Below are 53,650 nucleotides of genomic sequence, written 5' to 3'. Positions count from 1 at the left end.
GGTTTGGTTTGGTTTGGTTTGGTTTGGTTTGGTTTGGTTTGGTTTGGTTTGGTTTGGTTTGGTTTGGTTTGGTTTGGCACAGCAGAATCTACCATGACCATACTCCCTACCGCGTTACATGCTTAAATGTATAAAAGGCGCGAACGTTGCCCATTAGTCACACCTTATTTAAGTTGCTGAAACTACACACCCCAATGATGAAAACACTGTGCTAAAGAACCTTACGATGCTAAGAAAGGCCAAACACACCATGTTAAATATTCATTTCAAAAAGTTTGAAATACTGTTATTTATATCCGCTCAACAATATTATTAACAACAATTCAAACGCCTAAAGCAGCCTAGCGTTTATGAAATATAGGGAGCATATATGAACAATTTTTTTTCGGTAGCAGGAAAAGTCGCAGTGGTTACCGGTGGATCAAGCGGAATAGGCGCAATGATTGCGCGTGGTTTTGTCGAAAATGGTGTTAAAACTTATATCACGGCTCGTAAACTTGAGCAGCTTGAGCAAACTGCTGCTGAACTATCCAATATAGGCGAATGCATAGCCATTCAATCAGATTTATCAACGATGGCCGGAGTTGACGCGTTTGCGGATGAAATGCTCAAAAGAGAAACCAAAATCGACATCCTGATTAATAATGCAGGTGCGGCCTGGGGTGCGCCTGTTGAGGATTTTCCTGAAGCAGGTTGGGATAAGGTAATGGACTTAAATGTGAAGTCTATTTTCTTTTTAAGCAAACGCTTATTGCCGGCATTGCGCCTAGCTGGCGACAAAGATGAGCCGTCACGGATCGTCAATATTGCGTCTGTAAATGGACTTACCCATCCGCATATGAACAATTATTCCTATTCGGCCAGTAAGGCTGCTGTGATTCAATTGACTCGACATATGGCGGCCGATCTTCGTCCAAGCAATGTTAATATTAATGGTATTGCGCCTGGATTTTTCCCTAGCAATATGACGAAACACGTTCTACCACATGAACAAGAAATTGTGAAAAACCTACCCGCTCGAAAAATTGGCGAGCTGGCTGATATTGCCGGCACTGCGATTTACCTTTGCTCCCGTGCGAGCAACTATGTATGTGGGCACACGGTTGTTTTAGATGGTGGACAAGTAGCGAATGCAGGTTGAACTTAGCGAAAGCGTTAAGCTTCGCGTTGTATCAATGTAACGGCAACAAAATATCAACTTTTATTTTAACGTGATTATTTCGAAATCCATACCGTCTTGATCAATAAGTTCCCGCCCTACAATAAGTTGAGGGTTTTAAGCCAGCGTTTATCGCTGGCTTTTTCGTATAGGCACTTTGCTAAAGAAATTTATATCAAAATTAACGTGGGCATTACCCTAAGGTGAATATGGCTAACACAAAGTACGGGACCGTAAAATAATCCCGCTGGATGTTGGCTTGATTGGTGTGATTGGTGTGATTGGTCTGTTAGGTCTGTTAGGTCTGTTAGGTCTGATAGGTCTGATAGGTCTGATAGGTCTGATTATTTAGATGATAAACGGTTTGCAAACACGGTAATCAATGACTAACCCACTTAAAGCGGTTTACGGAAGTCGTATTAATGTTAAGACCAGCAAGGCCAAATATGCTTAAGCCGATAAGGTGAAAGCAATAAAACCGTTATAATTTAATAGCTTATAACAATTAATTGCCTGCAACTTAACGTTGGCGAACGTTTATAGCCATAAATAATAGCTATTCATCATTTTTTACAATGACTATTCTACTTCCGAAAAAAACTAAATATGTTCAACTAATGGTTAATCAATTATCACAGTAAGTAGGATTTCGGTATGTCTAAATATATAAATCGTGCAGTCGTGTTAGCTAAAAGGCCAAATGGCGAGCCACAAAATGAAGACTTTAGAATTGAAGAGCAACCCCTGTCAGAACTAGCTGAAGGTGAAATACTCGTCCGTACTCTGTGGTTATCTTTGGACCCTTACATGCGCCCACGTATGAATGATATGAAGTCATATGCAGCGCCTACACCTATCGGTGGCACCATGACGGGCGAAGTCGTGGGTGAGGTAATGGAGTCCCGTTCTGACAATTATGCTGTGGGCGATCGTATTACTGCTTATGGTGGTTGGCAGGAGTATTTTATTAAACCTGATGACGCACCGATGATGTATAAAATTCAGTCAGCTGGTATTCCTTTACAAGCTTACCTTGGCGCAGCAGGCATGACAGGGCGCACAGCTTATTTCGGATTAAACGAAATCGGTAAACCTCAAAAAGGTGACACACTGGTGGTCTCAGCGGCCTCAGGTGCAGTTGGCGGAATAGTTGGTCAACTGGGAAAAATGCATGGCTGTAGAGTCATTGGAATTGCAGGTGGCAGTGATAAATGTAAGTTCGTTGTTGAAGAGCTAGGCTTTGACGCCTGCGTGGATTACAAAGCTGGAAACCTCGAAAATGACTTACAACAAGCCTGTCCTGATGGTGTAGATATATATTTCGAAAATGTGGGTGGTGCGGTAACACGTGCGGTTGCAAAGTTAATGAATCCTGGCGCTAGAGTACCAATATGTGGTTACGTTTCTAATTATAATGATACGGATCTAAGTAAGGTGCAAACACCTCAGGACATACTCGCTAAGTCGCCTAATCCACCAGCAGCTCGTTTTTTCGTGCAAACTGAATGGCAAGATCAACACCAACAAACTACCCAGAAATTGGCCCAATGGGTTAAGGAAGGAAAACTGGTATACCGTGAATCGATTGCTGAGGGCATTGAACAAGCAATACCTGCTTTTCAAGGTATGCTTACCGGCAAAAACTTCGGTAAACAGCTGGTGCGTATTTCACCTGAATAATCACAGGTTTTTGTGTCGATAGTTGCATAATGCCAGCTATCGGCAATTGACTAATAAGCGTTTTAACGAACTCCTTTTTAGCGTAAGAATATCACGTTCTTTAGATCCCCCTCAGCCCAGTAAAATTTGACAACATAATCTCACATCTCCAACGTAATAGAATTTGATAGCTCACTGTCTTGTTTCTTTACTCTTCATACTCTTATGTCTAGCTGGCATTTATAACCTTGTATTATTAAAGGGCATTATTTTTAGCGTGTGATATGCGCTGACGTTGATTATTGCAATCGCATGGCAATTCAGCATATATTTTTAAAGGACTATAAATGAAGATGTTTATTCACCTACATAGACCCGTATTAGTTAGTATTTTCTTGCTGCTTATCAGCGCCCCTGCCAAGGCGCTCTCATTTACTGGAATGCGTTCAATGTTGAAGGCGAATCAAGTCTCACTGCTGACATTGTTACCTACGCTTCGTTAAATGACATGTTGACCGATACCAACCGGACCGGCGTGAGCAGCATTGACGGTTTTGGCAGCAACCTAGTGGGCAGCGGGGCGTTTATCTCAATTGAAACGTCTTTTATACCGGTACCAGAGCCCTCGGTATTATTGTTTTATGTTTTGGGTTTAGTTGGATTCGGCTTTAGGAAATGGAAGGAAGTGGAATAGCCACTAGGGAGTTTATACAACGCCACTCTTGTTTGCCCTTGTTTGCCCTTGTTTGCCCTTGTTTGCCCTTGTATGCCCATGTTCATATGGAAGGTTTTAAGCAAATTTCTCTATCATCGAATATAATCGTGATTGTTCCACTGGTTTAGCCAAATATTCGTTCATACCGCTGGCAAAACACTTTTCACGTTCTTCAGTCATAGCATTAGCCGTTAAGGCAATAATAGGAATTGAAGCAACGGATGTAGATAGTTGGCGAATATGTTGAGTTGTTTGATAGCCATCCATATTTGGCATCTGGCAATCCATCAAAATTAACGAAAATAATCGAGATTGATTGCTACCTTGACCGAGTATCGCTAGCGCTTCTACCCCATCATTCACTATAATATAAGGAATATTCCGCTGTTTTAGCATTTCACCGATAACCACTTGGTTAATTTCATTGTCTTCAACAACCAATATTCTGAGATGACTTAAATCTGTATTTATTAATTTGCCAGGAGTCGAGGCGATAGTTCGCAGCTCATGTTCCACAATACTCAACTCGATATTAGCTTTGAATGTACTACCTTTGTTCGGGACACTTTGAACACTTATGTCGCCTCCCATCAGTTGGCAAATCTTGCGGGTAATGGATAGACCCAATCCAGTACCACCGAATTTTCGTGTCGTGGACACATCCGCTTGGCTAAAAGGTAAAAATAAAAGCGCTTGTTGCTCATCAGTAATCCCCACACCGGTATCTTGAACCGTTATGGTTAAAGTGGCTTGGTGATTAATATTTAACGCCAATTTGGTAGCAATGTTAACCTGCCCATGACGGGTGAATTTAATCGCGTTCGACAACAAGTTCGAACAAATCTGCCGTAGGCGCGTTGGATCAGTCATAACGATAAAATTTTGAGTTGAATCAAATTGTTTTATAATACTTATCGATTTCTCTTTCGCCCGCGGATTGAAAATATCAACACAGTTATTGAGGACCTGATTAAGATCAACCTGCACTTTTTCAAGGGTTAAGTTACCTGAGTCAATTTTAGTGAAGTCTAAGATATCACTGATGATGCCAAGCAAAGAAGTCGCGCTGTCTTTGGCCAAACCTAAAAAACGCTGTTGGTCGGCATCAAGTGATGAAGCTTCTAAGATTTGCAGCATACCTAATACACCATTTATCGGTGTCCGAATTTCATGGCTCATATTGGCTAAAAATAAGCTGCGGGCTTCAAGCGCCAAAGACAATTCTTTGTGTCTATTCTCCAATTGAGCCCGATAATAGACTTGCTCGGTAATATCTTGAAATGCTCCGACCAACCTGACACATTTTCCTTTATCTAGCTCTGCTTTTCCTTTGACTGCAGCCCATTTTGCTTTACCTTTTTGAGTAACGATTTCAAACTCACCAGAAAAATGGCCACCTTGTTCAATGACTTTTTTCACGCATGCAGTAATGCGTTGTTTATTTTCACCTTCTTTATAAAATTGTAAACCCGATACTAAATCAGGTTCAAAATCGTCGTCTACTTCATGGATTTTTTTAGTCACTTCTGACCAAAAAAGTTTTCCTTCAATTAAATCAAACTCCCACGCACCTACACCTGCTACCTGCCCCATTTGTTCTAATATATCTTGTTGGCGAGCCATCATTTTTTGTTGTGCTTGCAGCAGGGTTAATTTCTCATGCCGCGCGATTTCGTTACCAACCCAATGTGAAAGTATTTCAACAAAATCGTGCTCCTCTTTACTAAATGGTTGAGCACGGGCAGCACTTGCTGAAAAATTGATTGTGCCAAACCGTTTACCTTCGACCAGAAGAGGGGCCCCGATGTAACTTTCTAATCCGAAATTTAGGTAGCATGGATGTTGAGCAATATGACTATTGCCTGCATGGTAAAACGACAGTGCCTGATTAGTGGCTAAGGTATGCACACAGTACGTATTGTCTAACGTGAATATAGTACCGGAAACAAGCGAGTTATCGGGGGAGATGGCATGGCGGACGGTGTAGTCTTCATTTTCTATTTCACTAATAATGCCCAATTCAAGCTGGAAATAATCTACACCTAATTGCAGCAGTGCGGCCATTTTCTGAGTATACGATAGATTACTATCTGAGGTTATTTGATACAATGGCTTTAAATTTTGCACTGCAATCTCTGTCCTTTTTTAACTAAGCTCGTATTTAGCGTAAACTACATTACACGTTTAGTGGAGACATAGATTAATTATATCTTGTAAGTCACTCCCAACAAAACATTGCATAATATAAGCGTTGACAATATAAGCGTTAACAAACGTTTTTCGGCATAGTTAGTCTGTTATAACGTTGTTTGTGGCTGTTGTATTGTCGATAAATTGCTGAAATGCAAGACACATCACGTTTACGCTAGTCTAATAACGTCAATCATTACGCAACATAATTAGTTTATTTAAATCGTCAAACATACTTATCGCGGCATTTTGAGAAATACTTTAAGGTTTTTTTCAAGATTTGAGTATGCATCTTAGTCAGACTCAACCTTAATACGACGTTAGTGCTTAAAGCAGTCGTTATAAATACATTTGCAGTGCCCTAGTGGCCGTGCGTTTATAGAGTCATTGCGGTAGCACTTTAGTGGTTATATTGTCAGCAATATTAAAGACATTCTTCGTTGTATGGCCAAGCAGAATAGTAAAACGCATTTGCCATACTTTAAACCATCGTAATCTTGGTCACGAAAATGAATACATCTATTGGTTGCCTACAAGTAATTGATAAATAGCAGCTTGTTTGCACAAGCTGATATTTTCTTAAAGGATCCGAATGCTTCTATACGATTACAGGTAATAAATTTTCGCATTTCACCTGCCACTGGTTTAAAGGCTTGTTAGTGCACACGATCATAGCCCCGCAGGCAACGCTAACTTAGTTACGGCCACGCAGTAAATCCAACCGGGCTTGAAGCCATGTTCTTGCACTGTCTAATGGATGACGATCTTCGAACAGGTCTCTGACAGATTGCAACTGTTGCTCAAACAAGCTGGATTTATGCAGGTCCTCCGGCGTTTCGTCTGGACCAAGTGGCAAAATATGTTCGAAATACGTGCCACTCAGTATACGACGCAATACCCCCTCACCTAAGAACGCTTTATCACTATTTAAGGTACGGGTAGCCCTCAATAATCGGCGAATATCGTATTGGCCAGGATAGATATCTGGCACTTGTTTTTTAATGCCTAATAAACTGTAAACCCCTATTCGCGCAGTTCTAACAGAGCTTTCAAGGGTAAAAACCACATCATTATGTGTTTCAACAAATTGGCCCATGCACGCAATGTTCGTACAACCCTTTGGCACAACTCCAGGTCGGTCTCCTTTGGCGCGAGGCATAAACTGACTGGTAATATACGGCATTAACGCGATACGGACTTTAGTGGCGGCTATGACTTCATCAACGTGTTCGATTAACCCTAAGTGATAGCAAACTTCTGCAAGAATTTCTTTGCCAGTACAATGCGGCATAGGCTTTTTAATATAATTACCATCTTTGTCCATAATCAGTCCGTAAACCCAAATTACCACTACATCTTTGGGCTGATCACGAAAATGAGGTTGACGGTTTACAGTGAAACTCATTAACCAATTAGAATCGGTAAATGTGATGATCCCGCCGGTGACTGTCTTCCCCGAAGTCGGCTCATTCACTGAGAGAGTTTTCAGCTTGTCTATTAACGGCGAAGGCTTACACGTTAAGGTGGCAGACTGCCATGTGGATGCATTCACATCACCACAGAATTTTTCTGGGCGACCAAATACAGCAGATTTTTTAGCTAAATTTTTCCATAATTGCCAACCCGACCCTGTATTTGGATCTTCGCCTTGTAACTTAAGTTCGGCCACTGTGTCATCGTTGCCATAGGCCGTATCTTCAACAATGGAACCGGTGGTAACAAACACAAGATCGCGTTCATTAACTTTAATTGTATCAGCACCCTTAATACCAATGGTTTTGATACCGTTCGTCGTCATTATGTCGCCTGTGGACTCAATATCGAGATCTGTCACCATAGTGTTGCACGTTATCTTCACACCCTGCTCTACCAGCCACGTTTTCAGAGGAAGAACAAAACTTTCGTATTGGTTATATTTAGGAAAAACCAAAGCGGTCATGTCATTTAGACCATCCATAAGATGTAAAAAACGATGCATATACAGTTTCATTTCAAGGACCGAATGCCAATTTTGAAAAGCAAACATGGTGCGCCAAAACGTATAAAAATTGGAATTCAAAAAACCTTCACTAAACCACTTCTGCACCGTAATATCATCTAAGTCTTCTTTTCGGGCCAATAGTAGCTTAACCAATTCTATCTGTTGCAACTTGGTCAAACCCATAATTGAAGAATCTTTTAGCTGCCCCTGCTTTTCTAATAAACGTGCTTTAGACCAGTTTTTATCCACATCATTAACAATTCGATACTCGTCCAGTACGGTAAACGGCGCGGGTAATTCCAACGCCGGGATCTCAGAAAACACATCCCAAAAATTCTGATAGGCCATTTCCATTTCTCGACCGCCTCGAACTAGGTAGCCTTCTTCAGCATTACCCGCACCATCAAGCGCACCTCCTTCAATATTGTCGGCCTCTAGAAAGGTGATATTCTGTGGGGGCATATGCCCATCACGAATAAGAAAAAATGCGGCAGATAACCCGGCGATCCCTGTACCTACGATATAAGCATGTCGTTGCTCAATTCCCGGTGTAGGCAGTGGTCTATGGTTGGTATAACTACCATGTAAATCAGCAGGAGGAAGGGTCGAATCAATCCCATTGTGCAAATGATATGTTGACGCATCTGGAGACACATTAAATGATTGCTTATTCATAGCATCGATATGAACTTTTAGTTGTGTTAGGTCAATTTCAGAATTTTGTGACAAGGGATGACTCCTTACTGATATGGAAACGATTAAATAAGCCTAGTGCTAATCACAGTAAAAACGTGACTGAAATTTTTACAACTAGTGCCTCATAAACATGTTGGCAGTCTACATACATAGCAAGCTATCCACAGATCAAATCGTGTTTTTCATTGACCTATATCAAGCATCAAATAAGAAGTTTACAAGCCTCAACTAGCAAAGGTGATGAGCTTATCTGCAGCACTATAAGTGGGGCTAGGATGAAGGGGCTAGGATGAAGAGTTTAGAATTATGGGTTTAAAATGATATTAAAGGCGGTATTAAATTTATAACTCAGCTCCGTGTTATTTTTTTGACGTCTCCAATATATGAACAACCTATTGTGTCTCAAATAATACAACGAAATTGACAAAAAATAACGGGTAACGAAAGGTGCATGACTTATGGCAACATCTTCGATCTATAGCGCATTATTTATTCCCCCCGTACAATCCTCTCTACATCGGCTTTCGCTATGGGTTTAGTGCGATATTGCTTCACACTTTGATAGGCAAGAGATTGCTGTCTATCGCTTTCTTCATCTGAAGAAGACAGCATAATAACGGCCGAGTCATGTTGGGGAAGCGATTCATATACTTTTAAAAATTCATGACCGTTCATACGCGGCATATTGATATCCAAAAAAATCAGTTCAGGTGGACTAGCCAAACTTTCTAAAATATCAAGTGCCTCTCGCCCATCATAAGCTTGTAAAATGGTAATATCAGCATCGTACTTTTCTATCATGAATTTCAATATAAATTGGTCTATGTCACTGTCATCTACAATTAAAATCGAACCTACTGTCATCACAATTACTCGCAGTTAATGTATTGATCGAGTTATAAGGCAGACGATGCTTTATTGAGGTAAAACCACAATAAACCTTGTTTCGCCTTCTATCTCTTTAAAGTGAAGTTGTCCGTGTAGCTTATCTACACTTTTTTTCATCAAATATAATCCAAGGCCTGAGCCAAATGATGTTTTTGGATGAAAGCGTTTAAACATCTTAAACAGGTTCTGATGCTGATCTTTAGGGATACCCAGCCCATTATCACTTACTTCAAGAACAAGATTTGTCTTGTTACGGTAAGTCGAAACTCTAATAAATGAATTATTTTTTGTTAAATCCTGATATTTAATCGCATTAGTCAGCAAGTTTTCAATAATTAACGCAAAAGTATTCTTAGGCAAAGAGATATCACCATGAAAACGCAGATCATACGTGATGTCCAATCTTGCAAAATTAGGCATATGTTTTATCTTATCAATTGTATCGTCTAAAAATAGCTGAACATTAATACACTGACTATCTTCTTCTACGTGTTGCACTTTTGTGATGGTCAGAATATCTTTAACAAGGTCTTCTAGCTTTCCTAAAGAAGCTTGAATTAATCCTATACTGGCTAACGCCCCGTCTATTTCTCCTTGCTGAATATAGTGCGTAACAATATCCAGTAAACCAATCGACGAAATCAAAGGCGAACGAAGATCATGTGATGTGCGATAAGCAAACTCTTCTAGTTCTGAATTAGCTTGCTTGATATCAGCCTCAGATTTTTTGCGAACAGAGATGTCACGCACTATCCCACTATACAGTTTACGTCCTTGAACGTTCACTTCACTTACCGATAGGTCTAAGGGAAAGGTGTTGCCGTCTTTTCTTAACCCAACGACTTCACGGCCACTGCCTATTATTTTTTTCGCGCCCGTATTATGGTAATTTTTTAGATATCCATCATGTTCACTATGATACGGCTCAGGCATTAATATTTTTACGTTCTGGCCCACGGCTTCACTTGCTTGGTAACCAAAAATTGCTTCACATGCTTTATTGTAGTGCTCGATACGCCCGTTCTCATCGATAGTGATTAAACCATCAACCGTATTATCAAGAACCGCAGCAAGACGCTGCTGTGCCTCTTGTAGCTCAGTGATGTCTCTTATAATACCGCTGTATATTTTTCTGCCTTTTATATCGACTTCACTGATAGAGAGATCCATAGGAAAAATGGTACCGTCTTTCTTTCTACCTTCAACCTGACGCCCGTTGCCAATGATCTTCTTTGTACCGGAAGCATGGTAATTTTTTACGTAGCCATCGTGTTCGCCATGATACGACTCGGGCATAAGCATTTTCACATTATGGCCGATAACGTCTGCCGCTCTATAGCCAAATAGTACTTCACACGCTTTATTAAATGTTTCAACGCGGCCTACTTCATCAATCGTAATCAAACCATCAACTGTGTTATCGACAATCGCCTGAAGTGTTGCTTGATTATCTTCTAATGCCTGTTTGGCACTTTTCTGTTCAGATATATCGCGAATAGTACCGACAAACATCGTTGTCCCAGAAATATTCATTTCATTGACATTTAGTTCCATAAAAAAAACATTACCATTTTTACGTTTAGCCTGAACCTCACGGCCCACCCCAATCACCTTTTTATTCCCGGTAGATAAATAATGATGAAGATAGCCATCATGTTCGCTGTGATAGGGTTCTGGCATTAGAATTTTTACGTTTTCGCCTATGACTTCTTCAGCACGATAACCGAATATATGTTCAGCAGAGCGATTAAAGCTCTCAATAATGCCATATTGGTTCATTGTGATAATGGCATCGGTCACCGTATTCAAAACAGCTGCTAATTTAGCCGCATTATCTTGTAAATTATCTTTTAGGGCGTTGGTATCTATATTTTCAGAAGGCATAAATATGCGTGTGAACCTTTAATGAGCTAGTCAGGTAAGCATAGACACATCTACAAATTAGAAGACATATACTATGGGGTAATTTTTTTAATATCAGCTGTACTTTGTAAGGTGGCAAGCTAATTTTGACTGTTAACTTACTTATCGTGGTAATGAAGTGACAAAATCTAATATACGTTAGTATGCGCAGGATCGAAAAACGGGGCCGTATTCGATACTGAGCCCCGTTTTGACGAACTGATAAATATGCTAACCGATTATAAAAATTGCGCTTTATCGACCAGTTTAAGCCAAATTGGATTTGAAAATGCTTTGTGTGCTTTTGTATCTTCTACCACTAAACTTACCCAGCCTGATTTTCGCGGCACATTAAATACAACGGATGCGGTGTCGCCTATTAGGGTTTGCTCACTAATAACCCCCTCTTTACCGATTAACTTCACGGATTTAAGTCCATTGACCGAGAGAAGCTTAAAGTTAACGGATTTTACCTGATGTTCAGCGAGCTTTATTGTGTCGCCAAACATAACATTTTGCGGGTAAATCACTGGACCAAAAGAGACATACGAGCGGCCATTTTTCATCGCCTGAGTAAACGCTTTAGCGTCTGGTTTACTCGCGGTATAGACAAACATTCGGTTTAAACCGCTTGTTTCATTCCACACATCATGAGTATCGGTACCTGCTGTGTAATAGTAAGGTAACCCTTCAGACCAGAACTGACGTGCTTTTTCGATAGCCTTCTGGTAATCCACTACGGCATTGATCTCAATCAAATCAATGGAGGGATCAAAACCACCTGGTACCGTTTTTTTCTCTAAACTACTCAGATAACCGTAAGGGATATAAGGGTGATTAGAAGCGACAGCAGTTGCCCCCATGCGCCGAGCATCTTTTATAATGCTATGTATATCGTCTACGCCAGGGTCAACAGATAATTGCGCGCCAATATCAATCGGGAATGCATTAAAGTGCCCCCACGACGGAGATATTTCTATCGAAGGAATAAACGGCACGTCACGCTTATCCGATAGCATCTTAATCTCAGCATGATTTGCTGTTGAATCATGGTCACTGACAAAGGTCACGTTCAGGCCCGCAGCCAATTGCGACCGTACCAAATACTCGGCCGATGTTGAACCTTCCATAACATCGGCATGATGATGCAAATCACCTGCATACCAGCCATGTTGTGTGGGGTATGTACTAACAGGAATTTCGCTGGCCAAGTGCGTTATTTTATTAGGTGTAACATGGGCGTTAATCAACACAGGCTTAGCGATAAAGCCACCTCCTGCTGATATGCTAAGTTGATAATCACCAGGGGCCAATGTGAAATTAGCCCGCCCAACGTCATTTAGTTCGGTAAAAAATGTTTTAGCGCCAAAAAATTCAATCAGTGGCTTACTGCCCTTTTCGATTTGAATTTTAGCGTCTAATGCTGACGTAGTCTGCGTATCTGTTACTTGAATATTAACTTCCCCCGGGGCTAAAAGATCATCGAACGGAAGCATTTGCGACACATTTTGTTTGATACTGACATCATGAATTCTGCTGTTGGCAAAACCTTCACCTGTGGCATACACTTGATAATCCCCCACGGGCAAATCAATACTGTACTGGCCATTTTTACCCAATACCCAAATGTATGGCTCGCTATCTTTCAGCACCACGACTGCCGGTTCAACAAGGGACTTACCTTCTTGGGTTTTAACACTACCCGTTAATGTTCCGGCCTTTTGGTTTTTGCGTTCAATCTCTGCCCGCACAACGGGTGAGAGGTCGCCGCTAGGAAGCACTTGATAGTCGCCTTCAAATGATATTGATCCCGATTTATCTAGACTATGCTTGGCGTATAAATCGCGAGACTGATTTTGCAGCTCAGTCATATAAGGTGCGTGTAGGGCAATCGCCCAATCAGTGTCGTAGCCAATAAATCGGTCTGATTTAGGATTGTTGACAGCCTTCTCGGGGTAAGTCGAATAGCCGGGTACAGCAAACTTATAACCGCCGTCCGGCCATAACGTGTAACCAGATAGCATATTTGTTAATGCTTCGCCTTCATTGGTCATGGTGGTTTTAACATGAATTTGGTCAGAACCTGATTCAAGGCTGTATACCGTGGTGATAACGACCTTCGCAAAGTCACGCGTGATCTTAACGATCGCTTCATCTTGAGTGTCTTTAAGAATATCAACTTTTTGATAGGTATTAGGCCAGCTAGACCAGTTATTGGGAATGAAATCAGCAAAGGCGACACGGTCACGACTTAATGTCCCGTCCTGGGTCACGTTGGCAATATCAACAATACAGCCACGAGCAACCCCCCAAGGAGGAGCTGAGCCTATCGCTAAAGAAAATGCCAACTTATCGTTTCTGATGGTTAGGTCTTTATCAGATGTTGCGTTACCGGCGGGAATAATGGTCTTACCCTGGATAATAGAGACAGCAGCATGTGTGTGTGCTGCCCCAACCAAACTAGTAACCAATATAAAGGCACTGGTCATTAGGGTGTTATGAAACGGTTTTATCATGAAGATTACCTGATGATGAATGATGAATGGAATGTCTAATTAGAGTATGAGCGAAGAAAGGGTAAACGCTGCCTGTGATCTAAGCAATCAGTAGCATACTGTATTAGGGGTGTAATCGTGACATTTGAATACCTTTATTCAATATCACAATCATAATTAGCTTGGTAAATAGCTTATTATTGCTTATTTAAAAGTGTCATTAAATCATCAAGTAACAGCGGTTTTGAGAGGTAAAAACCTTGCACATAATCGCATGATATTGTTCTAAGGTAGTCAAGCTGCTCTTGTGTCTCTACCCCTTCACCAATGGTAACTAATTTATATGATTTAGCGATGGAGACAATCGCGTTCACCATCGTCGTTTTTGAAGGGTCGTTAGGATCAATATCCGCCACGAACGCGCGATCGATTTTTAAACAATCTACTGGATAGTTAATCAGTTGATTAAACGCTGTATATCCGGTGCCAAAGTCGTCTAGCGCTAAGCTCACACCGATTTTTTTTAACTCGTTTAGTATTCGAAAACTCGTGTCATCTGCTTCTATTAAGCACGTTTCGGTAATTTCCAATTCAATTAAGCTAGGGGGTATAAAATACTTTTCAATTAATTTTTCTAATTGCTTTGGAAAACTGTCATTGGTTAATTCAATAGCCGATATATTGATACAACATATTGGCGGCGTACGGTTAACGGCTAAGAAATGCTTATTAATATTGTCAAAGGTGGTTTCAATGACCCATAAATCGATTTGTTCAATAATGCCAAAATCTTCCGCGATAGGAATAAATATATCGGGTGTAATCCCCTTCATTGCCGTTGACTCACATCGAATAAGTACTTCAAGTCGGGTCGGTTTTAGGTCGGAACAGGTAAAAATAGGCATAAATCGAAGCGTGAATTCATTTTCCAGCAGTGCATTTTTTAAATTTTCGGCAATCGTTTTTTTGAAATAAATGGCGGATGCAAGACTGTCATCAAATAGTTTGAACTGACCCTTTCCTTGCTGTTTAGCACAAAACATCGCTGAGTCGGCCCGAGACATCAATTCTTGAAAGGTTATTTTTTCGCCGTTCGAATACGCCAAACCTAAACTGATACCCACTTTAACTTCACAACCACTTACTGCTAAAGGGTCAACTAATACGTCTATAATTCGGCGACTAAATTCAACGGCTTTGTGGTTATCACAATCCGTAATCATAAGCACAAATTCGTCACCGGCTAATCTTGCAAATGAAGATTGCGTGTTTAAGTGCATTTCACTTAACAGTCCAATCACTTTCTGGCAAATAGCAGCGAGTAATTCATCTCCCACTACGTGCCCGTAGGTATCGTTTATTTTTTTGAAATCATCCACGTCAAAATAAAATAAACTCATTGAATGATGAGCAACCGTGCTTTTAAATTCTTTATTTACTTTTGAGATCATTCCTCGTCTATTGAGCAACCCCGTAAGTTGATCTGTAGTCGATATCTTTTTAAGACTATTCTTTTGGCGGATAGTCAGTAAAACAATCATCACAAAGAGTAGGAATAAAATCAGCATAAGTAGGTCAGGTTCAGAAATAATTTCACCGGACATCTTAATACTGTGTAAGGTCAGTAAGTAATCACCTGGTACTTTAGCATCATCAATAACAAGTTCTATTAATACAATATTTGATAAATCAACATGGGATTGCTCATAGCCAATATTTCGTTCTTTTTTCCACCACTGGGCCACAAAAAGGGCTTTTGTAGGCACCTCTAATGTTGTGACTTGATCACGGAGTTTAAACTCGATCGTGTTAAATTTATCACTTACGGCAACATCTTCCCTTGAATATGCAGGATTATTATTTCTGAAATAAAGTTTAATATTTGTCTGTTCTATTGGACTTTTAATACTGGCCACAATTTCGAAAGACTGATAATCAGAAAGATCTATCCCTTGCTTTATGTTTTCGTTATGACTGTACTTTAGTTTCAAGTTACAAAGAGAAAAAGTGCTGGTGACAGAAAAAGTACAAGCCACGGTGATTAAATGATTATTCAGTTCAAGCGTACTGTGCATGCCACCTTCATCATGATTTTCGATATCAACGAGTGTATTTGAGGATAACAAATCTAGTGAAACATCCATTAAACCAATACGATGGCTTATTAATGCCAATATTGAACAGGTTATAAATGCAAGTATGGCTCGGGATCTAAAGTCGCGAAAAGCGCTTGTAATCATATTGTATCATTCAGTCGATTATCTAATATTCAGTGGAAACGTATAAATGTATCGGCAAACAATCACTAATTTTGAGTAGCAACCGTATTTTCAAGTTTAATAGTACCGACACATTAGCAAGGTGAAATTTGTTTTTATATCGCATTAAGTTTTAATTATTAATCTTATGCAGTTTTTTTCAGCCTTTGGAAAGAATAAACGCAGTTTGTGATCTAAGCAATGAGCAACTCGTGTCATTTAGTACGCAATAATAAAGCAAAATAGGTTATTCAAATATCTTGTAATGCAGCTAAATTAAAAAGCAAACGCCTCTACTCATTGAAATCGACATATGAGATTAACGCTAACCTAGATTACCGAATTCAAGATAATCCTTTCAATTACCTGCACCAAGCTGTTATTGAGTATATTTTGATTAGCATTTTACGCTTAATATATTCCTTATAAATTTTTTATTATTCGCCCCGTCGTCAACAAACTCACTGGAGTAAATACTTTTTACTTAGCAAATATTGCCGCTTAGGTAAGTCAATCTCTTTTATCACGAGAGAAAAAACCGGCAGATAGTTCGATAATATTTTCGGTTATAAAAACATCACATCAAATGCAAATGATAACCAATGTCATTTACATTAAGTTTAGCGTGTGGAATAATCTTGTAACTAAAACCCAATTATTTACAAGGCTTCGCCCACCATCATGATCAAGCAAAGATTTAGGTATTTCACATTACTGACCGTTTTTTCCAATATGACACTTGCTCAAACAAGCGATAAAAACGAAGCAAAAGACATTGAAAAAATCGAAGTTACGGGCTCGTATATTGATGGTTATGGCGCTCACTCGGCGAGTGGTGCCTCTCGATTAGATTTAGATATATTTGATATCCCCCAATCTGTGTCAGTGATCACCAGCGCGCAAATGCAAGACTTTCAGTTAAACGATATCAATGATGCACTCGACAGCGCCACAGGCGTAAATGTGCAACGTATCGAAACAGACCGCACTTACTACACGGCTCGTGGGTTTGACATTACTAACTTTCAGATAGATGGCATTGGGCTGCCATTAACCAGCGGAAACAACCATGCAGACGAAGACACCGCTATTTATGAGCGCGTTGAAATAATACGCGGGGCAAATGGTTTAATGACTGGCGTAGGTAATCCATCGGCCACTATTAACTTTATCCGTAAACGACCAACCCTTGAGACGCAAGCGAAGGTCAACGCGACTATAGGTTCGTGGAATAATCGGCGTATTGATGCTGATGTATCTACGCCCATTACTGACAACGTGGCCGCACGAGTTGTTGCAGTAAAACAGCAACAAGATTCTTACCTTGACCGCTACGAGCAAGACAAAACCTTAATTTATGCTTTTGTGGAGGCCAACCTGTCCGACAACACTAAACTATCGTTGAGTCACAGTTACCTCGATAACAAAGCAAAAGGCAACAACTGGGGGGCCCTGCCCTTATTTTATACAGACGGCAGTGCGACGGATTATGATACCTCTACCAACACGTCTGCGGATTGGTCAAACTGGACGGTTATTAAAAACAACACGGTAGTAGAGCTAAGTCATTACTTTAATGACAATTGGTCGCTACGCAGTACTTATTCCCATAAAAGCACAGATGAAGATACCGAGCTTTTTTATGTGTTTGGTACCCCTGATAAAGAAACTGAGTTGGGTCTAACGGGTTATGGTAGTGAGTATGATTTAGACGACGAACATAACTTATTTGACATGTATGTAAGTGGCGATTTCAGCCTATTTAACCGGGATCACCAAGTAGTATTTGGGCTTAATTACGCCAAAATGAGTTATACCGACACCTCGTTGTATGACTACACCACAGGCAATGGATTTCCCGCTATCAGCAATTTAAACACGTGGGATGGCAATACCCCTAAACCTACATTCGCGGATGCATTAACGGGTAGTGATGTGCAAACAAAGCAAAAAGCAGCCTACTTTACCGGACGTTTTAATGTTGCTGATGGCTTGCATATTATCGCGGGCGGTCGCTTCAATGAATGGCACGCACAAGGGACGTCATACGGCGTGTTGCAAGATGTTAATAATGACGAATTTATCCCCTACCTAGGGGCTGTGTATGAATTTATGCCTAACACGGTCGCTTACGCTAGTTATACCGAAACCTTTGTATCACAAACCGAAGTCGACATTAATGACAACATTCTCGCTCCCATAACCGGTGAAAGCCGTGAAATTGGCGTTAAACGTCAATGGCTAAATGATTCACTTATCACCTCTTTTGCCTACTTCGATATTGAGCAAGTCAATGTGGCTATTGTTGATCCCGCAACCGCTGACTTTCCCATTGCAGAACAACGCTATATTGGCGCAGATGGTATTAGCAGCAACGGGTTTGAGCTTGATATTGCGGGTCAACTCACAGAGGGCTTGCAGGTCAGTGTCGGCTATACCGACTTTGAGATTGAAGGCGATAAAACGGTTAAAGCGTATACACCGAGTCAATTATTAAAACTTGGCGCGACCTATCAGTTTCAACAGTGGGAGCAATTCAGTGTGGGCATTAATATGCGCTGGCAGAACAAAACATCACGCAACCAAGGTGTTGTCGGAGAAGGATTCACCAACGCCGGAGATACCATTACCACCACACAAGATGCTTATAGCGTGGTGGATCTAATGGCGCGATACCAGTTAAATGACGCGCTCACCTTAACGGTGAATATCAACAATGCCACAGACGAAAAATACATCAATAGTCTTTACTGGGCGCAAGGTTTTTATGGCGCGCCAGTTAATTACAATGCCACTTTGAGCTGGAAGTTATAAACAATTAAATCAATATCTAATAGCCACGTTACAGTCCAGAACGAGCACTTTATTTACTAAAAAAACAGGCTTAATTGAAAACGATATGGCAAATAATACCTATCGTTTTTAGTTAGATTAACGATCGAATTATATGCGAAAAACACGTCATAAATGACACGTTTATGGGGCGTTCGTGGCGCTCGCTCTCATGCTGTTTATTTCCTTAACCGGCAGTATTCTGGTTTTTAAGTCAGATATCGATAAGCGGTTAAAGCCAGAAACGTTACAGGTCAACGTAGTAAAAACGGCAAAGCGATTACCCTTGGACACACTGGTAGACTCATTAAAAATGCTCACTTGAGTTGCGGTATCATTATATCGACAGCTAAATAAGTGAATACTTTCACCAGTAAAAGATCCGCAACAACCGCACCCGCGTCGTTCTTATTGGTAGTGTCAGAAAATTATAATTTATCTATTTTGCAAGTTTATTGAGCAAGCTAGTCTGGCCTATTCTCGGATTAAGCCCCTTATTTTTCGAATTCACTTTTAGCCATGGATGCTTTAATAGCCGTAACGTAACAACGCAATCGAATAGGTTCAGCGGCAAACAAGCAATTAGTGTTTCAATTTAAATAGCTACTTTTTAGAAATGAAGCTTATGCGGCGCTAAAAATCCCAGTAGCCGACGAATTGACGCCCTTTGGGCGAGAAAGTACAGAATATGATCACCAGTCTGATTGACATGACATTTCCAACACATTTCCGTTATAATCCGCTCAATTTGGCGTTCGTTGCCACACACTACTTTACTTTGAGCATTTGATGACTGTTGAAACCTTTAATCCCAAGCAAACCACGACCCTAGAAACCCCGGTTAAGATCCTTGAAGCCGACAAGCCAGCTACCTTATCAACCGGTTCACGGATCGGTTTTGTTAGCCTGGGCTGCCCTAAAAACTTAGTGGATTCTGAACGTATTCTGACTCAACTGCGCACCGAAGGGTATGACGTGGTTAACACCTATAATGACTCAGACTTAGTCATAGTGAATACCTGTGGCTTTATCGATACGGCTGTACAAGAGTCACTGGACACCATAGGCGAAGCCTTGGCTGAAAACGGTAAAGTGATTGTCACTGGTTGTTTAGGTATTAAAGAGGACGAAATTCGTGAAGTACACCCCAATGTACTTGCTATAACAGGGCCTCACGCTTATGAAGAAGTGGTGAATCAAGTGCATCAGCACCTGCCCCAACCTAGCCATAACCCTTATTTGAACTTGGTACCGGATATAGGCGTTAAGCTTACACCTCGTCATTACGCCTATCTAAAAATATCTGAAGGTTGTAATCATCGTTGCACCTTCTGCATTATTCCATCAATGCGTGGTGATTTGGTCAGCCGTCCTATCGGTGAAATATTAGATGAAGCTCAGCGTCTAAAAAATGCGGGGGTTAAAGAGTTATTAGTGATCTCACAAGACACCAGTGCCTATGGCGTCGATGTGAAAAACAAAATGGGTTTCTGGAATGGCATGCCTGTTAAAACCGGTATGACAGAGTTATGCGAAAAACTCGGCGAAATGGGTATGTGGGTGCGCTTGCACTATGTTTATCCGTATCCATCGGTCGACAAAATCATGCCGCTGATGGCGTCAGGCAAAGTATTACCTTATTTAGACATTCCATTTCAACATGCCAGTCCGCGCATCCTTAAGTTGATGAAACGCCCGGCTGCTGCCGAACGCACAATGGAGCGTATCAAAAAGTGGCGTGAGCTATGCCCTGAATTGGTTATTCGCTCGACCTTTATTGTTGGTTTTCCAGGCGAAACCGAAGAAGACTTTCAAATGTTGCTCGACTTCTTAGATGAAGCGCAACTTGACCGCGTGGGTTGCTTTAAATATTCTGACGTAGAAGGCGCTAAAGCCAACGAATTGCCAGACCCACTAAGCGAAGAAATAAAGCAGGAACGTTTTGAACGTTTTATGCAAAAACAACAACAGATCAGCACCGCTAAACTACAGCGTAGAATAGGACAAACTATTCAAGTATTGATAGACGAAGTCGACGAAGAAGGCGCTATTGGTCGTAGTTTTGCTGACGCCCCTGAAATCGACGGGTTAGTCTATTTAAATGGCGACGTTACGCTCAAACCTGGCGATCTAATTACTGCCACCGTGGAACATGCTGACGAGTACGATTTATGGGCTTCACGCTCGGCAAACAGCGATGTTACTGTTTAATAGTGGAATCGTCGATTTCTGATTTGGCTCAGGTTATTCAAATCGTCGTTGCACCGGTCTTTATGTTGACCGGTATTGCGGGCTTTTTAAATGTTATGTCTGGGCGTTTAGGCCGTATAGTTGATAGAGCGAGGATTATTGAAAGGCGTGTAGCCATTCTTAAGAGTCCAGAAAAATTAAAAATCTCACAAATTGAATTAAAATATTTGTGGCGCCGTATAAAAATTATCAATCGCTCAATCGGCATGTGTACTGCTTCGGCGCTGTTTGTGTGTGCGGTGGTATGCAGTTTATTTATCGGCGAATTTTTAGTCGTTGATTTGACCAAAACAATCGTTATCTTATTCGTTATTGCCTTATTGTTACTGATCAGCGCATTGATTTCATTTTTAAAAGAAGTGCAGCTTGCCACTCGTACCTTACAAATGGGTAAAGAGTTTGATGACGAATAGCACCACGATATTGGTTAATTCACGTTACAGCAGCGTAGAGGAATTATGGCAGCACAGTTAAATCAAGCAGTGTGTATTGTCACAGGTGGCAGCCTTGGTATTGGCTGGGCGATTTGTCAGCTTTTTGCTGAGAAAGGTTATCGCGTCGTAAACTTAGATATACAAGCACCTGAGGCTGATATTAATGTTCAGCACAGCAATATCGAATGGTTTTACTGTGACGTGGCGCAGGTTACGCAAGTACATAGCGCCATTGCTAGCGTGCTCGTTAAATACCCCAAAGTGGATTGCTTAATATCCAATGCAGGGGTGCATCTATCTGCTAATATCGAACAAACTAGCGAAGAAGAGTTAGACCGAATGTTCGCTATTAACGTTAAAGGTGCATACGCCGCCATTCAAGCTGTATTACCTAATATGGTGAGCCATCAAGCAGGATCAGTCATTTTAATGGCCTCTGACCAGGCCCTTATTGCCAAGCATAATTCCTTTGCTTACAACCTAACAAAGTCGGCATTAGCGTCGATGGCTAAAACGACAGCTCTTGATTACGCCAAGCACAATATTCGCGCAAATGCCGTCTGCCCCGGCACAATCGAAACCCCCCTATATCATAATGCTATCGACAAATATCTTGCTCAATCCGGTCGCGACGCCACCGAAGTTCATGCAGAAGAAGCCGCATTGCAGCCTTTAGGACGATTAGGTCAGCCTGATGAAGTTGCGCAGTTGTGTTACTTTTTAGCGAGTGAAAACGCGCAGTTTATTACCGGTAGTTTGCAAGTGATTGATGGTGGCTATACCGCTCAATAAACACAAGGTAGCGCCTGACCATGGATATTATCGATCCCCATCTGCACTTATTCAGTCTTGAGCAAGGCCAATACGATTGGCTTAAGCCAACCAACCCACCGTATTGGTCAGACAAAAACAAAATTAACCGTAACTTTAGTCAGCAAGATCTTAGTCTTGCGCCTGAACAAACGCTTGTCGGTTTTGTACACATCGAAGCGGGGTTTGATAACGCACACCCGTGGCGCGAATTAGATTGGCTTGAGCAAGATTGCTCCCTACCCTTTAAAAGTGTGGCGGGCGGCGATTTAACCCGTGAGGACTTCCCTAGCCTACTGTCTAAGCTGCAGACTCGTTCATCCCTGATTGGTTTTCGGCACATCTTAGATGAGGAGGCAAATACACTGCTAAGTAGCGCTGTTTTTCAACAAAACCTGAGCCTACTTGCCCAGCACAGACTTAGCTTTGACGCGCAATTTTCACTCCAAGATGAATGTGCAACCCAAGCGTTGTGCAACATATTAGATACCCTGCCTCAGTTGCGCGTGATCATCAACCACGGTGGCTGGCCACCTGCAGCAAAAAAAAATAAAGCATGGCAACAATGGTATAGGCAACTTAGTAAGCTAGCCCAGTACCCGAATGTGGCAATAAAACTATCAGGTTGGGAGATGCCAAATCGTACCTACACCCCCGATGATTTGTTGCTCTGCTTGACAGCTTGCCTACAAACAATGGGCGATAAACGCGTTATGTTAGCCAGTAATTTTCCACTGACCCTCTTTCGTTGTTCCTATGCTGAGCTGTGGCAAACCTATGCGCAAAAACTAGGGTTAAGTGAATCGCTTAAGACCTTATTGTTTTGCGATAACAGTCTATTTTGGTACCGTTTTAAAGATTAGATAGCGGGCTCTGATGGAATTTTATTTATTCGCGATACATGTCAATTGTACTGGCCGTAGCAAAGCGTTTAGACTAACCACTAATATTTTAAAGAAGTGAGTTGATTTCAGTGAAAACACATCTGAAGAACGTGTATAGATGGCCCTTAATACTGCTCGCCATTGGCTTATTCGGCTGTGCCAGCAATGAACCTAAACCCATCGAAACCACCGACCATTTCACCAGTCAGCTTGGTCCGTCCGGCGTGACACAGTTCGCATTCGGTTTATCTTGGTTTAATTTGCCCGACGAAGATTCAGACAACATACGCGGCAGACGAGAAGGTAGACGAGATGGCGGACGCGACAGTGGAATAGATAGACAGGGTTCACGCCCAATTGGCTCAAATTTCAACCCTCAGCCAGATAACGAAACAAAACTCGCATTGGAAGACAAAGCGGTGCGTAATCTTAAAAACACCCTAGAAAAACGCGATTTATGCCCCATTGGTTATACCATTGATGACATTATTTGGGAGTCAAGGCGCATCCGGTTAATGGGCGCATGCAAATCCAAGTTATCTCAAAAGTAAATTTATCAGGTCTGTACTAATCGGCCATTTGAATAAATAAGGATTATACAATAATGCAAAGTATTAAAACCCGTGCGGCGGTTGCTTGGGCAGCTGGCGAACCCTTGACGATTGAAGAAGTTGATTTAATGCCGCCACAAAAAGGCGAAGTACTGGTTAAAATTATCGCGACTGGCGTATGTCATACCGATGCCTATACCCTATCTGGCGATGACCCTGAAGGCATATTCCCTGCTATTTTAGGCCACGAAGGTGCGGGTATTGTTGAAGCCATAGGCGAAGGCGTTACCTCGGTTGAAGTTGGCGATCACGTTATCCCCTTATATACGCCTGAATGCGGTAAGTGTAAATATTGCTTGTCTGGCAAAACTAACTTATGCCAAGCCATTCGCGCGACTCAAGGCAAAGGTTTAATGCCTGATGGCACCACGCGTTTTTCTAAAAATGGCAAGCCTATTTATCATTATATGGGTACATCGACCTTCGCGGAACATACCGTAGTCGCTGAAATCGCTCTGGCAAAAATCCCTAAGGAAGCCCCGTTAGAAAAAGTGTGTTTACTAGGCTGTGGCGTCACGACAGGTATGGGTGCTGTCACCAATACTGCTAAAGTTAAAGAAGGCGATACAGTTGCAGTGTTTGGCCTAGGCGGTATAGGGCTATCCGTATTAATTGGCGCAAAAATGGCTAAAGCAAGCCGTATCATTGCGATTGATGTGAACGAAGATAAATTTAAAATTGCCAAACAACTAGGCGCCACTGACGTGGTAAATCCTAAAGATTACGACAAATCCATTCAAGAAGTAATAGTCGAGATGACAGACGGTGGCGTAGATTATTCATTTGAATGTATTGGAAACGTTAATGTCATGCGCTCAGCATTAGAGTGTTGCCACAAAGGCTGGGGCGAATCAGTCATCATCGGTGTGGCCGGTGCAGGACAAGAAATATCCACTCGACCATTTCAGTTAGTGACTGGGCGCGTATGGCGCGGCTCAGCATTTGGCGGTGTAAAAGGCCGTAGTCAGCTACCCGACTATGTTCAACGCTACATGGATGGCGAATTCGAGTTAGACACATTTATCACCCACACCATGCCACTTGAAGATATCAACACTGCATTTGATTTAATGCACGAAGGTAAGTCTATTCGTTCTGTGGTGCACTATTAATGAATGCAGCGGCAACCCTTATTGAAATAGCAGCTAACCGTTGTTTTGGCGGTTGGCAAAAACGCTTTAGTCATCAATCGAGTACATTAAACTGTGAAATGACCTTTAGCGTGTATTTGCCTCCAGCTGCTGAGCAAGGAAATACCCTACCCGTGGTGTATTGGCTAAGTGGCCTAACCTGCACTGATGAAAATTTCGTGACCAAAGCGGGGGCACAACGTATTGCCAGTGAACTGGGCATTATGCTCGTTATGCCTGACACCAGCCCGCGAGGCGAAGGTGTACCCGATGCTGATGACCAGGCTTATGACTTAGGTTTAGGTGCAGGGTTTTATATTAATGCCACGCAAGCGCCTTGGGCCACGCACTACCGGATGTACGATTATATTGTTGATGAACTGCCCAGTATTATTCAGCAACGCTTTAAGGTACAAGATAAAGCAGCAATTGCAGGGCATTCAATGGGCGGCCATGGCGCATTAATGATTGCTTTATCAAATGTGAAGCGGTTTACCTCAGTGTCAGCCTTTTCGCCTATCGTAAATCCAGTTAATTGCCCTTGGGGACAAAAAGCCTTTAGTCATTATTTAGGCAATGATAAAAGCGACTGGCAACAATACGATAGCTGCGAGTTAATGCGTCAACAAGGTCATTTCTTACAGATCCCTATGTTAATCGACCAAGGGTTAGCGGATGATTTTTATGAAACACAAAAATTGGCTAAACCACTTGAAGATGTTGCACTAGAGATGAACTACCCGGCTGATTTTCGCTACCATGAAGGGTACGATCACAGTTACTTTTTTATCAGTAGCTTCATTGAAGACCATTTGCGTTTTCATGCCAAACACTTGGCAGAATAAGCCAACTAAATCACTCAATATAACGTAAACAAAAATAGTACAAACAAAAAAATGCCAAGTGGCTTAGGCCACTTGGCATTTTTATCTTTAACGAATTAACGTTAAGTCAGTGCTAGGTACACTTATTATTTCGCTACATAAGCATGAGCTGGCGCACTGAAAATAGCATTCAATAACATCACATTCAAACCATCAAGATAAGCCCGTGTGGTGGGCTCTTGTGTAAAAGCGATAACCATTCCATTGCCACTTGGTTGGTGAATTAAAAATGGTTTATATGCCAACTGTTTTTTGTTTTCTTGCCATAAATAGCCACTTGCCAATACGTCTTTTTCGCCCTTGAACCAAGCTAAGTTTTTGCCTGAAGCCAAACGAATCGGCGTGAAAATATCATCACCGTAGACCAAACCGACAACGTCTGACGGGACGCCAGCAGTTAGCCAGTGTTCTTGATCAACTTCTACATTGGCCAATATTCCTGCAACAAAATCAGGACTCTCTGTTAGGTTTTCGCTGTCTTTAACCAAGTCAGCGTGTTTGCTATAGGCTTTGCCCTTAACTGTCGATGCGTCAGTTTCTGATTCTTTGTCATTACTGTCATCGGTAATAGCCAATTCGCGTTTTACATCCAGTAAACCTATATCTGCATCCGCTGCAAAACGTGTTGCACTGCCAAGAGTGATAAGAACACCGCCCGATTCAACCCATTGCATTATATTATCGGCTCCCGCTTTACCTAAGCCAGTTTGATATTGTCCAGCAGGTAAAATAAGCACTTGGTAATGACGCAAATCAGCGTTAGCCAACGTCGCAGTGCGAATAGCGTTAACCGGATAACCGAATTGTTGCTCAATAACAAACCGGGTACTGCCAGCACTTAACGATGACGTGGGTTCATCCCACGCCATGGCAATTTTGGGAGCGCTCATCTGGTGAGTATCATTGCTACCAAAACTAGGACCATCAGTTACCCAACTAGTATTAACACCGTCGACCAACGCACCACTTGAACTGGCTAAATGTTGTACCTTTGTCGCAATATCATCGTCATTGGTTGCCACTTCTATAATTAAGCTACCAGCGGGATAACGTTTTTGATCATCTAAAGTAAATGCACGGTCGGCAGTTTTAATCACTACACCTTGGCGCAACGCCGCAGTCAAAAACCGCCCTGCGGCCATATCACCCCAAGGTACAATATAAGCAACTGACGCATTAGGGTTGGTCACATTACCCTCTAGGGTATCGCTTATTGTCACCAACCGATGATCCCCTGAGACGCCTTTGCCACACGTTTCTACATCAAGGTTATACATAAGAGGTAACGACCAACCTGTAACATCATAAATTTGGTCTCCAAGTTTACGGTCACGGCGACGCTCTTGCTCTTTGATAAATGCTTTACTCATGTCGACTTGCTTAGTGAATGTGGTTTTTACAAAACGACCACGAGGTTGTGCAGTGTCGATGTAATAACTGCCAGACGCATAGGTTTCGCCACACAGTTTCACTTTATCAGTGGTTTGGTAGACGTTAACCCCGTGCTCGGTCATCAATTTAGCGAGTTTGAAGTTACCAGCACGGTCTCGTTTATTAGGCAAAATAAACACACGCTCTTTTTTGTCTGATTTACCCGCATCAATGGCGTCTACTTGATATTGGTAATAATCCTTCAGTAGTTTAGTACGATTATTAGCGACGGTTTCAGCCGTCGACATTGACGCGACGAAATGACGCAATACCGTATCTTCATAACGTAAATTTTTGCCATCTAAACCTCGGAATATCTCACCCCGTGACGAGGCAACTTCATAAGTTGAAGCTGCTGCTCCATAAAAAGTTGGCCAGCTATCACCGTAACCTGGGTAGAATGCATCAAATATATCGCGGGTAAAATAGTCAAAACCATTCGCATCAAAATGCTTAGCATTATTACGCCCAACTAAATTGATATTTTCTATTTGTGCTTGTGTCATGTGCGGATTCACTGGCTGGGCTGACGGAGCAAAGTAATAACTTTCATCCCCGCCCATTTCGTGTAAATCAATAACAACCAAAGGGCGATAGTGATTCATGCTGGCAATGCGACCTTTGGTTTCAGGCTGGGTAATCGCTAACCAATCGCGATTCATATCAAACAAATAATGGTTAGCCCTGCCCCGTGGCCAAGGTTCATTGTGCTCGGCGCTTAATCGGTCACCGCTGTGCTCCATACCCACAGAAGAGTAGTAGTTCGCAATAAAACGACTGCGGCCATCTGGATTTTGTAGAGGATCAATAAACACAATGCTGTTTTGTAGCACGTTTTTGACCGTTGCATCATCTTTGCCAGCCAGTAAATGATAGGCCGTCATCATCGCTGCATCCGTACTGCTTATTTCATTACCATGCACACTATATTCTAACCACACCGAAGCAGGTAAATCGTTTATTAGATTTTTAGCTTCGCTTTTATGGGTGATTCTAGGATCTGATAAGGCCTGCATACCGTCGGAGAATTCTGCCAAGTTAGCGATATTTTGCTCATTGCCAATAGCTGCAAAAATGAGCTTTCTTCCTTCCCATGTTTCACCATATTCAAATATTTTAATGTGCTTAGGCGCAGCTTTTTGCAATGACTCAAAAAACCGCAACATGTCACCATGAGACGTAATACGCTCTCCCACGCTATAACCCAACACAGCGTGCATATCAGGAATAGTGTCGTCGTACTGTACGCTAGGCCAATTAGCGGGCGCAGTACCTGTCTGGTTATCTGTTGCAAAAGATGAAGCGCCACAGCATGTCAGCGCGCTGAATAACAGTGGTTTAATAAGGTGTTTTAGATTCATTTTGTTCCCTGCGTTGATGTGTACTTCTATCAGTCATTGGTTCGACTTTTATTATTCAGGGATATCATACCCAATGTCATCGGCGAACCTAAGGAAATAGCGGATAAAATCATAACTAAATAGCGACCCACTTATTCAGTTCATTGATTTTTTGATTTACCCGGTCTTCAACTCCTAATTTCATCTCGGTTACCCGTGCTTTATCGCAAATATATAAAAAACAGCAACAAACATCATATGTTTAACTTGTTAAAATGTTTGTTTCTGCTAAATTACACGGTATTAACAACTGACCTCTATTTGCAACATGTCGCATATAGAGTGACTTCACAAGGACACCATGATGATTTTAGCTAGCCACTACCGTTTATTACCGTTGAGTATTGCGATTTCAGCAGCACTGTTAAGTCCAACGGGTTTTGCTCAAGAAGAAGACCAAACTGAAGTAATTCAGGTGCGCGGGATCAGAAGCAGTCTGAGCGAAGCGATGGATCTAAAGAAAACAGCCCCCTCAATTCAAGACAGCATAGTGGCTGAGGACATTGGTAAGTTCCCAGACCAAAACGTAGCTGAGTCCTTGCAACGTATTACAGGTGTAATGATTTCTCGAAATAACGGTGAAGGGGCTAAAATATCTGTACGTGGCATGGGTCCACAATTTAACGCGGTAAAAGTCAATAACCGTACTATTGCAACCACAGACCGTGGCCGCGAATTCGACTTTCAGTCATTACCATCTGAATTGATCTCCGGCGCGGATGTAATTAAAGCCTCTCGCGCGAATATTGCAGAAGGCAGTTTGGGTGCCTATGTCAACGTATCTACTGCACGCCCTCTTAACAGCACAGGGTTTCACGCTGCAACATCAGCCAATATAAGCTACAACGATTTAGCAGAAGATTACGGCAATAAGATTTCTGCAATCATTAGCAATACCTTTGCTGATGACGAATTTGGCATTTTATTTGGTTTTTCTCGCCAAAAAAGCACGAACAGAATTGATGCAGCAGGCACCACACACTGGGGATCATTTCAGGCTGATAACGACACGTGGATCACTGGCCCAACTGTTGACGTGAATGGTCAGGAAGTTACCGAAGGAACCATTTGGTATCCTGGACGTGGCACATTTACGTTAGATACCGAAGAGCGTGAACGTACCAGTGCAAACGTAACATTTCAATGGCAACCGAATGATGACACGATCCATACATTTGATGTGTTATACACAGACCTTAGTCGCCAAGCCGGTAGCAATGGTATTCAAGTCCCACTGCAAGGTTCGGGTTGGAGCGATGTAGTGGTCTCTGAAAACTATACTCTGCTTGAAGGGGTGAGAAATCAAAAACCCATTGATGTGTTGATGCAAGAACGCGGTCAAGATTCAGACACCTTAGCCCTTGGCTTAAACAGCCAGTTTTATCGCGGTAGCTGGAAGTTTGCGACAGATTTCGCTTATTCAAAATCAACGTCAACGCCTAAAGCGAATACGCTAGTCGCTCATGCAATTAACCCTAATTACGATGATTCATTAGGAATATATGATCCTAACTATATCGACGGGCAAATAAAAGGGCTCACCGCCCAAGACTACTTAAATATTGATAACTATGGCGACATTATGTCTATCGATACCTCAGTAGAATATGATAACCCAGCTGCCATTCGCACCCATTGGAATGATATTCAACACAAGGAATTGGAAGATGAAATATTCGAAGCCAAGTTTGATGCAAGCTATACGCTAGACTCTGGGATGCTAACGTCAATTGATATGGGTGTTGCTTACTCAGATCGCGAAAAGTCGCAGTCAGTATTCAAAATCAATCACGGCTGTTACAACACCGATCTTTGGGTACAACCTGAAATCAACACCCCTGACGAGCAATATCTGTTTGATAATACCTTTTTGCCTTACAACACCTGTGGGCAACACATAGATTTGGACGACGGTTTATTCCAAGTAAATAACGAAAACTTTTTAGCCGATGAAAGTGGTAATTTCCCACGTAACTTTGTTTTATTAAAAGATTTTGATGCTTATAAACAAGCTATCGCTGATATTCGTCAAGAACCAAACTGGACCCAAGAATATCTGCAGCCTGCTGAATCAGTGTCTAACACCGAAGAAACAATGGCGCTTTATACTCAGCTTAATTTAGAAGCCGATTTTGACGATATCAGCGTCACCGGTAATGTGGGACTGCGCTATGTAAAAACCAAAACCTCATCCACTGGTCATCGTAAGTTCCGTGAATCTATTCTCGATGTTTACGAACAAAATGAAGGGGTTATTGTAGAAATTGACTATACCGAGCCCGAAGCCTTAACTGCTAACAAAGACTATTCCCACGTATTACCTAGCGCCAACGTGAGTGTTGACTTTGCCAATGGCTTCTTTATAAAAGGCGCTGCTGCAAAAGTGATCACTCGCCCAGCACTTGAAGATACCGGCGTTAACAGCACCTATCCTCTTAGAATTCGTGCAGATCAATACAACACTAAAAGTGGCAACCCCTATTTAAATCCGTATGAAGCCACGCAGTACGATTTATCATTAGAGTATTATGAAGATAACGGTAATGCCTACTCAGCCGGTTTATTTTACAAAGACATTGGCACCTTTATTTCACAAAAAACCATACAAAAAGACACCGGTTACGTGGCGGTGAACCAAAATTGGGGCAGCTTTTATGAATATTCAGAAGAACAAGCCAATCGCAGCGGCGGTAAAGTCAGTGGTATAGAAATAGCCGCACTGCATTACTTCGATTACTTGCCAAGTTGGTTAAGTGGTTTCGGTATTCAAGCCAACTACACCTTCACAGACAGCAAAGATAGCGAAGCTGCTAATGATGAAATAGCGCGCGAGAACGTGCTATCCGCAGGAAGTGGTTTAGAGGGTTTCTCAAAGAATGCTTACAACATCATTGGTTTTTACGATAAAGACGGCTTTCAAGCGCGTTTAGCCTATAACTGGCGTGACAGTTACTTGAAGTACCGTTCAGGCCCAGTCATCGGTAGCAATGGGTTGCCACAACACGTACAAGACTATGGTCAGTTCGATTTCAGTACCTCTTATGACATCAATGAAACCTTCACTGTCAGTGCTGAAGCCATCAACCTGACTAACGAAAAGATCGTGGAATATGCTGATGTGCGTGAACGCGTCACACTCGTTCAATACTCTGGACGTCGCTTTCAAATTGGTGTGAAAGCGAAGTTTTAAACCTTTGTGCCCGATAAGCCCCTACGTCCACTCAACTTAGGGGCTTGTCATTATCACTAATCTTATTGTGTTAGAGATGGGAAATAGGTTCAGCTATTGAGCCTTTTTTGGCCCATTATTGGGCTAATAAATCGCAGAACGCCAACGTTACGCCATTGGTCCAACCGAACCCCTGCTGCACTGCATATTCTCCACCGTCAGCTAGACTATCAGGCATTTGCACGTTGTATTTCTCCATAATATTACCGCTTGAGGTAAAATGTTCGCCCACTGTTTTTAGCCATCGCTGCATAATATCGTTGCCGTCTTGTACATAACCATAATTACGTAAACCTACAACAGCAAACCATTGTAAAGGTGCCCATCCATTTGGCGAGTCCCATTGCTGACCACTCGTATTGAGTGTAGTTACTAAGCCGCCATCTTTTAGAAATTCTCCGATAAGGGCGTCCTTCACACACTGCGCTTGTTTTTCACTGGCAATATTAACAAACAGCGGTAAGCATGCGGCCAAAGAACGCACATTAAGACGCTGCTGCTGTTCAAACTGATAATCAAAATAAAAACCTTGTTCAGACGACCAACAATAATGATCTATGGCTTTTTTACGCCTCGCGGCCAATGCTTCAAAATCTGCCCCTTGTGCATATTGACCCATCATATTGTGATACTTACCTAAGGTCGCTTCTAAGCGATACAATAAGCAATTCAAATCCACAGGTATAATGCTAGTCGTTTGAATAGATGCGAGCGTCCTTTCATTTGCGAACCAGCGAGAACTGAAATCCCAGCCGGACTCACACGCTGCGCGAATATGACGATAAAAGTCTGCCCGTTCGGACATGGCAAATTCAGACGCTAATTCGACATCTTCTAAATAGGATTCGCTGCGCGGCGTCGATAAATTATCCCAATAACGGTTTAATACTGCACCACAGGGCATTTTTACTGTGCGATAACACGCATCGCCTGAACCGTTGAGTTTGTCTTGCCCATGCATCCAGAACCGATATTCTTGCTCCATACCCGCCAGGCTTCGTTGCATAAAATCACGGTCAATGGAGTCGTTTTTTTGCATACACAACTCAACCATCATTGCCAAAACCGGAGGCTGAGAGCGGGAATAATAGTAGCTTCGATTACCGTTCGGTATACAGCCTAGCGTTTCTTGTAAGTCGATAAAATTCAAAACCATAGATTCAATTAAGCTAGTGTGTTGTGACAGTTTTAATCCCAAAGCAGTAAAATAACTGTCCCAGTAATATATCTCGCGAAAACGACCTCCAGGAATAATATAAGGATGGCGTAACGCCATCAATGTACTGTTGCTTTGCTCGCTATCCGGCGCTCGCGTTAATTTAGGCCACAGACTTTGAATATACTCAATCAGTGAGGCAGGACAATCGCTGTCATTTAAAACGATTTCCTCTGGTAAGGTAAAATGTTGGCTAACGAATTCACTAAGACTGAAATCGTCTACCAGTTTGTCTTTTTCGTATAACGCAACTAGCGCTAACCAACTGCTATTGGGCGTCGCATCACATAAGGTTTTACTGTCATTAAATAACCCAGCGAGTTGAATTCGTTTAAATAACCCTGAGTCAAAAAAGGCGAGACTTTCGTGATCAAATGAATTTGCTTGGCGCATTCAATTAGGCTCCTTGTAGGCAGTTTTTATTCGGTTCCGTCGATATTTTTTTAAACAAATACAGACTGATAATGATCATAACTATGGGAATAAGTGACATGTAAAAAGCATGTTGTCCGCCAAATTTCTCAAAAATAGTACCGGTCAAAATTGAACCTAACGTACCACCCAACGCTGAAAATATCACGATAAGGCCAGTCATTTTGGCATGCTGATGATTAGGCAAAGCACTGAGCATGACCGAGTTAATAAGCGGATAAATAGGTGCCATAAATAAACCAATAGCAGGCAATAAATACGCTGCAAGCGGGGCACTAAATAGGCCATTCACTACTCCATCAGGGAGGTTTTCAGTCATAGGTAAGGTCAAAACAATGGTTAAAAACATCATCACTAAACAGCTATTTACAAATACGTACCAAGGCACGAATCTTAAAATGACGCCCGCTAACAAACGGCCAACTGCGATCATGGCGGCAAAGATACTGGTGATTTGAATACTGATATTTACGGGCAAACCTAACACCTCTCGGTTAAAAGTCGGTAACCAAGACCCTATACCTTGCTCCACTAATACGTATAGAAAAATCGATATAACAAAAATCAGTACCAAAGGCTGGTAAGTCAGCTTCAGCATATCGGTAAATTCGCTCATTGCCCCCGCTTCGTTTGGCATAAAAGGCTCGCGCTCTATAGGTGCAAAGTAGACAAACACAGCCGCTATTGCGATTAATCCACCCAATAAATAATATACATTGAGCCATTCAAGAGAGGCAGGACTGTCTGGGTTAATAAAGCTGCTAAATACCCAGTAGCCAGACAACACGCCAATCATAAAGATCCCCTCTACGGTGTTCATCAGTGATGAATGACTTTTAGTATCAACACTTAGCTGACCGATAAGTGAGTAGACTGATATTTTGACTAAGGCAAAGGCGGTACCTATGGTGGCGAAAAGGATTTTGATAAAGAAGAATTCAGCAAACAGGGGGGTTAAAAGACACACCACAGCAACCATCACAAGCCCGATACATAAGGCCACTTGATAACCAATTCGGGGAATAAACGACGCGACGAAAAAAGACACAAAGGCAATAGACAAATCCTTGAAGCCTTCTAACGTGCTCGCATCGCTCTTTGAGACATCAAAACTGGTGAGCGATTGCAATATCACCGTACCCACACTATTGAGCAAAACGGCAAAAACAAAATAACACAGTGAGATAGCAACAATGGTGAGCATTCGATTCATAGTTTAGGTCTACGCTAGTGTGATTAGGGCAAAGTGTAAAACGTAAGTTAAAAAAATGCAAACGTTTGCAATTTCATTTATGAAAAATTTGGGACGACGATTTATACGTTATGTTTGCTTGATTGTCGCGTCACAAGTTCTATATCAACGACAGATGAGCCGACTTTTTGGCCGTTAAGTTGCGCAATCAGCTTATCAACCATGATCTGGGAGGCTCTTAAAGTATTTTGTTTAATAGTTGTTAACGACGGGTATGACAACTCTGCCATCAATATGTCGTCAAAGCCAACCACGGCCACGTCATTTGGTATACCGATATAACGCTCTTTCAATGCACGAATGGCGCCTAATGCAACCATATCACTACATGCCACAATACCATCAAAAAAGAGCCCTCTACTTAGGATCAGCTCACCTATTTTTTCGTATGCGGCACGACTCGTAATATCGATAGCGACCGTAAATGTAGGGTCAAACGCCCGTGCATTTTTTGCTAATGCGTCTTGATAACCAAGATAGCGCCCGGTCATTTCCATATGTTCAGGGTCGCCTAAAAATAAGATATTTTTGCAGCCACCGTGCAATAAATGCTCGGTGGCAAGCTCGCCGCCTAAGCGGTTATTACTGCCAACTGTTGGATAGCTTGAATCACGCAGCGGGTCGCCCCACACAACCATGGGCACCCCTGTAGCAGCCACTTCTTGCACTTTCTCGTCGCTTTTTCCCTGCCCTACGACTATCAAGCCGTCAGCCCGCTGACTATTAATGAAATAGTTAGCCCAATTGTCTGTGGCCATAAATGAATTAGACAACAACAAATCATAGCCTTTGCTGTTTAATGCTTGATTCAAGTCAGCGACAATTTTTAACAAGAACGGATCACTGATGCTCTGCTCAGTGTGATCAATTAGATTAAGAATAACCGCCACAACGTTGGTCTTTTGTGTGCGTAAACGACTCGCCGCAGTGTTAATACTGAAGTTATGCTGCTCAGCTAATGCTTGAATACGCACGCGAGTTTCTTTCTTTATAATCGGATTATCACTTAGCGCTCGGGATACGGTAGATGTGGACACCCCCGCCAATTCGGCTAAGTCATTCAAGTTTAATTTTTTATTATTTTTCAATCAATTACCTAAACTAAATTATGCGCTATATAGGTTAACATGCCCTAAGGTAAGCACAAAAATACGCATTATCAACAATGTCTGTTATCCCTAGTGTAATCGTTTTTTTATAAGACTACACCTTATCGCTCGACCATAAAAAAACAAATTCCCAGTTAAATCAATTAACTCCGCACACAAATGCAAAGGATTGCAAAATACCAATTGCAATCGTTTGCATTTTTACATATCGTTTACAACACACTAGAAAACGGATGGTTATATACATGAATTTAACAACACACAAACAGCACTCTCTTGCCATTGGCGTTGCACTAGCACTAGTGCTACCAAACACCGCGTTGGCACAACAAGAAGCCGAGCAACAAAAACCAGATGAGAATAATTTTATAGAACAAATCGTTGTGACAGGTAGTGCCAGCGGTACGGCTGTACGTAAAGTCGAAGCCAGTTATGCCACAACCCTTATTAGCGCCGCAGACATTAAAAAACTTGCCCCTAAGAGCACAGCGGATTTATTTAAAGCCATACCTGGCGTATGGGCTGAAAGCTCTGGTGGTGTAGCGGGTGCTAATGTATTTGTACGTGGTTTTCCGGGTGGCGGCGACGCGCCATTTTTAACCTTGCAAGTCCAAGGCGTGCCGATTTTCCCGCCTTCTACATTGTCGTTTTTAGAGAATTCATCTTTGTTTCGTATTGACGAAACTATTGAAATTGTTGATGCCTTACGTGGTGGTCCTGCTTCTGTTGTGTCCAGCGGACAACCCGGGTTAACCACTAACTTCTTACTTAAAGAAGGGTCTGATGAAACCGAAGGCTCAATCAAATATTCAACCTCAGATTACGACTTACAGCGGATAGATGCGGTGGTGTCAGGCAAACTAGCGGAAGATCTGTATTTTATGTTTGGTGGCTATGTACAGCAAAGTCCGGGCATTCGTGATGCTGGTTTCAACTCTGAAAAAGGTAATCAGTTCACCCTAAACATCACAAAAGTATTAGACAATGGTAAAATTAACTTCTTCACCCGTAGCACCGATGATCACGGCGCATGGTACTTGCCTACCCCTTTGATTGAAGGAGTTGACAATAATTACACTCAATTAGGCACCTTAAATCGCCAAGCGACCATCCAATACGGTCCTGATGGCACATCTGAATCAGTTGATTTTGGTGAAGGTCGCGGCTGGAAAGGCACGGTTACTGGCGGTAGCGTCAACTTAGAATTTGGCGAAGGTTGGACATTCGTTGACCGCTTCGCTCACCTTTCAGGTGATGCAGATACTTTGGGGTTAGTGCCAAATGGTGATCCAGCGTTATTATCAAGCGTGGCAGACAACGGCGTGTCCGCAACCGGCGCCGTCACAGGTGATATATATGACGGCGACACTCTCGTTCAGCAAGTTGGTCGTTGGGTTGTGCGCAAAGACATAGAGTCATTCACCAATGATGTAGCGATCACCAAACAAACAGAAAAATTTAAGGCATCTTTAGGATTATATGTAGCGAATTTTTCATCCGATGATTGGTGGAGCATAGGTAATCAGTCATATCATGTTATTCGCCCGGGCGGAGAAAACCTAACAGGTATCGCATGTAATGATAGCCAAGATAGCTGCGACTGGAACTACGACATAAATGCTACTGGCGATGGCACGACTAAAGCCATTTACGCGGCGTTCGAATATAAGTTAAGCGATACAATTACCGCAGACGTAGGGGTGCGCGATGAAAACCACACCATCGACTATACGGTAGATGAAGGTTTAGACGGCGTTATCACCAAAGCCGTGCAATATGACGAATCTGATGTGGCGTTTACCGCTGGGGTAAACTGGCAGATACAGCGTGAACAAGGAATATTTTTACGCTACAGCGAAGGGAGTAAAATGCCCTACTTCGATGATTTACGTGAAAGCTTCGATAGTTTCTCTGCTGGTGACGATTTGATCATCGACGTAACGCAATTAGAATTGGGTTACAAATTAGCCCAATCTAATTACACCCTATACGCCACGGGTTTTTATAACGAAGTGGAAGGTGATCGTTTTCAAACCGTTCCAGGTGCACCGGTACAAACCCTGACCAACGAAGCATTCGGTGTTGAAATAGACGCGAATTACTTTGCTGACAACGGCTTTTCTCTTTCGCTGAATTCGACTATTCAAGAAACTGAAATTACTGCAAGCCCCACCAATAAAGGTAATGAAGCTCAACGTCAGCCAGGTTGGCAAGTACGCTTAACACCCAGCTACGATTTTGAATTTAAAGACTTCTTTGCCACCCTATACGGCACCGTTTCTATGGTAGATGACCGATATGCCAACAATGAAAACACCGTCGTATTAGATGGATACGAAAAATTCGACATCGGATTAATATTACAAGGTGACTCAGGGTTAACGTTCGAGTTGGCGGTGCAAAACATCACCGACGAAGACGCATTAACCGAAGGCGACCCACGAAGCCCAAATGCACCCAATGGCCGTTATATTCTACCGAGAACCGCCACTTTTAGCGTCAGCTATGTATTTTAAAACAGGTTAAGTGAATTAAAAAAGCGCGTTGTGCCCAGAGCATTACGCGCTTTTTTTTCCTTTATGTTACCGCTTAAATAATATTGTGGGCTGCAATGACTAGCTGTACATCGCTATCATTGATAGCCCAGTTACAAAGAGCAGCACGAATGATAGGCTCCCCTTGCCATGCGCCTGGTGTCAATAAAATCTAATCAGTCAGCGAGTTGCCTTGCCTGACGCATGTTTGCCTTTATATTGCCAGTCACGCCCTTTTTACCGTAAGCCAATAACGTGCCCAAACGGGAGATACGCGAAAACGCGAGGGAATTATAAACGCCCAAAGACATATACCACAGGGTGTTTTCTGGACTGGCCAAATACGGTGTATTCGCTTCACAACACTGGGCTAATTAAGTATAGGAAAACCGCGTAACATATCTGCACTAATTCTGCACACTTGATAACTAAGCAGCATAAAAAATTACGTTATAATCCTCCTATCAGCAAACTGAACCAATAACCGAACTTATGTTTACATTAGCGCAGACGTGGGTTCGCTAATTCGTCTCTTTGAGGCCAAACCAACTCGTGTTATCACAAGGTAATGTATGACAAGCCGTCAATTATTAAACGCTATGAATATCCCGTTCACACGCTCAGGCAAAAACGTATTTACTAGAGCAGGTAAAATGGTATTCGTCGCACTGAGCGCCCCCTTATGGTTATCCGCCTGTGGCGGTGAAAGCACCAGTACCGAAGCACCCTATTCAGCAAAGATCACCAATGCGTCGCAAGTGGATATAAACTTATTTAGCTTAAACGCCTTGGCTAAACAACCAGAAATTGTTGACTGTACCTTAGAAAATGGCGATGACGCCCAGTGTGCAAAACTGGTAGTAAAGTATCTACCTGATGATATGGATATAGGGCCATTTTGTCCTAAAACGTTAGATGATAAAGGCGGCATATGGGATTGGGATGGCACTAAGGCAGGTCTATACCGGCTAGATAAAGCCTTTTTCACCATGTTAAATAATCAAGGCTATACCTTTTATGACGAAGACGGCACCGTGCATACAGTGGATAACGCAACGTCAAAACCCACAGTCGATCATGCCTGCATTCAGGTATCAGAAGATCAAGACGTTATAATCACCCTGCTTATCCCCACCACCCCAGTTATGGCGCAAAAAACCACACGTTTAGGCGTAGTATCAAAAGTGGGCATTGCGCTGGCTGGTGTGCCAATATTTTCTGATGCCCCCAGTGTAAAGCAAACAGGTCACTTACCAGCCCTTGATACCTGTGCTGGTCACGTCGACCCAGGCGGCTGGTATCACTATCACGGCACTTCAAGTGATATCGATACCGTGTATGCCCATGCACACGTTGACGCCAACTGTACTAACCTAGCCCAAGACCCTGCAGCGCTGTTTGGCTATGCGTTTGACGGCGTGCCCATTTACGGCAGCATTGATGCAAATAACGTGATTCCTACCGATATAGATGAATGTAACGGCCACACTGGAGTCATCGGTGATAGTGATATCAGTGCTTATCACTATCATTCAAGCAATGAGTTTCCTAACTTGCCCAAATGCCTCAAAGGTGTGGTAGCAAAGAATAACTTTTCGACCACTGCGCAAGCAGGTGTGGGTGCTCATCCACCAGCGGGGACCAAAATCACGCGTAACGAACCACCAGGAGGCGGCAGTCAACGCCCAGGTAATATGGCTCCTCCGGGGTTTGAACAAGCCGCAGAAAAACTTGGGGTTTCACAACAGAAATTGATGCAAGCGATGCGTGATGCTGGCGGCCCAGAAGCAGATTTGACGATTGTTGCCGATGCGTTAAACGTTAGCGAAGCTGCATTAAAATCCGCCCTACCAGATCGCCAAAGGAGTTGGTAGCAAAGCGTTGATGATGTTTAAGTGCTTAGGCCTAAGCTAACAGCCACTCACGCGTTACTGTCACAAGAGCAGCAAAAGTAGTAAGTACAGTGATAGCTGCGATAGAAAAGCGCTGCTATCACTGCACTCGCTAGGGTAATATCGTGCAATTTGGCGGTATCAAACCCTGTGGTTACGTAACCATCAAAATCTGAACCTAAGCCGATCTACGCAACCCCAATCAAAATAGCGACATAGCTTGTTGCTCTAATGAACGGCTTGGGTGGTCGGTCAAAAAACACACGGCCCCAGTAACCAAGCCCAACAACACTGACGTTTTCCGCAATTTTTAAAAATTGTGCATCGGTTAAATTTATTACGCCCAGACACGTTCTCTGCACACCAGTATGAGACACCGCTAACGGTTTACTTAACATTGACAACACGTCATTGATGGCACTTGGCGAAAGATGGCCTAAATCAATCACGATACCATGCTGCACCATACGTTTAAAAACCTGACGACCCAATAGCGTTAAACCATCTTTGTTTAATCCATGCGCACAGCCTGCCACTTCATTATCAAAGAAATGCGTTAACCCCATCATTCGGTTACCTGCTTTAAATAAATCATCGAGGTTCGCTAAATCTCCCTCAATGCCGTGTAACCCTTCAACAGCCAGTAAGCCAAGTACGCACTGGCCAACGTTGCAGGATCATCAGCAGTGTAGCCATGATCATGTCGCTCAAGTAATTAGCGGTTCCAAAGCAGACTGACTTCATGCATAACAACGATGGTAAGAGTTTGGTGAAACGCAGCGTTTTCGGCTGATACCTTAGGCAAATTCACAGCTACCACCGCATTATTTTTATTATCATTATACTTAGGGCCAACGACAAACACGATAGCCAGCCCAAGCACAGCGATACATAACAGCGTCAAAAGGCTCGTTTTGAAGAGTTTACCCAATCTCATAAATGGCCCACATTCCCTGTTTCAGTGACGCTACGTTGTTGAATAAAATAAATTTTTAATCAAGGTTAAATTACTTGCCCTGTTCAAATTTTCCGAGATTCAGCAATATGTTTTCCCTTAACGATCTAGAAAAAAGGAAAGAATATTGCATTTAAATTCGATTAAACGTTAATATTAAACTATTGAAGTTTATTCACATTTGGACGTGAATCATGATGTCTCAGTCTCAAGTAACCCATGTATGCCTGTTCGATGAACATGCAATTTCCACGCTTAGCCCCATTGTTGACCCATCAATACCCAGTCAGAAAGTGGTCATTGCTGCTTGTGATGAGTATCAGTCACAATGTGAACAGATAATTAAACTCGCAAAAAGTCGTGGTGCGCAAGCTCAATATTGGTCGCTTCCACATACATCAAACACCCTTGAGCTGAAAAAGTCGTTTAAGCTATTGTTCGAACATGCATCAGCAGAATCAAATACCGTTTGGTTTAATGCCAGTAATGGCGCACGCTTCTATGTTCTTGTTGCGGTAGATGTGGCCAAAAGCCTTAATATACCAATTTACGTTGTTGAGCCAAAAAGTGATTGTTTACACTGGATCCACCCAGACAACCAAAACCCCGTCCCTATACAAGACAAGTTAAAACTTCACGAATATTTTGCTTTACATAATGCTCGTTTGACTCGGCAGCAAAACAAGCAAGGTATTTCCCTCAATAAAAGACAACTTGGCGCCCAATGGGCGGCACAATGTAAAAGCCTGAGTCACTCATTAGCCAGTTTAAATTACTTAGCTTTCACAGCTAATAGTGAAAGTCTAACAAGCGACCCTTTACCTAAAAAACTACTCAAAGACCTTAATCTAAGTAATATGTTAGCTGATTTATCAGACAACAATATGCTCACTGTGACACCCGATAACCGGTTGAGTTTTACCGACGCCAGCACAAAATTCTTCTGCAGTGGTGGATGGTTAGAAGAGTACGTATACGGTTTACTGGTAGGTCTACGAAAAGAAATCCCAACCATACAAAACGATGCTCACAGCGCAGAAATAGAACGAATGGTGAATGGCGAAATCGTCAAAAATGAACTCGACGTAGTCGCTCTGGTTAACAACAAACTCCATATAATTGAATGTAAAACCAACCGCACAAAAAACGGTTCAGATACTAATACCTTATACAAGCTTGACTCCCTAAGTGAGGTTTTAGGGGGTATAGAAGGGCGCGCGGCATTGGTTACATTCGATAAAATAACACCTGCAGCAAGTGCTCGCGCAATAGAATTAAACATCAGTGTTTTCGGCCCGAATCAATTAGGTAATTTACGCGATCATTTAGCAACTTGGTTAAAGGCCAGTGGGTAACCCTGCACGATGTTTTTGCTCGAGTGCCTTAATAATCTGAGACAAGCGTCATTTCGATTTAGATTATATTTATCAAGTAAACACCTTCACTAATATGCAGATGCGAACAAATTGAATTTATTGAATAAATACTTTAATTTTTCGTCTTATAAAAATAAGAATATAAGCCTCATCAAGGACGACGATGCAATTAACCGTTTACCACACTTTTTTTAAAACACAATCGCGTCACATTAACTTAGTTGTCAGCAAAACCTGCCATCAACGCCCTTTGAACATTCAATTATTGCATCTGTTTTGGCGAAACTCGCCTGGATATCTCTTGCCCTCAAAAATGGCAATAATATGTGCCTTCGTTCATTTGTCGAGTCTTGCTCGCATAATATACTCTGGAAAATCTAACTCATGACACTTAACGTATTGGACCGTGAGCAAATCACACTTTACTGCCCTCAAAACGACTTAGAAGCAGTGAGCATTATTGCGATTGCCGAAAGGTTAAGCATTGATGTAATAAAAGGCCCGAATAAATGGGGTGTGACACTGGATGACGCTATCGACAAACTAATGAACGCTTCACTCAAGGCCAATCTTATTGTAATCGAAATGCCAGGTGCGCAAGCCACCAATACGCTGCAAGAACGTGGTATAAACGTTATTCATATCGATCATCATATTTACAGTAAGCATGGAGATTTAAGTCATATTCAAAGCTCTATTGAACAGTTTGCTTCTTTAATTGGCTATACACTTTCTTATGACGAACAACTAATTGCCATTAACGATCGTGATTTTATACCTGGCTTAGCAGCTCACGGATGCTCTTACCAAAAGATGCTGGAAATTCGCGAACTGGAAGCCCATGTAAGAGGAGTTGAAACAGAACGTAAAGACGCAATTCAGTGGTTAAATGCACAACCCCTTCGCACTGAGCACTTTTCATTTTTCGAAGTCCCAGAGCGTTTCGTTCAAGTTTTTGCCGAGGTCGCACAACTCCCCAGTGAAAATGACTACCTTTTAAGCCAAAGTACAAATACCTCCTTAATATTACCCAATATTTTTGTTGTTTACGGCTCTTCAGATGACCCTACTCAAATAGAAGTGTGCTGCAGCGCGACCTATGCATTCTTTTTCAAAGCATTGTCGCAACGCCCCTACAACGCGGTAACAACATGGTTTGGTGGCGGTGACAGCCATAAATTTTTTGGGGCAAGACCCAATAGCGATAACGCCAAACCAGAACTTATCTCGCTGCTTACAAAAATCAGGCATTATATTGGGGAACTAAACAATGAGCATCGATAATCGTCCGCTTGTACTAAAAGATTTAACCCTTCGCATCGCGCTAACGCTTAATGACTACGGGGATCAAAAAGACAACATTCTAAACAAGTCGCAGGACACGGGGGAAAGTACCCTACTTTTGCATATCACTGAATCAAGCGAAATAGTGAAAGCTCAAGTCACGAAGGCGTTTTATTACACTGGCAACGCTACATACCAAACCCGTTTAGCCCAAGCACAACTCACCGGGTTTGATCCTGCATTAACGAACCAAATTGAATATGCACGAGATGAAAATTGTTCAAAGCGACATGATTTAGCCTTAGAAGATAACTTGACCAACCTTTTTGATACGATTCTCCAAGAAGGTAGGCCGGTAGCCAAGTTTAGAAGTTTGTTGAACTTCAATTTTTCACACAAGAAAGAGCTAAATGGTACGGTTGACCCTATTTCCTATCGTAATATTCCAAATGAATTTCGCTACCTAATTGACAAGAAAGAGACAATAACCACAAGCAATGCTTCATTTAAGCCTAAAGACGAATCAGCAATAGAAAAATTAAAAAACCGAAGAGAACAAATTTACCGATACTTTTACCCTCGCTTTCGAGAGTCTGTCTTCACCACTAAAGAAGAGTTTGCTACAGAGCCTAAAGATAAAAAAACCAAACGTATACGCGAATATCGCTATCCGGTTTATGCCCCACCAAGCCAATCAAGCCAATCAAGGTCAGAGGCACAAGAGACACAACAACGGTTCCTGTTTAGCCTTTACACTAAAAATATAGTGACAGATTCAATTGACCTTAGGCGACCCGCTGATGTCGTATCCCACACCTATGCAAATAGCCAAAACGCAAAGGCCCAACACAATGAATGTATCGTGGCCGAAATTGCCAGTTTACGCCTATTAAATTTATACGAAAATCATCTACTTACAATCGAATATAAGCCTGCCATCGAGGATGAAGCCCTTAGCCTAATGCCAGAACTATCTTCATCACCAGAAGATGATGGCGTATACCTAGGCTGGTGGCGTGTATTGTTCAATGCGTTTGATAAAAACAAACCTATGGCGCGACAGTACTTGTTTGAAGTACAGACGTGTCGCTGGTTAGCCTTTAACAATTTAGCCCGCAATCTATACCCTTCATTTATAGAACAAAGCGACGAAAACAAAATAGCGTGGTCAGCGCTGTATCAAGAAACCCAGCAACCTAATAATGCGTCATCCACCATCACACCGATTTTACTTGTTGACCATACCTGTACCGAACGCACTAACGAATGGGTACAGAGAAAAAAAAATACCGATGAAATCGTCGATTCTCAGTTTCCTGAATTTAAAATTAAAGCCACCCCTATCGTCACCACTCTGGCCAGCTACTTTTTTAGCTCAGCTCACCAAGCAGGATCAGCGACCAACGCAAAAGAAAGGATTGAACTACATAAACCCTTAGATCCCCGCATGCATATTATGTCTAATATCGGCCTCTCGGGGGATTATCCCAAAAGCCACGGGGGTGTGCTTACCAATAAAAATACATTCGATCTAGCCAAATACATCGATAAATTTGACGACCGTGTGGGCCCGTTTACCACTATGTATAACCGAGACTTTATGGATGAACTAGCCACAAGCCAAGACTACCTGCGCTGGAAAGACATCACATACCTTGCCTCTTTTAATGAATTTGCCTGCGTCAACGTGTCATACGGATGGTTCGCAAACAATGTTATGTACTGGCATTGGACTGAAATGTACGCCTATCTTAGTAACTATTGTTTATTGGTCATTAATGTACTGCACAAAACAGCTGAAGAAATTCAGCAAAACACCAAAAAACTTCTCGATGATGAAGAGGAACACACCAATAAACCTGACAAAAGTCACCAACTGGCACCGGGTGAAGAATTCAGGCGACAGCGCCAAGACTTCATCGAGCTAATGAACCGCTTTTGGTTTACATCTGCTAGCGCAGAGCAACAACCAACAGAGATTTTTAACAAATTAAAGCAATCATTAGGGTTACAAAATGCCTTTGATGAAGTCAGAGAAAAAATCGATTGGGCGGATGAATTTATGGAATCACGTCGTGAAAAATACGCCCAAGACTACTCCAAAAGATTAACCTTAATAGCCTTAGGGTTCGCGGGGATCACGCTATTTTTAGACCTAAATTGGAATTTCTGGACCGAACTTCCCAAACTATTTCAGGCCACTAACCTTTGCCTATCAAACGGCGAAATAGCCTGTGGCTTTAACCCCATGGTGGCAAATTTTCTCTTTAAACTCGGGATATTCTTCTGCATAGGCTTTGGGGTATACAAATACATTAAACCGAGCGCGAAAAAAATCGGAAAACAAAAACTGGCAAATAAAAAGGAATAAATAATGCCTCACTACCTTATTAAAGCGGAAGCCGTCAATCTTGACGCAACATTCTCACAGTCTGACAACATCAGCATGTTTCGTGCAGCCAGCTTGACCTTAAGAGATGCCGTAAAACAACTTCACAAAAATTTTGATTGCTTAGAAAAAGTCAGTATTGGCGCGTCTATTGGCTTATTTAGCGTTGAAAACTGTACAGATATCACCCAACTCGTAAGCAAGATCAAGGCGTTTATCAACGAACATTACCGCGCTTACACCTTTGTGGTTAACGCAGTTGAAGTTGATAAAAGCAGAATATCCCTGCCAAATAGCAACCGCGAAGAAAATATTGCGCTTTTTGGCGAAGCAAAAGAAGCATTAATTACCGCTGGACGACGCGCACAATTACAGCAGTCGACCATAGCTTATGCCCCCGTAAGCGCTTTAAATAGCGCGGAGCCCGTATGCGAACTCACCCACATCCTTGTCGCTGACACCACCCTGTCTTGGCAGAACAAAGTCAATCGCCCGGTAAACAGTGAGGCCAAGAAGCGCTTCATATACGGCAAAGAAAACAAGCAACAATTCTATCGCAGTGAATTAAGTGAATTTACCCATAGTGACACAGGGCAAAAACTCGCCCCCCCAGCCATTCAGTTTACCGACAATCTTGAAGCACTCAGTGGAAATGGCCCAAATAACCAACTCAGTAATAAACTGGCTTATATCTACTTAGACGGCAACAAGTTTTCGAAACTACAGCAACTGGCGGTGCACAGTATTGATGAACAAATCCTGTTCGATAACACCATGCAAAGAAAGCGCGCACAGTTACTTCACGACTTATTACACTGGGCATCCCAAAAGCAAGATTTCAAAACACAAAATACTGACGGCAGCGAAAGCTTGCGTCTAGAAACGCTGCTTTGGGGCGGCGACGAAATGTTATTGGTCGTGCCAGCTTGGCTAGGGTTTGAAACTCTTGGCAAAATATTCGAATTAACCCAAGGTTGGCAATACAGCTTCCAAAAAAACGATACCTCCATCACCTTTCCGCTGACACACGCCGCTGGGCTGGTGTTTTGCAAAAAAGGCACCCCAGTATACCGTATGCGCAAACTAGCACGAAAACTGGCTGATAATAAAAAGCATCACGCCGTAGAATTAGATGAACATCATCACAATCTAACCTCACAAGATAGGCCTTCGCCAGAACAGAACGCGTTACCCCATGGCCTACACAATACCTTTGATTTCCTAGTATTAGAAAGTGTCGACTATGCAAATGAAAAATTAGCCCCTCACTTCGAAAAACGCTATAGCATCTTAGGTCTATATCGTAATGCGACCTTTTGCGAAGCGTTGAGTTTAACTTCGCTCGATAAGGCTAAACATAAACTTAAACTCTTATCTAAAAGTCAAGTGTACGCACTAGCAAAGGCGGCAATGCCAACTGCTAAGCCGGCAATGCCAACTGCTAAGCCGGCAATGCCAACTGCTAAGCCGGCAATGCCAACTGCTAAAGGCGACAAGTTAAAAGAAGAGTGCGCACCGTCTAGCAAACAAAAGGCTGCACTTTCAAGGGAAAAAGAGGAAAAAAAGGAACAAGACCGGATAAAAGAGCCCCTGCCGTTTATCAAACAAAAGGCGCGTTTCTGCGACATTAACGGTTTCACAGACGATCAATATAATGCATTATTGGCGACTTTTTCTCCCTTACTTATTGGCAATATAACACCTCCGGTTGATGATAATAACCGCGAATATATCCTGTATGGTCCAGAACGATTGCTTTGGGTGTTACTTACTGAAATTTGGGAATATCTATTGGCGGGTGAGGACGAAGAATAATCATGATACAACATCACATAACGTTACATTTCACCCTTCAAGGCCCAATATTAACCCAAGGTGTCGGCGGCCTTAGCCATGGGTTAGACAGCGCAGTACTACGCGACCATAAAGGCAATCCTGTATTAGCTGGTACGCTCATTAAGGGGAATTTACGCCACGGGATCCAAGAGTTACAACATATCTCTGAAAACCAGTTTGTTGACGCGACTTGGTTAACCGAGTGGTTTGGTGAAGCGTCAGCAGATGCAACACACAACGCCCCTCAGCGAGGCCGTCTTGTCTTCGACCATCATTGGCAAACCAATCACGTAGCTGAAGTCTCTGGTCAAATCAATCGGATCAAAATCAATGAACAAGGCACGGTTGAAAAAGGCTCACTGGCTTTTATTGAGTCTCCTTTTTTACCCGGTCAACTTATTACCTTTAAAGGCAATATCACCGTCAATGCCAGCCAACAAGAAGTTGACGCCCTCACTAATGTGCTCAATAAAGCCGCCCAATATCTTTTTGCTATCGGTGGCTTAAAATCAATTGGCTTTGGTAAAGTGGTAAAGGTAGATATCACTACTGGTGCTATTAGCGTTAACAAGGTTAAAGTAAAGGCCTCACAACGGGTTGACTATAGGCTCAAGTTTGATCGACCAGTGTGTTTTCCAGCATACAGCAGTGTGGGTAACCGCTTTGAATCCCAGAAGTTTGCCAGCGGCGCTGTTGTCAAAGGGGTTATCGCACAGTTAGTCAAACCCAAAACGCTATTGGCTGAGAACCTAGATGTCATTAATTTCAGCTTTTTATACCCATACAACAATGAAGGCAGAACACCACCATTGCCCCTGTCTAAAGCAGTGAACAAGCTAGGGGGCAAAGTTGATACCGCGCAGCATGCCTGCTTCGACTCAGCCAACGCCAACCTTGAAACCCCCTACATGGTCTGGGCCAGCGACTGGAAAAACGAAGCAGAAGACGTCTACGGATACACCAAGCTGCCTACCACATTAATGGTTCGCACTGGTATTGAACAGTATAGCGAGTATGCCCCTCACCTTAGGGGCAGCGCCCAAGAGAGCAACTTGTTTTCATTAGAATGTGTGCTGCACGAAACGGGTACAACAAAAGAGGGCTCACCGATTGAGTGGGGCGGAGAAATTAGCTTCACCCGCGTCCCAAAAGACAAAAGAGAACGCGTAGCCAAAGAGCTGATAGATATTCTCAGTTCCCCCTGCATCGGCCCCTTTGGCAAAACGAAAGCCATGGCCACGTTTACCGATGTGAGCAAAGGGGTGGATGAGTATTTCAGGTTTAAAAAAAACGAAGAAAGAGCAGTAATTTTAACGCTGCGCTCGCCAGCAGCGTTACACCCTTACCAAGGCGAAGCGCCCATGCCGTGCGACGATATCACAGCGCATTATCAACAGGTTTTTAATCTGTTAGCCGACAATAGTTTGCAACTCATCAGCGCCTATGTTCAGCACACCCTTAGCGGGGGGGATTATATGTGGCGCCGATATGGCCAACCAGCCCCCTATCAGCCTCAAATATTAACCGCCCCTGGCAGTGTTTTCATTTTTCAGGTCAATAAATTGCAAGCAGCCCAAAGCGTAATCAATCAGTGGATTAAGAATGGTATGCCTTCGCACCCTGAGCAAAACGGCAATGACACTACACCAGAGGGAATACAAGAAAACTGGCAGCAAAACCCATATAACCGAGGTAATGGGTACGGTGAAGTCACCGCTGAGTTACGTACAGGAGAGGCCCAATGAATACCTTGTTAATTAAAGCCCAAGCGAATATCGCTATCGTCATCGAGACGCCTCTCAGTATTGGTGATGCAGAAGTACAAGTGACTAACCATAAAGATGAAGGGGCCAGTATTGGTGATGCAGAAGTACAAGCAACTGGCCATAACGATGAAGCTAAAGCTAAAGATGAATGTTTCGCCAATACTCGCATCCTGCCAAGAGACGGTAAAAACCGCCCTTATATACCGGCCGCCTCAATTAAAGGAGCTTTGCGACAATGGCTGCTCAACGCCGAATTGCCTGAAGACAAAATAAGCCAATTACTCGGGCACTCTCTTAGTAGCAGTAAAACAGAGTTAAAAAGCGGCGCGTGCAGAGTCTACCCGGCATTTGCCGCAACAGATGTCGCGACGCAAGTTGTGACACAAAATAGCATTGACGAAATCACCGGGGCCAGCAAAGCCAACCAACTCTTCAAACGCGAATATATTTGCAGCGCTGCTCAACTCAGTTTCGAGCTACGCGCTGAATTTATCGATGGGCAGTTATGGCACGAAATGCTGTCGTTGCTGCACAAGCAAACGCTGCAAATTGGCGCGGGCAGCAAAAATGACTTTGGCCGAATCAAGCTAACCGTATGCACAAACACCGGCATGACCAAAAACGATATTAACCATTGGCTAAACCAAGAGGCCACATTAGATGACAGCATGCTCGATTTAGGGCGTGCGTTTGTCCCTAAAAAAATTGTGAACAAGGGGGTATCTATTGATTTTACGATCACCTCCCCTGACCCTATCTTAATAGCCGACCCAGTTAGACTCGCTGCAATAAAACAGAACGCAGCACACCAAAAGCCAAAAGATCAATACACGCAGTTAGACAAACACGGTCGACCCACCTTACCGGCTTCAAGCCTGCGCGGCGCTTTGCGCGCCCAATACAGACGCATAGTGCGCACCTTGCTATTGCAGCACGTGCAAGATAATCAGCGTATTGAAGAAATCGTCGAACAGGTTTGCCAACCTGTGTGGGGTGACCAACAGCACCAAGCCAATTTAAAAATGAATGATGCCACGCACCAAGGACACGCCCGCGCTCACCAACAAACGGCGATTGCCATTGACCGTTTCACTGGCGGCGCTAAAAATGGTGCCATGGCTGAACTTGAAGGCGTTATCAGCAATGCCTTTTCATTCACCATTACCCTTACCCCTAAGCTATTGCAAGAAGAATACGCCCTGCAACGAAGCATACTGCTGTTTTTATTTCGAGATATGTACGAGCAAGACATCAGCATTGGGGCGCATAAAAGCAAAGGCTTTGGTCGTCTAAGCTTTACTCTACAGACTTCGGCCTTACCTCAAAATAGCGAATTTTCGCCCAAAGTAATGAATTATCTACTCGAACTATTGCACCTTGAGCTCACGCAAATCGACGAGCACCTCAATACCCTGCTTGCAAACAAAACGGAACATACAACCCCAAAAACGCCCGACACGGAGTCAGCACATGTCTGAAGTATATAATCCTTATTATTTTGTCCCTTTCGCTGCCCAAAATCAGGCGAACCACATTGCTGCCAACAAACAAGCTTTAAAAGACAATCAGATAAGCCATGATGCTTATTACAATATGTGTGGTGATATTACCCTTACCCTTACCACTGTCACTGACGCCATTGTGGGCAATCAGCAAATAAACATTGCCAATGCAGGGCCTTTATTGCCAGAGGCACTAGTACATGACAATAAAGATGCCCGCTTTCAACTCCCTTACCTGCGCGATGGCATGCCCGCCATTGCCGGCAACAGTTTACGCGGCATGATAAGCAGCATTACCGAGGTGATAAGCGCATCGCCGCCTAGAGTACTAGACGATGAAGAGTATGTGGTACGGGAAAAAAGCCCTTCGCTAAACTATGCCATGGGGGTACTGTTAAAAGGCACAAGAGCAAACGGAACTGGCAAAGAAGAGCGTGAGGGTGAGGAAGCGCCCGAAGGCGCAGAAAAAAGTAAAGAAGAAGACGACAATGACATATGGCTGCACCCTCTAGGTATGCCGTTTGTTAATTGGGACCAAAAAACCCCAGACAACAAGCTAGAGCCCGAAAATTACGTTTTACCCCAAGCATGGCAAGACATTTTCACCTCAGAAAACGGTACTCCCTTGCAACTAAGTGAAATCATGGCAATTCGATTGCCGGGGCCAACGAGTAGAAATAGCATCACCTGTTCAAGGATCAATACTGTTAGCAGCCATACCCCAATTACGTGCGAACAAGGGGAGTGTAAACCTATTGATAGCCACACCCGTCATGCTCTAAGTGACTTTAAGGTGAACAGCGCTATACCAAAAAATCACGCAGTGCTTCACACTTGCGAAAAAAAAACGGGAAAGACTGACTTAATCAAGCGCATATTATGTAAAGGCAACTCGAATGACAGCGCCCAAAAGACCAAATACCTAGTGCGAAGAACTGATAAAAGCCAATATGCGTTCCTAGGCGATGACAAGGGCCGATTCAATGCCAAACGAATACGGCTGGATAACGCCAAGGTACTGCAGCCATACCTTCAAAAGTTTAAAAACGCCCAAGAAGGAAAATATAACAAAAAAGGGCAATTAGCTAAATTACCTATTGGCGAAATCGTGTTATTTTGCCTAGACGACGACAACCAAATAGTGCTTAAAAAGTCAGCCATGTGGCGAGAGAAACTCCAATATTCGACCCACCAGCTTCTTGCGCCAAACGAATTGCCCTATAGCCCAACACGACTCACGTTATCCCCTGCTGAGCAGCTGTTCGGCGCCATTTGCGACAGTAAAACCGACAAATCCCATTTAAGTGCATTTGCCTCTCGCTTGCGCTTTTATGATGCTATTGCCACCGCGCCACACCCCCGTTACGGCCTAGAGTATAAAAAAATGCCGCTTCAAGGCAGCCCCATGCCACCCTGCCCAGCAATGTATTTTAGCTACTCGAATGATTCTGGGAGCAACGAGCAATTTAATCAAAATGCCCCCCGCCCTAATGGCGCCAAGCGATACCTCAGGCAACCCGAACCTCAATTACATTTAACAAACATTGACGCAGGTATACCTCATGGCAGCATGGTCAAAGACAACTCTCAAGATAAAAACCAACTGAGGGTGTCACCTTTACCCTCAGGCACTGAACTAAAAGCAAAAATCAGCTTTAATAACCTTTCAAAAGACGAGTTGGGCTTACTGCTCAATGCATTAACCCCACGTAACGCACCATACGTACATCAAGTGGGCTTAGGTAAAAACCTTGGTTTGGGCCAAATTAACCTGTCGATAAGCGGCGTTAGCCTGATTAACCGGCCTCAACGCTATTCAGCCACTGGCTTGCAAAGTCCCCGCGCCAGCACTTTGAACGAGCAAGAGTTTGCACAGCTAATAAACTGCGACAAGTTAATTAACGACACGTCAATGACACAGTTGTATGCATTAAATCAAGATTACTCAACCGAAGGCGGCAAAATAGAATATCCAACACGTGATCAGCAAATTTATAAGTGGTTCGCAAAAAATAACCAACAGCGCCTGTCAACCGACCAAGATGGTAACCCAAAACCGTTAAAGTTGTTCTAAACAAGATAGCGCCATACCAGCAGGTTACATAGGGGTAAGCTTGCGCTTGCGTTGAATGTGCTTTCAACATGGTCTTAAACTACAACAATTCACATCCAATAAAAAAGCTCCCTGAGGAGTAATGCCGATCAGTTAAGAAATATTTTAGCGATCGGTTGACCGATCCTCAGAACCGTTCAAAATCCGATGAGTCAT

34 protein-coding genes are annotated in these 53,650 nt (G+C 42.7%); 22 read left to right on the top strand and 12 right to left on the bottom strand.

Going from position 1 to position 53,650, the window contains the following annotated elements:
- Positions 1 to 370 precede the first annotated feature (370 nt).
- From GQS54_RS08530 to GQS54_RS08515, 4 genes are all read left to right on the top strand, one after another.
- The gene (locus GQS54_RS08530; RefSeq protein ID WP_166423575.1) at positions 371 to 1,141 is read left to right on the top strand and encodes an SDR family NAD(P)-dependent oxidoreductase; all 771 of its coding nucleotides are present in this window, start codon (positions 371 to 373) and stop codon (positions 1,139 to 1,141) included.
- A gap of 672 nt (positions 1,142 to 1,813) precedes the next feature.
- Positions 1,814 to 2,839: an NADP-dependent oxidoreductase gene (locus GQS54_RS08525; protein ID WP_166423574.1), complete on the top strand. Its 1,026-nt coding sequence runs from the start codon at positions 1,814 to 1,816 to the stop codon at positions 2,837 to 2,839.
- Between the two features lie 326 nt (positions 2,840 to 3,165).
- Entirely contained in the window at positions 3,166 to 3,321 is a 156-nt protein-coding gene (locus tag GQS54_RS08520) for a hypothetical protein (protein WP_166423573.1), read from the top strand.
- A 5-nt stretch (positions 3,322 to 3,326) separates the two neighbouring features.
- Positions 3,327 to 3,512: a PEP-CTERM sorting domain-containing protein gene (locus tag GQS54_RS08515; RefSeq protein WP_166423572.1), complete on the top strand. Its 186-nt coding sequence runs from the start codon at positions 3,327 to 3,329 to the stop codon at positions 3,510 to 3,512.
- 96 nt (positions 3,513 to 3,608) lie between these two features.
- Here GQS54_RS08515 and GQS54_RS08510 read toward each other — a convergent pair whose 3' ends face one another.
- The 6 genes from GQS54_RS08510 to GQS54_RS08485 form a co-directional block, all read right to left on the bottom strand.
- Entirely contained in the window at positions 3,609 to 5,660 is a 2,052-nt protein-coding gene (locus GQS54_RS08510) for an ATP-binding protein (RefSeq protein ID WP_346766561.1), read from the bottom strand.
- 757 nt (positions 5,661 to 6,417) lie between these two features.
- Complete coding sequence (locus tag GQS54_RS08505; protein ID WP_240919873.1) at positions 6,418 to 8,433, bottom strand: oleate hydratase; 2,016 nt, start codon at positions 8,431 to 8,433, stop codon at positions 6,418 to 6,420.
- A 456-nt stretch (positions 8,434 to 8,889) separates the two neighbouring features.
- Positions 8,890 to 9,264, bottom strand: coding sequence for a response regulator (locus tag GQS54_RS08500; RefSeq protein WP_166423733.1), 375 nt, complete (start codon positions 9,262 to 9,264; stop codon positions 8,890 to 8,892).
- A gap of 51 nt (positions 9,265 to 9,315) precedes the next feature.
- The gene (locus GQS54_RS08495) at positions 9,316 to 11,172 is read right to left on the bottom strand and encodes a PAS domain-containing sensor histidine kinase (protein WP_166423571.1); all 1,857 of its coding nucleotides are present in this window, start codon (positions 11,170 to 11,172) and stop codon (positions 9,316 to 9,318) included.
- A gap of 257 nt (positions 11,173 to 11,429) precedes the next feature.
- Positions 11,430 to 13,706 carry a CehA/McbA family metallohydrolase gene (locus GQS54_RS08490; protein ID WP_166423570.1) on the bottom strand — a complete coding sequence of 759 codons (2,277 nt, stop codon included), beginning with the start codon at positions 13,704 to 13,706 and terminating at the stop codon, positions 11,430 to 11,432.
- A 176-nt stretch (positions 13,707 to 13,882) separates the two neighbouring features.
- Complete coding sequence (locus GQS54_RS08485; RefSeq protein ID WP_166423569.1) at positions 13,883 to 15,925, bottom strand: bifunctional diguanylate cyclase/phosphodiesterase; 2,043 nt, start codon at positions 15,923 to 15,925, stop codon at positions 13,883 to 13,885.
- 750 nt (positions 15,926 to 16,675) lie between these two features.
- Here GQS54_RS08485 and GQS54_RS08480 point away from each other — a divergent pair.
- The 8 genes from GQS54_RS08480 (at position 16,676) to fghA (ending at position 25,739) form a co-directional block, all read left to right on the top strand.
- Complete coding sequence (locus tag GQS54_RS08480) at positions 16,676 to 18,757, top strand: TonB-dependent siderophore receptor (RefSeq protein ID WP_240919887.1); 2,082 nt, start codon at positions 16,676 to 16,678, stop codon at positions 18,755 to 18,757.
- 807 nt (positions 18,758 to 19,564) lie between these two features.
- A complete protein-coding gene (gene rimO, locus GQS54_RS08475) occupies positions 19,565 to 20,986 on the top strand; it encodes a 30S ribosomal protein S12 methylthiotransferase RimO (RefSeq protein WP_166423567.1) in 1,422 nt (473 codons plus the stop codon).
- Positions 20,987 to 20,988: 2 nt separating this feature from the next.
- Positions 20,989 to 21,438: a DUF2721 domain-containing protein gene (locus tag GQS54_RS08470; RefSeq protein WP_166423566.1), complete on the top strand. Its 450-nt coding sequence runs from the start codon at positions 20,989 to 20,991 to the stop codon at positions 21,436 to 21,438.
- A 45-nt stretch (positions 21,439 to 21,483) separates the two neighbouring features.
- On the top strand, positions 21,484 to 22,251 hold the full coding sequence (locus GQS54_RS08465; protein ID WP_166423565.1) for an SDR family oxidoreductase: 768 nt from the start codon (positions 21,484 to 21,486) through the stop codon (positions 22,249 to 22,251).
- 20 nt (positions 22,252 to 22,271) lie between these two features.
- Entirely contained in the window at positions 22,272 to 23,132 is an 861-nt protein-coding gene (locus tag GQS54_RS08460; protein WP_166423564.1) for an amidohydrolase family protein, read from the top strand.
- A 110-nt stretch (positions 23,133 to 23,242) separates the two neighbouring features.
- On the top strand, positions 23,243 to 23,704 hold the full coding sequence (locus GQS54_RS08455; RefSeq protein ID WP_346766560.1) for a hypothetical protein: 462 nt from the start codon (positions 23,243 to 23,245) through the stop codon (positions 23,702 to 23,704).
- 53 nt (positions 23,705 to 23,757) lie between these two features.
- Positions 23,758 to 24,876 carry an S-(hydroxymethyl)glutathione dehydrogenase/class III alcohol dehydrogenase gene (locus tag GQS54_RS08450; protein ID WP_166423563.1) on the top strand — a complete coding sequence of 373 codons (1,119 nt, stop codon included), beginning with the start codon at positions 23,758 to 23,760 and terminating at the stop codon, positions 24,874 to 24,876.
- Positions 24,876 to 25,739 carry an S-formylglutathione hydrolase gene (gene fghA, locus GQS54_RS08445; RefSeq protein WP_166423562.1) on the top strand — a complete coding sequence of 288 codons (864 nt, stop codon included), beginning with the start codon at positions 24,876 to 24,878 and terminating at the stop codon, positions 25,737 to 25,739. The genes GQS54_RS08450 and fghA overlap by 1 nt, the downstream gene beginning before the upstream one ends.
- Positions 25,740 to 25,864: 125 nt before the next feature.
- Here the strand turns inward: fghA and GQS54_RS08440 are convergent, their stop codons facing one another.
- Positions 25,865 to 28,570 carry a M14 family metallopeptidase gene (locus GQS54_RS08440; RefSeq protein ID WP_166423561.1) on the bottom strand — a complete coding sequence of 902 codons (2,706 nt, stop codon included), beginning with the start codon at positions 28,568 to 28,570 and terminating at the stop codon, positions 25,865 to 25,867.
- A gap of 340 nt (positions 28,571 to 28,910) precedes the next feature.
- Here GQS54_RS08440 and GQS54_RS08435 point away from each other — a divergent pair, with 340 nt between their 5' ends.
- Positions 28,911 to 31,799 (top strand): TonB-dependent receptor, encoded by a 2,889-nt coding sequence (locus GQS54_RS08435; protein ID WP_240919872.1) that lies wholly within the window; start codon positions 28,911 to 28,913, stop codon positions 31,797 to 31,799.
- A gap of 115 nt (positions 31,800 to 31,914) precedes the next feature.
- Here the strand turns inward: GQS54_RS08435 and treF are convergent, their stop codons facing one another.
- The 3 genes from treF to GQS54_RS08420 form a co-directional block, all read right to left on the bottom strand.
- Entirely contained in the window at positions 31,915 to 33,447 is a 1,533-nt protein-coding gene (gene treF / locus GQS54_RS08430) for an alpha,alpha-trehalase TreF (protein WP_166423560.1), read from the bottom strand.
- A gap of 4 nt (positions 33,448 to 33,451) precedes the next feature.
- Complete coding sequence (locus GQS54_RS08425) at positions 33,452 to 34,699, bottom strand: MFS transporter (protein ID WP_240919871.1); 1,248 nt, start codon at positions 34,697 to 34,699, stop codon at positions 33,452 to 33,454.
- A 101-nt stretch (positions 34,700 to 34,800) separates the two neighbouring features.
- Positions 34,801 to 35,826, bottom strand: a complete 1,026-nt coding sequence (locus tag GQS54_RS08420; protein ID WP_166423559.1) for a substrate-binding domain-containing protein — start codon at positions 35,824 to 35,826, stop codon at positions 34,801 to 34,803.
- 266 nt (positions 35,827 to 36,092) lie between these two features.
- On the opposite strand from GQS54_RS08420, the gene GQS54_RS08415 reads away from it, so the two are divergent.
- Entirely contained in the window at positions 36,093 to 38,363 is a 2,271-nt protein-coding gene (locus GQS54_RS08415) for a TonB-dependent receptor (protein ID WP_240919870.1), read from the top strand.
- A 590-nt stretch (positions 38,364 to 38,953) separates the two neighbouring features.
- Positions 38,954 to 40,255: a YHYH protein gene (locus GQS54_RS08410; RefSeq protein WP_166423558.1), complete on the top strand. Its 1,302-nt coding sequence runs from the start codon at positions 38,954 to 38,956 to the stop codon at positions 40,253 to 40,255.
- A 206-nt stretch (positions 40,256 to 40,461) separates the two neighbouring features.
- Here the strand turns inward: GQS54_RS08410 and GQS54_RS23240 are convergent, their stop codons facing one another.
- Both GQS54_RS23240 and GQS54_RS23235 read right to left on the bottom strand, forming a co-directional pair.
- A complete protein-coding gene (locus GQS54_RS23240) occupies positions 40,462 to 40,893 on the bottom strand; it encodes a membrane dipeptidase (protein WP_346766562.1) in 432 nt (143 codons plus the stop codon).
- Positions 40,894 to 40,988: 95 nt separating this feature from the next.
- Entirely contained in the window at positions 40,989 to 41,210 is a 222-nt protein-coding gene (locus GQS54_RS23235) for a hypothetical protein (protein WP_240919869.1), read from the bottom strand.
- Positions 41,211 to 41,422: 212 nt separating this feature from the next.
- Here GQS54_RS23235 and GQS54_RS08400 point away from each other — a divergent pair, with 212 nt between their 5' ends.
- From GQS54_RS08400 to GQS54_RS08370, 7 genes are all read left to right on the top strand, one after another.
- The gene (locus tag GQS54_RS08400; protein ID WP_166423557.1) at positions 41,423 to 42,583 is read left to right on the top strand and encodes a DUF1887 family CARF protein; all 1,161 of its coding nucleotides are present in this window, start codon (positions 41,423 to 41,425) and stop codon (positions 42,581 to 42,583) included.
- A 405-nt stretch (positions 42,584 to 42,988) separates the two neighbouring features.
- Positions 42,989 to 43,888, top strand: coding sequence for a hypothetical protein (locus GQS54_RS08395; protein ID WP_166423556.1), 900 nt, complete (start codon positions 42,989 to 42,991; stop codon positions 43,886 to 43,888).
- Complete coding sequence (locus tag GQS54_RS08390) at positions 43,875 to 46,259, top strand: hypothetical protein (protein ID WP_166423555.1); 2,385 nt, start codon at positions 43,875 to 43,877, stop codon at positions 46,257 to 46,259. The genes GQS54_RS08395 and GQS54_RS08390 overlap by 14 nt, the downstream gene beginning before the upstream one ends.
- A 3-nt stretch (positions 46,260 to 46,262) precedes the next feature.
- Positions 46,263 to 48,092 carry a hypothetical protein gene (locus tag GQS54_RS08385; RefSeq protein WP_166423554.1) on the top strand — a complete coding sequence of 610 codons (1,830 nt, stop codon included), beginning with the start codon at positions 46,263 to 46,265 and terminating at the stop codon, positions 48,090 to 48,092.
- Between the two features lie 2 nt (positions 48,093 to 48,094).
- On the top strand, positions 48,095 to 49,858 hold the full coding sequence (locus tag GQS54_RS08380; RefSeq protein WP_166423553.1) for an RAMP superfamily CRISPR-associated protein: 1,764 nt from the start codon (positions 48,095 to 48,097) through the stop codon (positions 49,856 to 49,858).
- Complete coding sequence (locus GQS54_RS08375) at positions 49,855 to 51,357, top strand: RAMP superfamily CRISPR-associated protein (RefSeq protein ID WP_166423552.1); 1,503 nt, start codon at positions 49,855 to 49,857, stop codon at positions 51,355 to 51,357. Before GQS54_RS08380 ends, GQS54_RS08375 begins: the two co-directional genes overlap by 4 nt.
- On the top strand, positions 51,350 to 53,455 hold the full coding sequence (locus GQS54_RS08370; RefSeq protein WP_166423551.1) for an RAMP superfamily CRISPR-associated protein: 2,106 nt from the start codon (positions 51,350 to 51,352) through the stop codon (positions 53,453 to 53,455). Before GQS54_RS08375 ends, GQS54_RS08370 begins: the two co-directional genes overlap by 8 nt.
- Positions 53,456 to 53,650: the final 195 nt, after the last annotated feature.

Source organism: Paraglaciecola sp. 20A4 (assembly GCF_011378905.1).
In the GTDB taxonomy this organism is placed as follows: Bacteria; Pseudomonadota; Gammaproteobacteria; order Enterobacterales; family Alteromonadaceae; genus Paraglaciecola.
This window is presented reverse-complemented; position numbering and strand designations above follow the sequence as displayed.

Excerpts from the sequence above, each read along its gene's own strand:
- GQS54_RS08530 (WP_166423575.1), top strand. The coding sequence starts at position 371 with ATGAACAATTTTTTTTCGGTAGCAGGAAAAGTCGCAGTGGTTACCGGT.
- GQS54_RS08525 (WP_166423574.1), top strand. The coding sequence starts at position 1,814 with ATGTCTAAATATATAAATCGTGCAGTCGTGTTAGCTAAAAGGCCAAAT.
- GQS54_RS08520 (WP_166423573.1), top strand. The coding sequence starts at position 3,166 with ATGAAGATGTTTATTCACCTACATAGACCCGTATTAGTTAGTATTTTC.
- GQS54_RS08515 (WP_166423572.1), top strand. The coding sequence starts at position 3,327 with ATGTTGACCGATACCAACCGGACCGGCGTGAGCAGCATTGACGGTTTT.
- GQS54_RS08500 (WP_166423733.1), bottom strand. The coding sequence starts at position 9,264 with ATGACAGTAGGTTCGATTTTAATTGTAGATGACAGTGACATAGACCAA.
- GQS54_RS08495 (WP_166423571.1), bottom strand. The coding sequence starts at position 11,172 with ATGCCTTCTGAAAATATAGATACCAACGCCCTAAAAGATAATTTACAA.
- GQS54_RS08490 (WP_166423570.1), bottom strand. The coding sequence starts at position 13,706 with ATGATAAAACCGTTTCATAACACCCTAATGACCAGTGCCTTTATATTG.
- GQS54_RS08485 (WP_166423569.1), bottom strand. The coding sequence starts at position 15,925 with ATGATTACAAGCGCTTTTCGCGACTTTAGATCCCGAGCCATACTTGCA.
- GQS54_RS08480 (WP_240919887.1), top strand. The coding sequence starts at position 16,676 with ATGACACTTGCTCAAACAAGCGATAAAAACGAAGCAAAAGACATTGAA.
- rimO (WP_166423567.1), top strand. The coding sequence starts at position 19,565 with ATGACTGTTGAAACCTTTAATCCCAAGCAAACCACGACCCTAGAAACC.
- GQS54_RS08465 (WP_166423565.1), top strand. The coding sequence starts at position 21,484 with ATGGCAGCACAGTTAAATCAAGCAGTGTGTATTGTCACAGGTGGCAGC.
- GQS54_RS08460 (WP_166423564.1), top strand. The coding sequence starts at position 22,272 with ATGGATATTATCGATCCCCATCTGCACTTATTCAGTCTTGAGCAAGGC.
- GQS54_RS08450 (WP_166423563.1), top strand. The coding sequence starts at position 23,758 with ATGCAAAGTATTAAAACCCGTGCGGCGGTTGCTTGGGCAGCTGGCGAA.
- fghA (WP_166423562.1), top strand. The coding sequence starts at position 24,876 with ATGAATGCAGCGGCAACCCTTATTGAAATAGCAGCTAACCGTTGTTTT.
- GQS54_RS08440 (WP_166423561.1), bottom strand. The coding sequence starts at position 28,570 with ATGAATCTAAAACACCTTATTAAACCACTGTTATTCAGCGCGCTGACA.
- GQS54_RS08435 (WP_240919872.1), top strand. The coding sequence starts at position 28,911 with ATGATGATTTTAGCTAGCCACTACCGTTTATTACCGTTGAGTATTGCG.
- treF (WP_166423560.1), bottom strand. The coding sequence starts at position 33,447 with ATGCGCCAAGCAAATTCATTTGATCACGAAAGTCTCGCCTTTTTTGAC.
- GQS54_RS08425 (WP_240919871.1), bottom strand. The coding sequence starts at position 34,699 with ATGAATCGAATGCTCACCATTGTTGCTATCTCACTGTGTTATTTTGTT.
- GQS54_RS08415 (WP_240919870.1), top strand. The coding sequence starts at position 36,093 with ATGAATTTAACAACACACAAACAGCACTCTCTTGCCATTGGCGTTGCA.
- GQS54_RS08410 (WP_166423558.1), top strand. The coding sequence starts at position 38,954 with ATGACAAGCCGTCAATTATTAAACGCTATGAATATCCCGTTCACACGC.
- GQS54_RS23235 (WP_240919869.1), bottom strand. The coding sequence starts at position 41,210 with ATGAGATTGGGTAAACTCTTCAAAACGAGCCTTTTGACGCTGTTATGT.
- GQS54_RS08400 (WP_166423557.1), top strand. The coding sequence starts at position 41,423 with ATGATGTCTCAGTCTCAAGTAACCCATGTATGCCTGTTCGATGAACAT.
- GQS54_RS08395 (WP_166423556.1), top strand. The coding sequence starts at position 42,989 with ATGACACTTAACGTATTGGACCGTGAGCAAATCACACTTTACTGCCCT.
- GQS54_RS08390 (WP_166423555.1), top strand. The coding sequence starts at position 43,875 with ATGAGCATCGATAATCGTCCGCTTGTACTAAAAGATTTAACCCTTCGC.
- GQS54_RS08385 (WP_166423554.1), top strand. The coding sequence starts at position 46,263 with ATGCCTCACTACCTTATTAAAGCGGAAGCCGTCAATCTTGACGCAACA.
- GQS54_RS08380 (WP_166423553.1), top strand. The coding sequence starts at position 48,095 with ATGATACAACATCACATAACGTTACATTTCACCCTTCAAGGCCCAATA.
- GQS54_RS08375 (WP_166423552.1), top strand. The coding sequence starts at position 49,855 with ATGAATACCTTGTTAATTAAAGCCCAAGCGAATATCGCTATCGTCATC.
- GQS54_RS08370 (WP_166423551.1), top strand. The coding sequence starts at position 51,350 with ATGTCTGAAGTATATAATCCTTATTATTTTGTCCCTTTCGCTGCCCAA.